The organism is Streptomyces sp. NPDC002476, from assembly GCF_042889785.1.
Taxonomy (GTDB): domain Bacteria; phylum Actinomycetota; class Actinomycetes; order Streptomycetales; family Streptomycetaceae; genus Streptomyces.
In genome coordinates, this window is record NZ_JBIARH010000008.1 from 57,672 (window position 1) to 115,342 (window position 57,671).

Below are 57,671 nucleotides of genomic sequence, written 5' to 3' on the forward strand. Positions count from 1 at the left end.
TGCCCGTCACCGTTCGCGTCGATCTTGCTGAAGGTCTCGGCGGCCTGGTTGCGCGGCAGACCGATCCCGGTGAGCCACGCCTCGAACTCGGTGGCGTTGAGCGATCCGTCGCCATCGCTGTCGGAGAGGGTGACGAGGGCCTTCACCACCGGCGAGAGGGCGCGGTTGAACGCCGCCTCACCCTCGGTGAACAGCAGCTGCTCGGTGGCCTGCAGGAAGCCCTGCTCGGAGATGCCCTCCTGGGCGCTGCTCCCGGACTGCTCGGCGAGGTGGGTGTAGAGGGCCTCGAAGGCGTCGTGCAGCGCCCGCACCCCCGGGGAGTCCGGCGTCGCGCCGAACCCGGAGACGATGCGAGCGGCCTCCTGCCGGAAGTCCTCCAGCTCCAGCAGGCCGTTTCCGTCCACGTCCCAGCGGGCGAAACGCTTGCGCAGCCGGTCCTTGGCCAGGGCATTGGTCATGTCTGTACTCCTTCTCATGTTTCTCGTCATCCGCGGTACCGCGTTGGCTGCGGTACCGCGTTGTCCGCGGGTATCGCGGTGAAGCACCGGGCCCCGGTCACCGGCGCACCGGGGAACGGGACCCGGCCGCGCACGCCGGACCGGCGTGCGAGCAGGGGGGCCACCGCCCGGTACGGGGGCGGGGCACGGAATCGGGAACGCGCCTATGGGCGGGCCGGGTTCAGAGCGGGGTGACGAGCCGTCCGGCGAGCGCTCCCCGGGTGTCGAAGACGGGGCGGCCGCAGCGGCTCAACGCCTGGGGGTCGTAGCAGGAGTGGGGTTGCAGGAGGACGACGAGGTCGGCGGTGCCGAGCGCCTCCTCCAGGTCGGTGGACCGGGGCAGTGGGGCGTCGCCCACGTGGAAGTGCTCCACGTACGGGTCGTGATAGCCGACCTGGACACCGGTCTCCAGCAGCCGGGCCGCGATGGCCCGGGCAGGTGTCTCGCGAGTGTCGGCCACGTCCGGTTTGTAGGTGACGCCGAGGAGCAGCACTCTGGCTCCCTCGGCCTTGACACCGTGGGTGTCGAGCAGTTCGAGCGCCCGCCCGGCGACATGTCCGGGCATGGCGTCGAGCACTTCCCGGGCGGCGGCGAGCAACCGGAAGGAGAAGCCCTGCCGTTCGGCCTCGACGGCGAGATAGCGGGGATCGACGGGGATGCAGTGGCCGCCCACGCCCGGCCCGGGGGTGAAGCGGCCGAAACCGAAGGGTTTTGTCCCGGCGCAGTGCAGTACGTCCCAGACATCGATCCCGGCACGGCGGCAGTAGAGCGCCACCTCGTCGATCAGGGCGATATTGACATAGCGGTAGGTATTTTCCAGAAGTTTGGCCATCTCGGCCTCGCGAACCCCTTTTGCGAGGACGAGGTTTCGAATGAAGCCAGAATAGAAAGCGACCGCACGTCTTGCGCATTCAGGAGTGTATCCGCCGACGATTTTCGGCGTGTTCTCCACTCCCCATTCAAGATTTCCGGGGTCAATGCGCTGGGGGGAGTAGGCGAGATGGAAATCCTGACCCGCGACAAGTCCGCTCCCCCTTTCCAGCAGTGGTTTGACGATGCCTTCCGTGGTGCCCGGATGGCTGGTGGACTCCAGGACCACGAGGGCTCCGGGAGCGAGGGCACGGCCCACTTCCGCGGTGGCCTCCTCGATAGCCGAGAGGTCCGGCCCGCCGTCCGAGGTGAGTCCCGTGGGCACGCAGATGACCACCGTGCGCGCGCCGCTCAGGACGCCGGGGTCGGTCGTGGAGTGAAAGCCGCGTTCCAGCATCTCCGCGACCTCGTCGTCCGCGACACCGCCGACATGTGAACGACCGGAGCCGAGACCGGATACGACTCGGTCGGAGACATCGAGTCCGACGGCCCGGATCCCGGAGGCGCAGGCGGCGCGGGCCAGCGGCAGCCCGACGTGTCCGAGCCCGACGACCACCAGCTCGGCCGGCCGGCCCCCCGGCCCCGGTAACGGCGTCTGCCGGGGCAGCCGCGCCGAGGAGGCCGCGGATACGGCCTGCGGCGAGTCACCCATCAGCCGGAGAAGCTGCCGCTGCCGGGCACGACATGGGCGCCGTGCCCCGGTTGCACGACCAGCCCGGGCGTCAGGCAGAGCGGGTCGCCGTACACGGTCACCGGGCGATCGCTCCGGTTCACCAGCACATGGGAATCGACCGGGAGTTTGTGACAGCCCCTGGGATTCTCGTACACGGTCACCGGAGAGACCTCGGTGCGGAAAACTGCGACGTCACCACCGCTCGCGGGAGCGGCATGAGCCGCCGGTACGAATACGGAAAGCGCACCCGCAGCGGCGAGTACGGTTGCGACCCCGAAGCGATGCAATTTCCAACCTCCTGTAGTGGCGCGCACGAAGAGTTCGTGGACACTGGATATTTTGGGGCTCGCAGAAGGCTTTCACGGCTGCCGCAGGGTGATATGCACACGTATGGGTGACGGAATCCGCCAGCGACATCGGGCGGGAACGGCAGCCGCTACGCTCCGCTCTTTTAAGGGCTGTCCCGTAATCCCTGGCGGGCGCGCGACGACAGCTGCGGCACCTCGCCGCGTTGTCGGAACGTCCGCATACATCCAGTATGCGGACGCCCCTCCGCCTTGCGATGCACCACATCTGACGCCGCGCGCTGGTCCGCCGCGGATTACGGGGCAGCCCTTAAGGTGTGTTTCGAAAGGGGCGTCGTCCGCCCGAAGGGCGGGGCCTGCGGTGTCCGGTGCGGTGCATCGCGAGGTGGAGGGTCGTCCTCGTACTGGTCTGGGTGTACGTGGACGATCCCGACAGCGCGGCGAGGTGCCGCAGCCGTCGTCGCACGCCCGCCATGGATTGCTCCCCAGGTCGTTACGGGACAGCCCTCAGGCGTCGCGGGCCGGACGGGACTTTCGAAACACGCCCTGGTTCGCTCGGGCGGGTTTGTCGCCCGGGCGTCGGCCGAAGTCCGCCCGCCGCTCTCGACAAGGAACCCCCGCATCCTTACAGTCACCGACTGTTACTTGTGGTGACAGCCCTTCGAGTGGGGAGGAAACGTCATGAAACGCCGGATCGCTTCCGTTCTGAGCGCCGCGGCGCTCGCGTTCGGAGTCCTGGGCGTCGGTGCGCCATCGGCCGGTGCCGTGCCCGGAGGCTGCTCCTACGCTTCGTCGACCTACCGCCCGACCCTGCAGTACGGCAACACGGGGGTGGGAGTGAAGCAGGCCCAGTGTCTGTCGAACGTCTGGGGCGGCGTGCCGAAGCTGTCCATCGACGGCACCTTCGGCAGCCAGACGCTCACCGAGATCAAGTGGATCCAGGGATGCCACGGCCTGACCAAGGACGGCCGGTGCTCTGCGCGGACGTCGACAGCGCCGCCGTCTCCAGCGGCTGACGCGCGTCGCAACAGGACCTGAAAGAGCCTTCAGAACGGCCCCCACGGGCGTCGTAAGGTTGGCCGGGGTCGTCGGCGACGGACCGCCAGGGACCTGATGGAGGACGCGTGCGCATAGCCATCACATCCGAGGACGGCGATTTTGGAGCCCTGCGCGAACTGCGCCGCTGGCTGTCCGAGGAGCCCGAACTCCGCGGACGGATCCGCGCGCACACGCCGGGGCCCCTGCGGCCCGACACCATGGGGCTGGAGGCCGACGCGCTGCTCGCGCTGCTGGCACCCGGTGGCGTGGCGGCGGTCTTCGCCGGAGCGCTCGTCGCCTGGGTGCAGACCCGCCGCGGCGATCAGACCATCACCCTCACCCGGCCCGACGGGACCACGGTCACCGTCTCCACCACCCGCCTCAAAGGGCTGAACGCGGAGCAGAACGCCCGGTTCGTGAGAGAGCTGGCCGCTTCCCTGGACACGCCCCCGAACACGATGTCCGCCCCCGCCCGGTCCCGGACCGCCGACGACGAACCGCCGGTTCCGCCCCATCTGCCATGACACCGGAAGCCGCCGGGACCAACGGCACCAACGGCACCAACGGGACCGATGACACCGCCGTGACCGTCGGCACCGCCGGGCTCGCCGTGTCCGGTTCCCACGCCGTCCTGATCGGCAGTCACAGCCACGTAGCCGGTTCCGAACTGCCCGATCTGCCCGCGGTCGCCACCACGCTCGACGACCTGGAGGCGGCCCTGCGGGACGTCTGCGGACTCGACCCCGAGCACGTCGTCCGGGTCCCCGCGGACGCCGACACCGAGGAGGTGATCGGCACGATCGAGCGCGTGGCGCGTCGTGCGACCGGCGCCGTGTTCCTCTGCTATGTCGGACACGGACTGCTGGGCCCCGGTGACGAGCTCTACCTCGCCACGCACGGCACCCGCTCCCCGGAACAGATCTCCCGCGCCGTGCCCTACCACACGGTGCAGGGCCTGCTGGGCGAGTGCGCGGGCGGCGGCATCGTCGTACTCGACTGCTGCTACTCCGGGCGGGCCGACGTCCCCTCCGGCAGCGGTGCCCCCGTCCACGACCCCTTCGTCTCCGCCAGGCCCGACGGAAGTCTGCTGCTCAGCGCCACCTCCCGCTACGACCTGTCGTTCGCCCCCGAAGGCCGACGCCACACCCTGTTCAGCGGACAACTGCTGCGGCTGCTGACCGAGGGCGACCCGGCCGGACCGCTCTGGCTGACGATGGACAGCCTCTACGCGACCCTTGCCCACGCGTTCGCGGAGGGACCGATCCGGCCACGCCGCCAGAGCGAGGGCTCGCTGGGCGCGCTGGTCATCGCCCGGAACCGGGCGTACCGCGAGGACGTCGGCACGACCGACGGCGAAGGGGTCCGACGGGACGAGCCGCCCGCCGACATCCCGTGTCCCTATCCCGGAACGGAGTCCTTCCGCACCGCCGACAGCCGCCACTACTTCGGACGCGAGGCACTCGTCCGACGGCTGCTGGACGCCGTGTGCGCCCCCGATCCGGGCCGTACGCCGTCCGTGACCGTGCTCATCGGCGCCTCCGGCGTGGGGAAGTCGTCCTTGTTACGGGCCGGGTTGCTCGCCGGGCTGGAACAACGCCACCTGTCCGCGGCCGACTCTTGCGACCTGCCGTGGCCGGCGCTGCTGCTGCCGGCGCCGGGTGCCCAACCCCTGTCGGCGCTTGCGGAGTTGTGGGCCCGAGCGACCGGGAGAACACAGGCGGACGTGCACCGGCGGCTCGTCGGGGGCGGCCGATTACCGGGGCCGCTGCCCGGCCGTACGCCCTGCCGGCTGCTCGTCGTCGACCAGTTCGAAGAAGTCTTCACCCGCTGCCCCGACCCCGCCGAACGCGCCCGGTTCATCGAGGTGCTCACCGCGGCCGACGAGGACGGGGGAGCGGAGGGCACGGCCACAACGCCTGGCGGGGGGAGCGCGGCAGCCGGCACGATGACAGCGACAGCGGACCCGGAAGCGCGGGACGCCCCCGGGCCGCGCGTCGTTCTGGGACTGCGGGCCGACCACTACGGCAGCTGCCTCGCCCATCCTCCGCTCGTACGCGTACTGGAACGGCGGCAGCTGACGGTTCCGCCGATGAGCCACGAGGGACTGAGGGCCGCGATCGAGGGACCGGCCCGCGTCGTGGGACTGGGGCTGGAGCAGGGCCTGACCGACCGGCTGCTCCAGGATCTGCGATGGGGTCATGTACGGCCCGAGGACACCACGGGCACTACGGCCGACGCGGACACCGCGGGCACTACGGCCGACGCGGACACCGCGGGCACCACCACCGTTCCCACGGGCGCCCCCGCCCCCACGGGCACTTCCGCCACGCCCTCTCGGGACGTGTCCGGACCCGATCTCGACATCGCCCTGCCGTTCCTCGCGCACGTGCTGCGCGAGACCTGGCGAAGACGCAGCGGTACGACCCTGACCCTGGCCGGATACCAGGCCACCGGCGGGATCTGGCACTCCATCAGCACGACGACCGAGCATCTCTTCCAGGACCTCGACCCGGCGGGGCGGGACGCCCTGCGCGAACTGCTGCTGCGCATGGTCCATGTGACCGCCGACGGCGGCGACACCCTCGTACGGCGGAAGGTCGCCCCCGACGCGCTGCTGGACGGACTCTCGCCGCAGCAACGCAGCATCGTGGCCACCATCCGGGACCGTCTCGCCGAGGCCCGGCTGATCACCGTCGACCAGGACGGCGCGCAACTCTCCCACGAATCACTGTTGCGGTCCTGGCCCCGGCTGCGGCACTGGATCGACGAGGACCGCAGCGGCCTGATCGTGCGTCAGCGGCTCTCCGAGGCCGCACGCGCCTGGGAGGCCGCGGGCCGCGACCCCGGATTCCACTACCGGGGCAGCCTCCTGGAGGCCGCGCGCGGACTGGTGCGCGAGGAACGGCTCAGACACCGCCGACTGCCCCGGCTCGACGAGGAGTTCCTGACCGCCAGCACCGAGGCCGACCGTGCCGAACAGGCCCGCGAAGCGCGCCGTACCCTGCGGCTGAAACAGGCGCTCGGCGCGGTCGCGGTCGCCCTCGTCCTGGCCCTCGTCGGCGGTGCGCTCGCCGTCCACCAGCAGGGTGTGGTGAAGGAGGAACGCAAGGCCGCCACGTACCGGGCCCTGGTCGCCGAAGCCACGGCCCGGCGCGCCGCCCAGCCCCGGCTCGCCCTCAAACTCGCCATGGCCGCCCACGCGTTGGACCCCACCGCCGAGACCCGGGCGGCGGTGTCGGACACCCTCGTCCAGAGCCGCCTGGCCGGCAGCTCCGCCCACGACGAACGGCAACCGCTGCTGAGCCCCGACGGCCGGCTCCAGGTGGGCGAGGCGGACGACGAACGGTTGGTGCTGCGCCGCATCGGGGACCGGGCCCGCAACACCCGTCTGACGGCCTTCGCCCCCTGCGAAGGAGCCCTGGGCGGATACTCCTTCGACCGCCGCGGCCGGACGCTCGCGGTGACCTGCGACAACGGCACGGTGACCCTGTGGGATGTCACCGTACCCGCGAAGCCGCGCCGCACGGGCTCGCTGAAGTCGCAGGGAGTGCGGGGCACACCGAGCGGGGCCGACTTCAGCCCCGACGGCACGATGCTGGCCGTCGGCTGGCACGCGCCGCAGGGCGAATCGCCGACGCGCGGCGCCCTCGTCCTGTGGAACATCCGGGATCACGCCGGGGCCGTCCCGATCACGGTGCGCAAGAACGTCTACGACAACAGCACGGTGCTCTTCGGCCCGGACGGCAGGACGCTCGTCAGCTCCACCGGCCTCGTGACCGCCCGCGACGAGGCCGTCAACCGGAACTCCGTCACCCACACGTCCGGCGCGACCCTCTGGGACGTCTCCCGCCCGACGGCCCCGCGCCCGCTGGCCCGGATCCCACGCATCTACGAGGAGGTCGCCCTCAGTGGGAGCGGCAGGTTCCTCGTCACCACGAACGACCGGACGGTGCAGGTCTGGGACCTGCGCACCCCCACGAGCCCCCGCAAGGCGGCGAGCTGGGCCGCCCACAAGGAGGACGTGAGCGCGCTCGCGATCAGCCCCGACGGCTACACCCTGGCCACGGGCAGCCTGGACGAGACCGTGGCGCTCTGGGACATGACGGACCCCGCGCACCCCGTCGAGTCCGCCCGGCTGTACGGCCACGCCTCCACCGTGGAGTCGCTGCGCTTCTCCGCCGACGGGCACCGGATCGTCTCCACCGACTGGAACGAGATCATCGAGTGGGACATCGACGGCGGCGCCCAGCCCCGCCCCGTCGCCACACTCGGCGCCGGAGCCGCCCTCACCTCCGTGGCCTTCACCCCGGACGGGCGGACGCTGGCCACCGCGGGCTACGACCAGACCGTCACCCTCTACGACGTGACATCCCCCGCACGCCCCCGGCACTCCGCCGCCGTGCCCACCCCCGGGTTCGTCACCGACATCGCGATCAGCCGGGACGGGCGGCTGCTCGCGGCGGGCGACCGGCTCGGCAACGTACGCGTCTGGGACATCCGTGACCGCACCCGCCCGCGGAAGGTCACCGAGTTCTCCCGCAACACCGACCCCATCACGTCCGTGGACTTCGGCCCGGGCGACCGGAGCGTGATCGTCAGCGGGGCGAAGACCTTCTTCTCGCCCGGCTGGGCCATGGTGTGGGACATCGGCGACCTGGCCCGTCCCCGCGCACTCGGCACGATCGCCGAGGGTATCTCCGCCATGGACGGCGTACGGTACGGCGCCGACGGGAAGCTGGTGACGCTGCCCGGGCTGCGCACGTACCTGTGGCCCGCCGACAGCTCCTACAAGGGGGTCGAACTCGTCGACAGCGACAGCGCATCGGCGTTCGCGCCCGACGGAAAGGCCCTGGTGACCGGTGGTCTGGACCACGACCTCATCCTCTGGGACATCACGGATCCGCGCCATCCCGAGAAGACGGCGGAGGTCTCCGACGACCGCGACGACATCGGCCGGTACGTCTACCACCCCGCCGGGAACCTGGTCGCCGGTCTCGCCCGGAACGAGGGCAGCGTCGTTTTCTGGAGCGTGGCCGACCGGACCCGCGTCCACACGGCCGCCGTACTGACTCGCCACAACCGGGAAGTGGACGACCTCGCGTTCCGCCCGGACGGCCGGTACGCCGCCACGGCGAGCGGGGGCGGCGAATCGCTGATCATCTGGGACCTCGGCCGCCTTCCCGGCATCGCGGCAGACCTCTTCGGCGCCGCCTGCGCCATGGCCGAGGGCGGGCTCACGGAGGAGGAGTGGAAGACCTACGTGCCGGGGCAGCCCTATCAGGACACCTGCGGCGGCCGTCCGGCCGGTCGGGGACCGTCTTCCGGCTGATCGTCCCAGGACGCGGCCCGGCTCGTGGAACTCGCCGCGACCGAGGGGGCCGCGAGCGGGTTCGCGTCGGACCTGACGCTCCGCTTCCGTGACTGGCACGTGCTCGACGAACGTCGGCAGCACTCCCGCCGCCGCTGGGCGGAGTTCTTCCGCGACGTCGACGGCCGCCGGGCTTCTGAACGCCGTCTCGGGCCGGCGGGTCTCCTGAGCGTCGTCACCGCGCCGTCGGCCCGCGGCGTGGCGGCCTGGCGCCGGTCATCGCCCAACGCGCGACGCGCCCGCCGATTCCCGCGACCGACTCGCGCAGTCGAAGGTCGCAGGAATCGGCCGTCGTCAGGCGCGGTGCCGGACTCCGTCGTGGATCGACGACATCAGCAGTCGGTGGGTCTCGCCGTCGGCGGCCACGACGAGTCCGCGCCCCGCCCCGCCGACCGGGGCGCCGTCGATCCCGGTGACCACACATCCGGCGGCCCGGCACAGGGCGATGCCGGCGGCGAAGTGGACGCTCTCGGAGAGATCCCCGCCGTCGGTCACGTAGGCGGCGCGCTTCCCGGCGGCGACCCAGGCCAGCGCCAGCGTCGTGGACACGACCCGGGGCCGGAACCGCTCCACGAACCCGGGCTCGGCCAGCAGGTCCACGGCCCGGAATCCGGGCGCGTTGGGGAACGGCGGGTCCAGATTGACGTCCACGAGCCGGGTGGCGGCCGTGGGCACCAGTCGCGTGTCCACACCGTCGCGCCGTACTTGGGCGGTTTTCCCGTCGGTGAGGAAGACCTCGCCGCCGAACGGGTCGGCCACCGCCGCCGCACCACCCCGCAGCGCCACGTTGACGGCCACCACCATGGTGCCGGCGGCGTAGTTCAGCGTGCCGCACAAGGGATCCACCAGCCACTGACGCGCGACATCGGACGCGCCCCGCCGCCCGCCCTCCTCCCCGAGCACCGCATCGTCCGGCCGGGCGGCACGGATGACGTCGAGGATCGCCTGTTCGGCCGCCACGTCGGCGGCCGTGGCGAAGTCCCCGCCGCCCTTGTCGATACGGGCGAGCCGTCGGCCGTACATGCCCCGCACCACGTCCGCGCCGGCCCGGGCGGCGGCCGCCGCGACCCCGCAATCGTCAAGGCCGGCATATGAGTTGACCATGTCACGCAGCATAGCGACGGCGATCCGGACCCCTGTCCGAGCCGGTCCGGATCCGGCCCGAGCCGGATTGGCTCCCCGCCCGGGCGCAGACTCGGAGCATTCCGCCCGCGGATACGCGGCCGGTGCCGTCGACCGCATCAGCAAGCCCTTCGATTCCTGGGCCCTGCGCGCCAAGGTCGCCGTGTTCACGTCCATCCACCTGGAACGCCGCGCCCAGCAGTGACCCGTCGCGCGTGGTCCGCCGCTGGGCGAGGACACCGGGTCCCTCTCAGTCTTCCTTCCCCGGTCGTTCGACGTCCCGTTCCGATGTCGGCTCCGGCGCTGTCCGCCGTCGGTTCCCGCGGGGCAGGCGGCGTGGCCGGTCGCGGATCTGCGGGGGCGGTGCCGTACGCGTCCGCCGGGCCTCGTCGGTGACGCAGAACAGGCAACGGGGTCCGCCGTGCGCCGCGGGGTCGAGCGGGGCCCCGGGGTGCCGGGGACAGCGGGAGACCGTGCGGGGGCGGGACAGTTCGCGGGCGATGATGAACGCTCCGTGCACCAGATCGGCCGTGAGCGCGAGGTCCTGTGCCGAGGAGCGGTAGTGCAGTTCGAAGACGACCTCGTTGATCTGCCGCATTCGAGCGAGCAGGGCCTCGTGGGTGTAGGGCGGTGGCGGGATCTCGTACCGGTTCACCGCGGTCGCCGTTCCGCTCCGGGCCCTGGGGTCGCCCGCGCGGCGGTTGGTGTTGCACAACAGGCACGGCCCCCACCCCTCGGGCGGTGCCGGATCCACCGGCCCGTTCGGGTGGGTCGAGCAGTTCGTCGTGTTCCGTGACGGGGCGAGGTTTTGGGCGGTGACGAACAGTTTGTACAGGGAGTCGGCGATCGCCTCGTACTCGGTGGGGTCTCCGCGTCCGGGGATGGTACGGATGCGGTCGTCCGTGCTCGGGAGTCTGGAGCGCAGTTCGCCGAGGAGGAAGGGCAGTTTCGTCGGGATGCGGTACGCGGAGTGCTGCGGAGTGTCCACGGCGGCAGACGACCGCAGCAGGCCGGTACCGCACCAGCGGGGGCCGGGGCGCGTCACCCGCAGGAGGGGCACGTTCAACCCTTCCAGGGGTTTCGCCCGCCGGTGTTGACGCCTTCTCAGACCGCGACCGCGCAGTTGACGGAGCTGTTGGCGCCCAGGACGCTGACGATGCCCGTCGTGAGGTCGCCGGTGAAGCGCGTGAGGACACCCGCCGGGCGATTGGCGAACAGGAGCGGGCCGAGGACGGGGACGACCTCCATGCCGTACGGCTCGTCCACACCGTCGGAGACCACCGCCAGCCCGCACGTCCGCGCCTCCACGAAGTCCTGCACCACGCTGGTGCCCGCCTCGGCGGCCTCGGCCACCGAGGCCTCCCACACGCCCTGGCCCGTGTCACGGCCGATGACGACCTGCTTCCCGCTCATGCCGATGCCCGCCTTCAGCACCAGCGACTCGCGGTGGTCCACCGCGTACCGCACCAGGTCCACCTCGCGCCCGCCCCTCGTCGTCCGCCGGTCCGAGAGGATCCTGGTCCACGGCAGATAGGTGTCCACCAGGGCGCACTCGGCCGCGCTCATCCACGGCCGGCCCTCCGACAGCATCCCCAGGGTCAGCTTGCTGGACAGGAAGGTGGAGGTCTGGGTGCCCACCAGCAGACAGCCGTGGTCCAGCGCCTCCTGCACGGGGGCGGTGTCGATGCCGAGTTCCGCCCAGTCCGGGATCGTGAAGTCCCGCAGCCCCACCGGATGACGCAGATGCGGTGGACAGTCCCACGCCTCGTGCAGGTCCTCGGGCTCGAAGAACCGCGCCATGAGCCCGTGGCTGTTGAAATGGGCGACCTGGAGGTCGAAGTACCGTGTGGAGCCGCCCTGGTCGCGGGCGCTGCCCAGAACGGCCACCCGCGGCGCCACCCCCAGCTCCGCGCACAGCGTTCGGAACATCTCGGTACGCACGGAGTAAGGGTCGTGGGAGGCGAACGGAAGGCGGCCGCCGGCGTCGGTGTGGAGCGTCGGGCGACCGCAGTAATCGGAAATAAGAACCCAAGCCGGAAGACGATTCCGAAACACCTGCGGACACAATGCTCCTGTCGGCGTGAAAGAGGCCGTCCTGGGAAACCGTGAAGATCCCGCCCGGAGAACGGGAAATTCAGTCCCGGCACATCAAGGAAATTGAAAGATCCCGCACATGGCTGCTTCGACCCCGCGCCCCCTGGCCCGCCGTAGCGACCAGCCGATACTAGGATGAGCCCTACCCGGTGTCAACGCCCTTGATCTTCCCATGATTTGAGAGATTTGGGTGCCGAGCGATTTCCCCGTCCCGAATTCTCCCGAAATTCTTCCGATCGGTTGTGGGTGGGCGCGGCAAGAGACGGATATTGATCTTCCCCATACGATGGCTGCCGACCGCGTATGAACGCCGACCGCGTACGTGACGGGGAAGGCAGTCGGAGGGGCAGGAATTCGTGACCGAATCGATTCAGGAGGCAGCCGTGGCCGAGCGGACGTCCGGGAACCAGGAGGAACCGCCGACCCCGGAAGGCACCGAGGACGACCGGGCCGCCGAGGCCGTGAAGCTCCGGAAGAACGGTCTGGAGCCGCAGGTGAGCGACGAACTCGCCGCGAACATGGCCCAGGGCTGGGCCGACACCGAACGGCACGACCTGGAGCCCGTCCCGCAGGCCGCGCACACCGCCCGCCGCCGCGCCGCCCTCTCCTCCCGTTTCCCCGGCGAGCGCCTGGTGATCCCCGCGGGCAACCTGAAGGTCCGCGCCAACGACACGTACTACCGCTTCCGGCCCTCGTCCGACTACGCCTACCTGACCGGCGACCAGACCGAGAACGGCGTGCTGGTCCTGGAACCCCGCACGGACGGCGGCCACGAGGCGACCGCCTATCTGCTGCCCCGCTCGGACCGGGAGAGCGGTGAGTTCTGGCTGTCGGACCGAGGGGAACTGTGGGACGGCCGGCGCAACAGCCTCACCGAGAACGAGCAGCTCCTCGGCCTGCCCTGCGCGGACGTCCGCACACTGCCGGAGCGGCTGAAGGAGGCCACCGGACCCGTCCGGTTACTGCGCGGCCACGACACCGGCGTCGAGGCCGCCCTGACCGACAAGGTGACGGCCGAGCGGGACGAGGGGCTCCGGGTCCTCCTCTCCGAGATGCGCCGGGTCAAGGACGACTTCGAGATCGCCGACCTGCGCTTCGCCTGCGAGGCCACCGCCCGCGGCTTCGAGGACGTCGTGAAGGTCCTCGACAAGGCGGAGGCCACGAGCGAGCGCTACATCGAGGGAACGTTCTTCCTGCGCGCCCGCGTCGAGGGCAACGACGTCGGCTACGCCTCGATCTGCGCGTCCGGCGCACACGCCACCACCATCCACTGGGTACGCAACGACGGCCGGGTCCGCTCCGGCGACCTGCTGCTGCTCGACGCCGGGGTGGAGACGCGCAACCTCTACACCGCCGACATCACCCGCACCCTCCCGGTCGGCGGCAGGTTCACGCCGCTCCAGCGGAAGATCTACGACGCGGTGTACGAGGCCCAGACGGCGGGTATCGCCGCCGTCGGTCCCGGAGCCGCCTACCGCGACTTCCACGACGCCGCCCAGCGCGTACTCGCCGAGCACCTGGTCGCCTGGGGCCTGCTCGGCGACCTGTCCGTGGACAAGGTCCTCGAACTCGGCCTCCAGCGCCGCTGGACGATGCACGGCACCGGCCACATGCTCGGCATCGACGTCCACGACTGCGCCGCCGCCCGCACCGAGCTGTACGTCAACGGCACGCTGGAGCCCGGCATCGTGCTCACCGTCGAGCCCGGCCTCTACTTCCAGGCCGACGACCTGACCGTCCCCGAGGAGTACCGGGGCATCGGCGTCCGCATCGAGGACGACATCCTCGTCACCGAGGACGGCAACGAGAACCTCTCCGCCGCCCTGCCCCGGCAGGCGGACGAGGTCGAGGCATGGATGGCCCGCCTCCTGGCCTGACCCCCTGGACCCGGGATCCCCTCGCCCCGGCCCCGTATCCCCGGAGCGAGGGCCGGGGCGCGGGCCGGGGCACCCGACGTGCCGGACCGCGCCGCAGCCCCCTCGGTCCGGTGTGGGACCCGGGCGATGTTCCGGCCGTCGACGGTGACGGCCAGGACCCCGGGGCGAGGCGGCCGCCGCCGCAGGCCGGGCAGGGCGCCTCGCGCATGGAGCCGGCGAAGCGGTCCCTGGCCGGTGCCGGTCTCCCTCCCCTCGGCGCGGCGGCGCTCGATGTGAGGGATGACGCCCTCGTAGTGGGTGGTGCAGGAGCGTTCGCGCCCCAGGCGGTTGCGGTGCGTGACGCGGAGGCGTCGGCCCGAACCGAGTAGGACAGTGCCGTCGGTCAGCGGTGGCGCAGTGCGGTGAGTGTCGCGGCGAGATCGGTCGCACGGGGACGGTTGTGCGGCAACTTGGCCAACAGGACGGCCATGCCACAGGTGTTGGTGAGCGCGGAGAAGACGAGGCCGCCCGCGATGCCTGCCGAGAGAAGCTGGAAGGCCGGGTGCACCAGCAGGCCGAGGAGCAGGCCCAGAAGCACCACCGTCCCTGCGGTGAGGCGCACTTGGCGCTCCATGCTCCACTTGGCGCGGGTGTCGCAGGCGACGGGCCGTTGCAGGTCGTGCCCTGCGGCGGCCCACGCGCTGGTGCCGCCGGAGAGGGTGGCCGCCGGGATGCCCTGCTCGGCCAGGAGCTCGCAGGCGCCCGCCGAACGGGCGCCGGAAGCGCACACCACGAGAACGTCGCCGCGCTCCGTCGCACGCCGGATCTCGGACAGCGCGCGCCGGATCTGGTCCAGGGGGATGTTGAGCGAGCCGGGCAGGTGGCCGGAGACGTACTCGCCGGGGGTGCGGACGTCGATGACGGTGAGCTCGTGCAGCCGGGCGTGGGCCTGGTCGGCGTCGAGAGCGATGGGGGTGTTCATGGCAGATGTGTTCCTTGATGGTCGCCGCCGCCCCGGACCGGGACGCGCGGTACCCCTGGGGGTATTTTTCAGTGTTTTGCGGGAACGGGGGCAGTCGATTCCGTCATCGTCGGCGGGAATCCCGCTCGGACGGCCGGACCCCCGGGGGGCAGGCGGTCATCACACCACCGCGTCCACCAGCATGAAGCCGGCCACTGCCAGCAGGACCAGGGCGAACACCCGTTGAAGAGTGTGCCCGGACAGCTTCGCCGACAGGCGTCTGCCGTCCCAGGCACCCAGGATCGCCGCGCCGGTGAACGGTGCTATGACGGCCCAGTCCAGGCCGTCGGCCGTACCGGCGCGCATCGCCAGGGCGGCCAGGGAGTTGACGGTGATGACGAGCAGGCTGGTGCCCACGGCCGCCCGCATCCGCATGCCGAGGACGTTCACCAGCGCGGGGACGGCGAGGAAGCCGCCGCCCACGCCGAGCACACCGGTGACCGCGCCGAGTCCGGCGCCGGCGGCCGCCGCCCGGCCCGGCCGTGCACCGGTGGCGCCTTCCGGGGACGGGCGAGATCTGAACATGTGTACCGCGGCGGCGGCCGCGATCACGGCGAACGCCGCGGTCAGCACGGCCTCCGGCAGGCGCCCGGCGAGTGCGCCGCCCAGCATGGCCGGGCCGATCCCGGCCGCCGCGAAGAGCAGCCCGGTGCGCCAGCGGACGTTTCCGTCACGGGCGTGGGCGGACAGGGCGGTGGCGGAGGTGACGGCGACGATGACCAGGCTGGCCGTGGTCGCCGCGACGGGAGTGAAGCCGAGCAGGTAGATCAGGGCGGGGACGGCCAGGACGCTGCCGCCGCCCCCGAGCGCTCCGAGTGCCAGGCCGATGACGGCCCCGGAGACCAGGGCGAGTATCACCGCGCTCACACGAAGGTCCCGTTCCCGCTCTGCGAGCCCAAGCCCTGCGAGTTCAAGCCCTGCGAGTGCACGCTCGGCGGCTCGCCCACGTCCTGCGAGTCCCCGCCCGGCGATCCGTCCTCGACCGGGAGCCCCGTCACGACCGGGAGGCCCGCCTCGGCCCATTCCCGCATGCCGCCGATGACGTCGACGGCCTCGACGCCGCGGGCCCGGAGCAGTTCGACGGCCTGCCGGGAGCGAATTCCCGACCGGCAGATCACGACGACCGGTCGCGCCCTCCCCTCGGTGGGCAGCGCGGCACCGGCGGTCAGCATCGCGAGGGGCAGGTGCACGGCGCCGGGGGCGTGGCCGGCCTGCCACTCGTGGGGTTCGCGTACGTCGAGCAGTACGCAGGTTCCGCAGACTCCGGAGGCCGCGGTGGGTCCGGCCGCTCGCGCGTGCCCGGTGCGTGCGGCGGCCTCCTGCGCGGTCACCCGTTCCGGGCCGCTCCGGTCGCGTCCGAAGGGGCTCATCGTGGTTCTCGCTCCTGTTCGTTCTCTGGGGTGCGTTGATCTCTGGGGTGCGTTGATCGTCTGGGCGTGTTGATCCGCGACGGCCGTCGTCAGCGCGTGCGGATCGTGAGCCCGGCGTGCTCGGCAGCGTCGAAGGGGTCGTCGACGGCGACGACGTCCCGGCCCGCGGCGTCGAGCAGGGAGGCGGCGATGGCGGCGCGCATGCCTCCGGCGCAGTGGACCCACACCTGTCCCGCGGGGATCTCGTGGAGGCGGCGGTGCAGGAGGTGGACGGGGATGTGGACCGAGCCCGCCACGTGGCCGGCCGCCCGTTCGGAATCCCGGCGGACGTCCAGTACGACGATGCCGTCCCGGGGGTGCTCCGCGAGATCGGCGAACGTGGCCCGCGGGAAGGAGGCGGGGGCCTCGCCCTGCCGCACCCAGCGCGACGGTTCTCCGGTGGCCGCGGCGGCCGGGCGGCCGATGCCGACCCGCACCAGTTCGCGCTGGGCGGTGGCGAGCTGCTCGGCGGACTCGGCGAGCAGGGTCACCGGCTTGCCCCACGGGATCAGCCAGGCCAGGTAGGTGGCGAGCTGCCCCTCGGCCTCGAAGTTGAACGAACCGGCGACATGGCCTTCGGCGAACGCGACCCGGTTGCGCAGATCCACCACCCACTCACCGGCGGCGAGCCGGGCGGCGATCTCGTCGGCGTCCGCCAGGGCGGGCGGGGTCAGGTCGACCGGGTCGGGGCCCGCGGCGTTGGCCGGTCCCATGTGGGCGTAGTACGCGGGGATGTCGTCCAGACCGGCCAGCAGATCGGCGACGAAGGTCTCCACGTCACGGGTGAGCGCCTCGTTCGACGCCTTCTCCTTGCCGATCGTGGTGGACTCGCCCGCCGCCTGTCGTGACGAACAGAAGCTGCCGAAGCCGTGGGTCGGCAGCACCGCCGCGTCGTCCGGCAGCTCGTCCGCCAGGCGGTGCGCGGAGGCGTGCTGCGCCCGGGCGAGGTGCTCCGTCAGCCGCGGCTCGACCAGGTCGGGCCTGCCCACGGTGCCGATCAGCAGTGAACCGCCGGTGAACACCATGACGGCCTTGCCGTTCTCCTCGAGCACGTACGAGGTGTGGTGCGGGGTGTGGCCGGGCGTCGCCAGCGCGCGCAGCGCCAGGCCGGCCACGGCGTCGATCTCGCTGCGGTCGCCGTCGTGCACGGGCACACGGTCGTAGGAGACGCGGGCCCCGGCGGGGACGAGGTAGGCCGCGCCCGTGAGCCGGGCCAGCTCCAGACCGCCGGTGACATAGTCGTTGTGGAGGTGCGTCTCGACGACGTGGGATATCCGCACCCCGCGCCGCGCGGCCGCCGCGATCACCTGGTCGATGTCACGGGGCGGGTCGACCACCACGGCCGTCCGCTCGCCGCCCGCCAGATAGCTGCGGTTGCCGAGCCCTGCCACCTCGATCGTGTCGACGAAGAACATGGGCACTCCCTTCCAGTGATTGCATTTACCCCCGGGGGTATATGTCGACGATAGCACAATACCCCCCGGGGTATTTTTTTGGCGTGGGGCGAGCCCTGCGCGAGCGGGGGAGGCACGTGAGCCGCGCCTACCTCCCAGGGCCCGACCGGCAAACCGGCAGCGCAAAGAAGGGCCTGAAGCCCGCCGTGCGCATGCAACTGGATTGAACCCACTGCGCGAACCGCAGGAAGACCCGCCCCATCCTGTCGCGCATGGGGCGGGTCTTCACTTTCCGCTCAGGCGTAACCGTCGTACGGAGCCGGACGGGGCCGCCCTGGCCATGTGTCTCCGATCGATGCGGTCCACCCGTCACGGGACAGGCGGCTTCGGTCCGGCCACCGGCCCACTCTCACATCCCTGGGCGGGGCCAGCCGCCGAACGCCGTTTGGCCCCGCCCCGGCGATCCGCCTGCTTTCCGGTCAGAGGTCAATAGGTAACCCCTGATCTGATCTTCTTGCGAATGCCCCTTCAGGCAGTCCCGTCCCGGAGGTCGACGTCAAGTCATCACCAGACCCCGCGCTGTCCGGTTTCCATCAATATGGAAAAGGATCGACGGCAGAACGTGAATACCCGGCCGTCCGTGTACTGCTTCTCGCGTCGCAGTACACGGACAGCCGCGCACCCTCACCCGTTGAGGAACTCCGCACACCGGTACGGCCCCAGCACGGCGCTTCCGGACGGCCGTACGGTGACCTCCACGTCATCGGTCCTGACCCGCGGAGCGAGCACGGACTGGGCGCTCGCCAGCGTGCACACCAGTTGCCCCGTGCCCTGGTCGCGCCCCGTCCCCGCGTAGGCACCGTCGAGACGCAACGTCACTCGGGCCCCCTTGCCGGTCGCCGTGAAGCCGGGCAGCTCGACGAACGAGGTGAGACCGTCGGCCCGGCCGCCGGGCGGCGGCCCCAGGAGAAGCAGTTTCACCACCGTGTTGAGGTCCTTGATCTCCTTGTCGCCCACGGGCACCGCGCGCAGTCCGCCGGCGGTCGCGAAGTACAGCCGTGCCCCGTGCGTCAGCCCGGACGCGGGCTCGCCCGCGCCCACCACCCCGGTCGGCTGGACGCCGCAGCCGGTGAGGACGATTCCCAGCGCGACGGCCAGACCCGTGAACCGGCTCCTCATTCCGCTTCCCCTTCCGCGCGTCGCAGAGGCAGCCGCAGTGTGAACACCGCGCCGCGCCGCGGTCCGTCGGCCGCAACAGCCGCGTCAGCCGCATGAGTCACGCCGACCGCATCAGCCGCATCGGACCCGTCGGGCATGCCCGCTGCATCGGCCACATCGGCAACGGCGGCCACGTCGATCGTGCCGCCGTGCAGCCGTGCGTTCTCCAGCGCGATCGCCGTACCGAGGCCGCTGCCCTGTCCGTCGGCGGCCGCGCCGCGCGTACGGGCCGCGTCCGCCTTGTAGAACCGGTCGAAGACCCGCTCCCGGGCCCCCGGCGGCAGCCCGGGGCCGTGGTCGGCGACCTCCAGCGTTACCCACTCCCCGCTCTCCCCGTCCGCCGCCCGGGCCGTCCCGAGGGTCACGGTGACCGGAGGGGCCCCGTGCCGCAGCGCGTTGCCCACCAGGTTCGCGACGATCACGTCGACGCGGCGCCGGTCGACCACCGCCCGCAGCCCTTCGGGGAGGCGCGTCTCCACCCGGTCCGTCCAGCCGCGCAGCGCCAGCGACGCCCGCACGGTGTCGGCCAGATCCGTCTCGGACGCGTTCAGCCGTACCGCCCCGGCGTCGAAGCGGGAGATCTCCATCAGGTCCTCGACCAGCCGGGACAGCCGTGCCGTCTCCGCGCCCACGGTGCGGGCCGCCCGCGCGGCGTCCGGCGGCAGTTGGTCGGCGTCCTCCTCCAGGACGGTCGCCACCATCGTCATCGCCGCGAGGGGCGTGCGCAGTTCGTGCGACACGTCCGCCACAAAGCGGCGTGCCTTCGCCTCCTGCTCGCGCAGTTCCGCGTCGGAGGTCTGGAGCGCGTCGGCGGTCTCGTTGAACGTCCGTGCCAGGTCGGCGAGTTCGTCGTGCCCGGTGACGGCCACCCGGCTGCCGAGGTCTCCGGCCGCGAGCTCCCGAGTGGCCCGGCCCAGCTTCCGTACCGGGCGAAGGACCGTCCCCGCGGCCAGCAGGGCCAGGACCGCGGCCAGCAGCACCACCGGCACGGTGCCCGCCCGTACGGAGTCCAGCAGAGCGGCGGTGTCGTCGCGTTCGGCCCGCAGATCCGTGATCGCGTAGACCTCCAGGCCCGAGGTGCCGCGGTCCCCGTCGGCGTACGTCACGGGCATGCCCACGACCAGGTAGGGCTCGCCCCGCCACATCACCCGCTGGAACCGGGCACCGTCCCCGGTCATGACGGCGGCGCGCAGTTCGACCGTGATCCGTTCCTTCGTGGCGGCGAGCGTGTCGGAGACCGCGACGAGGTCCTGGTAGCGGGCGACCACGATGCGGGCGCCGAGACCGTCGGAGACCTTCGCCGCGAACCGGGACAGTGACTCCTGGTCGGGCGGCAGGTCGAAGTCGGCGGCGACCGCGGTGGCCCGATCCCGGAGGTCGTCCACGGCGGTGTCCTGGGTGCGCCGGAGGACGGCGGTGCGGGCGTCCCGGTAGGCGAGGGTGGTCGCGGTCAGCGCGCTGACGAGGGCGACGAGGACGAACGTGACGACGAGCCGGGTGCGCAGCCCGCCGACGAGCCGCCACGTGCGTCGAGCCGAGGTGGCACGGCGCTGGTCCTCGTGCCCCCCGACCGTACGGTTCACAGGGGCCCGAAGCGGTAGCCGAAGCCCCGCACCGTCTGTATGTACCGGGGCTTGGCCGGCACTTCCTCGATCTTGGCCCGTAGTCTGCCGACCGCCGCGTCCACCAGCCGGGAGTCGCCCAGGAAGCTGTGGTCCCAGACGGATTCGAGAAGCTGCTCGCGGCTGAGGACCCGGCCGGGGGAGGCCGACAGCTCCAGCAGCAGCCGCAGTTCGGTGGGCGGGAGCGGGACGGGGGTGCCGTTTCTGGTGACGGTCAGTCCGGCGCGGTCGATCGTCAGTCCGGCGAGATCGGCGTCCTGCCCCTGCCATGCCGACGGTTCCGCACGCCGCAGCGCGGCCCGGATACGGGCCTGCAGTACGGGCGCGGTGACGGGCTTGACGACGTAGTCGTCGGCGCCGGCCTCCAGCCCGGTCACGATGTCCTCGTCGTCGCCGCGCGCGGTCAGCATGATGACCGGCAGGGTCGCCGAGCGGGCCCGGATGCGGCGGCACACCTCGAAGCCGTCCATGCCCGGCAGCATCAGGTCCACGACGGCCAGTTCGACCCGCGCGCCCTGTTCCCCGGCCAGCAGGGCGAGCGCCTGTTCGCCGGTGGCGGCGGTGTCCACGCCGTACCCGTGCCGGCGCAGCACGAGCTCCATTCCGTCCCGTACGGACACGTCGTCCTCGATGAGCAGCACATGCGGCATGGGACCGATTATGAGCACCTCAGGACCCCTTCCGACCAGGCCGGAACGGGGCGGGCCCGCAGGCCAGGGGCATTGTTACGTTCTCATCATGTGGCCATGGACGGCTCATCATCCGTGGTGGCGAACGTGGGACGCATGAACTTCCTCATCAGGACGAACCCCCGATTCACCACTGCCCGGCTGCGCCTGGCCGCCTTCGTGGCCGTGCCCGTGCTCGCCCTCTCCGTCGCCTGCGGCGGCGGGGACGACAGCGCCGGCGGGATGAAGAAGGACAACACGATCGCCGACGTACCGGAAGCGCCGGCCACGAACGATGCGAGCACCGCGAAGGACGGGAAGAGCCAGGGCGGCCAGGCCGCGGGCAAGAGCGAGTTCTACGACGCCCAGATGAAGTACGTCCAGTGCATGCGCGCCAAGGGGGGCTACAAGGACTTCCCCGACCCCAAGCTCAGCGGGCACCTCGACTGGGACAAGGTCAACGAGATCGGCGCCCAGCCCGGCCGCAACGACGGCATCAAGGGCGGCAAGGAGGGCTCCTGTGTGGACGAGTTGCGGGCCGCCATGGCGGCCGAGCCCAAGCGCGACCAGCAGAAGGACTACGAGTCGATGCTCGCGCACGCCAAGTGCATGCGGGACAACGGCGTCTCCAGGTTCACCAATCCGACCATGAGCGGGGGCAACGCCCAGCCGGGCGGCGACCCCGACCCGGCGTCCCCGTCCATCGACTCGAACTCGCCGACGTACAAGAAGGCCCGCGAGGCGTGCGGGCCGAAGCTGCTCGACGGTCTGGACGGCATGCAGTGAAGCGCCGCACCCTCGCGATCACACTCGGCGCCGTGGTCGTCGCCGCTGTCGCCGGGGGCTTCCTGCTCCCTCTCGACGGCGGCGACGCGGGCGCCTCCGGCAAGGACGGCGACCTGCCACCGGCCACCGCGACCGTCGTACGCACCGACCTCGTGCAGTCCAAGACGGTCGACGGCAAGCTCGACTTCGCCCAGCGCCGCGTGGTCAAGTCCGCCGTCGAGGGCACCGTCACGGTGGCCGCCTCCGAAGGGAAGACACTGACCATCGGGCAGGCCCTGTACGAACTGAACGACAAGCCCGTCACCCTTCTCTACGGACCGGTCCCGATGTTCCGCGAGATGAAGGTGGGCGACCGGGGCAGCGACGTACTCGAACTGGAGCGCGGTCTGCGCGACTTGGGGTACGGGGCGAACCTGTACGTCGACACGCGGTACGACACGGACACCGAGGCCGCCGTCAAGCGGTGGCAGAAGTCCCTGAACCGTGACGCCACCGGCAGGGTCGGCCAGGGCGATGTCGTCTTCCAGCCCGGTCCGGTCAAGGTGGTCTCCGCCGACGCGGCGCTCGCCGACCAGGTGGGCCCGGACACGCCGGTCCTGACGGTCGCCTCCACCAAGCCCGTCGTACGGGCGCAACTCGACCAGACCGACGGCGCGCTCACCGCACGCGGGACCAGGGTCGAGGTCACCCTGCCGAGCGGGAAGACCGTGTCCGGCGACGTCGCCGGGACGGTACGCCCGGAGGACTCCGCCGCCGAGGGCGGTGCCGGCGCGCAGGAGGGCATCACCGTCGAGGTGGTCCTGGACGGCGGGGCGAAGGCTGCGTCCGGCGAGGACGCCACGGTGTCGGCGAGCGTGAAGTTCGTCAGCGAGGCGCGCAAGGGCGTCCTCGCGGTCCCCGTCGAGGCGGTCGTCGCGCTGCGGGGCGAGAACGGCGGCTACGGCCTCCAAGTCGTCCGGGGCACCACCTCGACGATGGTGCGGGTGGAGACGGGCATGACCGCCGACGGGCTGATCGAGGTCAGTGGCCCGGACGTGCGCGAGGGCATGAAGGTCGGAGTGGCGAAGTCATGACACGGGATCCGGTGATCGAACTGCGCGATGCCGGCAAGTCGTACCCCGGTGGCGTCCACGCGCTGCGCGGAGTGAACCTCATCGTCGGAGAAGGGGAAATGGTCGCCGTGGTCGGCCCGTCCGGCTCCGGCAAGTCCACGATGCTCAACATCATGGGCACGCTCGACAAGCCCACCACGGGCACCGTCCGGGTCGCCGGGTACGACGTGTCCGAGCTCTCCGACTCCCGGCTCTCCGCGCTGCGCGCCCGCCACATCGGCTTCGTGTTCCAGCACTTCCACCTTGCGGCGGGGCGCGACGCGGTGGACAACGTGGCCGACGGGCTGCTGTACGCGGGCGTACCGCTGAGCCGACGGCGTGCCCGTGCCCGGGAGGCGCTGGCCCAGGTGCGGCTGGACCACCGCCGCGCACACACGCCGAACGAGCTGTCGGGCGGCGAGAAGCAGCGCGTGGCCATCGCCCGCGCCCTGGTGGGAAACCCTCGGCTGCTGCTGGCGGACGAGCCGACCGGGGCGTTGGACACCGCGTCCGGCGAGATCGTCATGGAGTTGCTGCACGAGCTGAACGCGTCCGGCACCACCATCTGCGTGATCACCCACGACAACGAGATCGCGGACGCGCTGCCGCGCCGGGTCCGGTTCAGGGACGGCGAGATCGTCGCGGACTCGCGTGCCGGAATGCTGCGCGGCGCGGACTGCGGCACAGGACCCGCCTCGCGCTCCGGCGCAGGTCCCACCGCTCGCTCCGGCGCGGGACCCATCTCGTGCTCCGGCGCGGGACCCATCTCGTGCTCCGGCGCGGGATCCGGCCCAGGACCCGTCTCCCGTACGGAAGAAGAGGCCGACCGGTGAAGAACGACCTCAGACCGTCCCGCCTCCCCCTCCGCGACATCGTGCGCGTCGGCGCGTTCGGCCTTCGCGCGCGCCGTGCGCGTGTGGTGCTCTCGGCGCTCGGCATCGCCATCGGCATCGCGACGATGGTCGCGGTCGTCGGTCTGTCCGAGTCGAGCCGTGCGGACCTGATGGCCCGGCTCGACGGCCTCGGCACCAACCTCCTCACCGCCGAGGCGGGCAAGGACGCCATGGGACAGGTGGTAAAGCTCCCCAAGAGCGCGGTGGCGATGGTCGAGCGCGTCGGCCCGGTGCTGCACGCCACGGCCACAGCCGACATCGACGCCCGGATCCGCCGCAGCGACGTCGTCCCCGAGGAACGCACCGCCGGCGTCACCGCGCAGGCGGCCCGCCTCGACCTGCTGTCCACGCTCGGCGGTGAGGTGGACAAGGGCGCCTGGCTGGACCCGGCCGGTGAGCGCCTCCCGACGACGGTTCTCGGGGCGGTGGCGGCGGAGCGCCTCGGCATCACCCGCACCGGCGAGACGATCATGATGAACGACACCCGCGTGGTGGTCGTCGGCATCCTCAAGCCGCTCGAACTCGTGCCCACCCTGGACCGGGTGGCGATGGTCGGATTCCCCGCCGCCGAGCGCCACTTCGGTTTCGACGGCCACCCCACCACGATTTTCGAGCGCTCCACGGACGCCTCGGTGGAGGACGTGCGGGCGGTCCTGGCCCGCACCATCAGCCCCGGGGACGAGGCGGGCGTCAAGGTCTCGCGCCCCTCGGACGCGCTGGCCGCCAAGGCCGCCACCGACGAAGGACTGACGACCCTGATGCTCGGCCTGGGCGCGGTGGCCCTCCTGGTGGGAGGTGTGGGCGTGGCGAACACCATGGTCATCTCCGTCCTGGAGCGCCGCCAGGAGATCGGTCTGCGCCGTTCGCTGGGAGCGACACGCAGTGCGATCCGGCTCCAGTTCCTGGCGGAGTCGCTGCTGTTGTCGGCGCTGGGCGGCGTGACGGGCGCGCTGCTGGGAGCGGCGGCGACGTACGGCTTCGCGCGGGTCCAGGAGTGGACCGCGGTGGTCCCGCCCTGGTCCCTGGCGGGTGGCCTGGCCGCCACCCTCCTGATCGGCGTGGTCGCGGGCCTCTATCCCGCGATCCGCGCCTCCCGCCTCCACCCGACCGTGGCCCTGCACGCGACGTGAGGCAGCGGCGTACGGGGTGAGGGGGCGGTGTACGGGTGGCCCGGGTGGGACGGTGCGCCGTGCACGGCTCCCGGCGGGGCGTGGTGTACGGGGCACGTGGTGCTCCAGGGGCCAGGGGCTCTGGCCCAGGGACCCGGAGCCGGATGCGTCGACGGCGGCTCGTGCCGCGCCCCCGGTTCCCGTGCAGGTGAAGGTGAACTCGCGCTGTTCCGCGTACCGTTCAGGTGCGCGGCGTGGTCTGCGGCCGGATCACCCGGGGACGTCCCTTGGGCCGGGTCAGGCGCCGCGCCGGACGGGGCCGATGAGCGTGCCGGCGGCCACCTCCAGCGCTCCTTCGGCGACGGACGTGCCCGGGATCTCCCCGTCCGGAGCGCGGAGCGTGAACGATGCCTCGTCCGCGGCGCCGGTGCGGGCGTCGTTGGGAACCTGGATGTCGAACGGGGTGAGGAGCACCTGTCGGTGCCGACCACGGGGCGTGCGGACCGGGCGTCGCACGACAGACGGCAGTTCGACGCAGGGCCTGGACGTACCCGGCCACAACGCTCGTCGCAGTCGTTGGGGCAGGGCGGGATTCACCGACTCGGCTTGACCCTCACGTCGCGTGAGGCTGAAGAGTGGAGCGCATGAGCGACTACTACAACGCGTTCGAGATGAGTCCCGTGCCCGCCCCCGGCCCGGATGCGGTTCCGCCGGAGCCGTTCCGTGGCATCTACGGAATGCCCGCGTTCGTGACGATCCCCACGAGCGATGTGGCGGCGTCGGCGGACTTCTGGACCCGGGGGCTCGGGTTCTTCGAGCTGTTCAGCATCCCCGGCAGGCTGGTGCATCTGCGCCGGTGGGCGTTCCAGGACGTACTCCTCGTCACGGCGGCGAGCGTTCCGGAGCAGGCACCAGCGATGAGCTTCAGTTTCTCGTGCGTACTCAGCCAGATCGATCCCCTTGTCGAGGCCTGTCGTGCGGTGCGCCCGAACTCGGTCGACGGTCCGCGGGACACTCCCTGGAACACCCGCGACGTGGAGGTGATCACCCCCGAGAACGCACGGATCGTCATCACCGCGGCGAAGCCATTCGATCCGGCCAGTCAGGAAGCGCGGAACCTTGAAGCCATCGGGATCACCCCACCGGGCATCGGCCGCGGCGACAATGTGGAGCATGACTGACGCCACTGACACCGATGGCCTGACCGTCGGGCAGGTCTCGACGCGTCTGGGCGTGACAGTCCGCGCGCTGCACCACTGGGACGAGACAGGTCTGGCGCGACCGTCGCTGCGCTCGGCTGCCGGATACCGGCTCTACACCGTCGGTGATCTGGAACGCCTGCACCGCATCGTCGTCTACCGAGAGATCGGTCTCGGCCTGGACAGGATCAGGGCCGTCTTGGACGACTCGACCGCGGACGTGCCCGGCGCATTGCGCGCGCAGCGCACCCAGGTTGCCGAACGGATCGACCGCCTCCAGCAGCTCGGCGCCGGACTGGATCGGATGATCGACGCCCACGAGCGCGGCCTGCTGCTGACCGTCGAGCAGCAGACCGCGATCTTCGGCCCCCAGTGGAACCCGGACTGGCCCGCGCAAGCCCGTCAGCGCTACGGAGACACGACGCAATGGCGTCAGTACGCCGAGCGCTCGGCCTCTCGCGGTCCGGAGGAATGGCAGGCCGTCACCGACGCCATGGCCGACTTCGACCGCGCCCTCGGGGATGCGATGGACGCCGGCGTCACACCTGGAAGCCCGGAGGCGGATCAACTCGTCGAGTGGCACCGCGAAGTCTTCGCTTCGTACTTTCCCCTCACCAGGCAGATGCAGGTCTGTCTCGGCCGCATGTATGAGGCCGATCCGGCATTTGCCGCCCACTACGACGGCATCCGCGCCGGCCTTGCCACGTGGTTCCGTCGAATCATCGACGCCGGCGCGCGCGCCCACAGCATCGACCCCGATACCGCGACCTGGCAGTAGAGCGCGGGTCCGGAAGCCTGCATCCGCGCGGGCGTTCGGCCCGGACGGTGCTCCTTCCGGTAAACCTTGTCCGTCACCGAACGGGTGGCCGCCCGGGTGCGGGCCGCCGGGACCGATCCGGGAGCGCGCGCGGTCATCGAGGCGTTGCTGGCGGCGGCCCTGCCCGTCGACGAGGAGAGCCGTGTCTTCCACCACCTGTACACCTCGTACGCGGTCCTGGCCGTGACCGACGAAGCCCTCGCCGCCCAGCCGTTCATCAAGGACCCCGACACCGCCGAGGACACCGTGGCCGGTCTGCTCGGGCAGGCGGCGGAACAAGGGCGCCTGCGGCCCGGCGTGGACCCCCGTGCCGCGGCGGCCGGGCTGCTCGCCATGTCCGCCGGGCTCGGCACCGGAGTCCTCGTCGGCCAGCGCAGTGCGGAGTCGGCCGCCGGGGTGCTCGCCCACCACCTGGACCAGATCTTCCTGCCCGGGCCCGCCGAAGCCTCCTGAGGAGCCGACCGTGCCCCGGCCCCGGAGCGCGCCCGAATCGGTCGATGCCGTGCCGTTGAACGTGCGCCGTCGGGACGAGGGGGCTGCTGGCAGCCTGGCGGCCTGGCAACGTACGCCGTGTGCATCGAGGAGGAGCGGGTGCTGCTCGCCCGTCATGTACCACCGGAGGGTGAGAGCGAGCACGATCGGCCCGGGCGCCGAGCCGAATGCCGCTCCGGGCGGATGCCGGGGCCGACTCGCGGTGTCGGTCCGATGTCGGTCAACACCAAGACGATCGGCCTGGACGACCTCGTCGTCGACGGTTCCGAGACCCTGATCCACCACAACGAGACGGCCGTCAAGATCCTGGTGGACCCCAGCCTCTGACCGGCCGTCGGACCGGCTACCGGGTTACCGGGCTCGTCCGTCACCGCGTCACCGCCTGCGGCGAGCGTCGTCGCCGCAGGCGGAACAGGTTCTTCAACAGCACCGGGATGCCGTCGACCCGAGAACACCGGACTGCGAGAACACCGGACTGCGAGCACCGGATCGCGAGCACCGGAATCACGCGGGTCCGGTGTCGCGCGGAAGCAGCAGGGCCGAGTTCGCGTGGAGCGTGATGCGCACCGGTGCGAAGACGGTGGCGTCCACCGACGACTCGCCGTCGTCGGCGTGCGCGCACTCGCGTCAGCGCGAGGGCTCGATTCCCCAGGCGGCGGCTCGGGCGGCGGCGGCCGCGCGGTTGGGGAGGCCGAGCTTGGCGAGGATGTGCTCGATGTGGGTCCCCACGGTCCGCGGCGTGACGTACAGCCGCTCGGCGATCTCCCGGTTGGTGCGGCCGACGGTCAGTTCGGCCAGCACCTGGAGCTCCCGCGGCGAGAGTCCGCCGGGCCGCCGTGCGTTCGGGTGTCGCGTGTCCGGGTGTCGCGGGTCCGCCTCGGGGGCGAACGCGGTGACCTCCTCGGGCGGCAGGCCCGCGCGGGGGTCGACGGCCGCGGTGAGGGCCTCGGTGAGCAGGGTGATCACGGCGCGGGCCGGATCGGGCGTGTGCCGCGGCCGGCGGGTGCTGACGTTCAGCATGCCGACGTACCGGCCGTCGGCGGCGAACAGGCACTGGGCCACGCCGTCCTCGATGCCGAGGGGACACAGCACCTCCCGGAAGCCCGGGGACGTCGCCAGAAGTTGCCGGGGCACGTCCCTGAGCCAGAGACCGCCCCGGGCCGGGCTGCGGAGCACGGGGAACACCGGGTCGTGGTGGAGACGGGTCTCGATGTAGGCCGTGGCGTCGTCCGGGTAGCTCCCGGCCAGGGTGGTGTGGCGCCGCCGCAGTGGATCCCACCGGGCGAGGGAGGCGTGATCGTACTCCATCACCTCCGACAGCGCCGCCAGGACCGTGCCGACGCCGGTCGCGCCGCTCCTGGCGGCCTCACGGACCTGCACCGCCGCGTCCAGGACGTCCGCCGTGCTCCGCTCCGCTGCCATCCTCCAAGGATGATCAAGCGCCCGGAATACGTCAATCGCGAAGGGTGTCGTGCACGACCTGCCCGTCCACGACGGTGAGGACGACGGGCATCTCCGGGATGTCGTGGGGGTCGGCGGTGAGCAGGTCCCCGTCGAGCACGCAGAAGTCGGCGACCTTGCCCGGCTCCAGGGAGCCCTTCCAGTCGTCGGCGAAGTCCTGCCAGGCCGCGTCGATCGTGTACGTACGGATCGCCTCGGCCAGGGCGATGCGCTGCTCGGGGCCGCTGACCCGGCCCGCGGCCTTGGACTCGCGCAGCACCATGGTGGCGACGCCCTGGCGCCAGTCCGGGTACGTGACGGGGGCGTCGGACCCGCTCGCGACCCGCACCCCGGCGTCGATGGCATCGCGGTAGGGCCATGCGTACGCGGCCCGTTCCGTGCCGACGAACTCCTCCTCCATGTCGGCGACCGTCCACTTGATGGTGGGGTTCATGTTGACGCCGAAGCCGTGCGCGGCCAGTACCTTCATGCTGTGTGCGGTGAGGAAGTCGCCGTGGATGACGTAGTGGCGGGCGTCGGGCCGCGGGTGCTCGGCCATGACCGCGGCGAAGGCGTCCGCGACGGTGTCTATCGCCCGGTCACCGGTGACGTGGACCCCCAACTGGTGCCCGGCGGCGTGGGCATGCCGGATCATGGTGCCGATCTCGGCGATCCGTTCGCCGTCGGTCTCGCCGCCGACGCACAGGGAGCCGCAGCCACCGCCGACGTATGGTTCGTGCATCCAGGCCGTCTTGTTGGGGACGATGCCGTCGGCGAAGACCTTGACCCCGTGGGTCGCGAGGCGGCGCGGATCGGCGTCACCGGACTCGCCGAGAGCGGTGAGCGCGCGGGCGAACTCCTCGGCGGTGCTCGCCATTCCGGTGGGCAGGAGCAGAACGCCGACACGGGCCGTCAGTTCGCCGTCGGCCAGCAGCCGGCGGTAGACGTCGAGGGTCTCCGTGCCGAGCGCGCCCCGCATGATGCCGTCGCCGCCGGGGCCGAGCCCGGGCTCGGTGAAGCTGGTCACGCCGAGCCGGGCCAGCGTGGCGAGGGCCGACCGGATCGCGTCGGTCCGCTCCTGCCGGCTGAGCGGCGGCAATGCGTTCTGGACGAGGGCCTGCGCCCCCTCGTGGAGCAGCCCGGTCGGCTCCCCGGACTCGTCCACGACGATCGCCCCGCCGGGCGGTGCGACGGTGTGCCGGTCGATCCCGATGAGCTCCAGCGCCTTGGAGTTGACCCAGGTGGCGTGCCCGGAGAAGGAGTACAGGACGACCGGGTGGCCCGGGCTCACGGCGTCGAGGTCGTGCCGTGAGGGCAGCCGCGACGGATCGGCGACGTACTCGTCGAGGTACCCGGTGTCCCAGCCGTGCCCCGTGATCCACTGCCCGCCCAAAACCCGCCCGACGGCCTCCCGCACCGCCCCGGCCACGTCCGCGAGGGAGGACACGGCGGGATGGCCGAGGTCGAGCGAGAGCGGAGGCGTCGCCATGCCGAAGGCGCACGCGTGCAGATGGGAATCGTTGATGCCGGGAAGCAGCGTCGCCCCCCGGAGGTCGACGACGCGGGTGCCGGGTCCGACGAGCGGCGCGACGTCGTCCCGCCCACCGACGGCGGTGATGATCCCACCGGTCACGGCCAGCGCCGAGGCGACGGAGAACTCCGCATCGACGGTGACCACCCGCCCGCCGAGAAACACCAGATCCGCATACGTGCCCACAGAAGGTCCTTTCGAAGAACGGGCGCACCACGGCCGCCCGCGAACGGTCTCCCGAGGACTATGACCGCGCGCCCGCCCCCGCACATCGGTCATCCCACCGATACGCGCTCTTGCGGGGCGTGGGGTGGCGTCGGCCTCGCGGTGGTGCGGGCCGTTGCGAACGCGGTCGGCTCATTGCGTCGGGCCAGAGCGTGGCGGACGATCTGGTCGTTCCGGGTGTTGGTCAGGTGGTCGGGGCTGGCCTGAGACTGCAACCGTTGGACGGCTGGCGTCGATGTAGAAACCTGGGGCCTCGCCAGCCCCGCGACAAAGCCCGCCAAGGGCTGATGACTTGAGGTACTCGTGATTCGCCGACGGACGGGCAAGACACTTGAGTGCCAGTCATCGCAGTCTCGGGCCTGCTGAGGAGCGTGGCCTGATTTGGATGGAGGAGGCGCAGCAACCCTTTAATTGAACGGATGCCCGGTGGTATGTCTTGCCTGGCTATCCCGCGCTGATCTCTGCGGGAGGCTGAACTGGGGGATACGTGCTGGAAGAGGGAGACGCGGAGGCGGGCGGCGACGATTCGCCCAAGCTGAGGCTGTCGGGTGCCGGGTTGCACTTTCCGTCCTTACCGAGCCCTAAGAAGATGGTCTTTGCCTACGACCCCCATGAGTTCGAATCGTTCGTAGAAGAGTGGGTGCCCGCGCTGGAAACGCGCTACGTGCGTGTGGAGCGGCATGGTGGTGCCGGCGACCACGGTGTCGATGTGGCCGCCTACCTGACGCCGCAGGCGATGGAGGGGGAGTGGCACAGCTACCAGTGCAAGCATTACGGGGACGCACTGACCTGGTCAAAGGCCGCACCGGAGATCAGGAAGCTGTTCAAAGCGGTCGTTCAAGGGCACTACACCCTTCCGAGCCGGTACATCTTCGCCGCGCCAATCATCGGGCGCAGCCTGGTGAGACAGTTCGCCAAGCCGTCTGACACGCGAGCAAAGTTCCTCAGCGAACTCATCTCCACCAGGGACCCCGTCATTGCCTCGCTCGGGCCGGACGAGCGTGCGGCGGTCACCGACCTCGCACAGAGCACGGACTTCTCCATGTTTGAGCCGGTCGACATGGACGAGATGCTCGACCTGCACCGCACCACCCGCCACTGGGCCGATCGGTTCGGGCAGCCACTGCCACCTCGCCCACAGATCATGAGCCCGCCAGCCAAACACACGCCTATCGAGGCCCGGTACGTTCAGAAACTCCTCGACGCTTATCGTGAGGAGTGGGGCGACAAGGCCGACACCCTGGACCGCGTCGCCGAACACTCGGACGCGCGCGAACACCTGAACCGTCAGCGCGTGGCGTTCTACAGCGCGGAGTCCCTGCGTCTGTTCGCCCGGGACGCGACACCCGAGGGCCACTTCCAAGCAGTGCTCGACGACGTCCACACCATCGTCGTCGAGGTGGCCGATGGACGGCACCCCAACGGGCTCGAACGTCTCAGAGCTGTCCTCACTGCGGCAGGCCAGGTGGCACTCACCGAGACGATCCTCGCCAAACAAGTGAGACCTCTGGACCGCAAAGGGGTATGTCATCACCTGGCGAACGAGGACCGGCTCACTTGGTGCCAGGGAGGTAAGGCATGAACCCGCTCAACAGCCCGCTTGAGGTCGGAGTGCGCGCCTTGGCCCTGCTCGCGGAGAGCCATCCCGAACCGATGGATCTGTCCCAGCTCGTCATGCTCGACTACGCGCTCCTGCACAGTGCGGAGTTCGATGGCCCGCCAAGTCTGCACCCCGACTTGCCCGCGCGTGCCGGGGAGCTCGGCATGAAACGTCGCGTTCTGGAACAGGGGTTGCTCGTTCTGATCCGTGCCGGACTGGCCGGGATCGAGGCCCACCACGACGGTCTGATGTACCGGGCAACCGAACGCGGACCCGCGTTCATGGACATCCTCGAAACACCCTACGCAGACCGCTTGCGCAATCGCGCCGAATGGGCGGTAAACAAATACGCCCCTCGCATCGACACGGACACAGCCACACACGACCTGATCAGCCGTCCCGCCCATACACCCCTGCCGCCCGAGGCCCACCGTGACTGACCTCCGACTGCTCCACCTCACCTACGCCGGATCAGGAAAGCCCCTTGCACAAGTCGTCTTCGACGAGCGCGTGACGGTTATCTACGGGGCCTCTGACACCGGGAAGTCCTTCATCGTCGATTCCATCGAGTACATGCTCGGCGGCGGAAACCTGACCCTTATCCCGGAAGCCGAGGGATACAGCCAGATCCTCCTTGGTCTACGCATGCCGGACGGCAACCCCGTCACCCTGGTCCGTCGGCCCGGCAGCAGCGCCGTACAGGCCCACTTTGCCGACCTGAGAGAGCTCGTGACCCGCCCCGCTGACCGGGAACTGACCGCAGCGCACACCGCACGCAGTACCCGCAGTCTGTCGATGTTCCTCTTGGGCGAGCTCGACCTGGGCGGCGTACGGATTCGCAAGAATGAGGTCGGTGGCACCCGCGACCTGACCCTTCCCGATCTCGCCCACCTGTCGGTCATCACCGAAACCCGCATGGTCGACCCTCTCTCACCGGTCTTACGGTCGAATGCCAACTCCACCAAAACCCCGGCGATTTCGGTGATGAGGTTCCTCCTCACCGGCGAGGGCGAGCCCGCCGTCGACACCGGCCTGAACCAGGGACAGCGCCGAGTCAACAAAGGACAGATCACCCTCCTGGACCAGATCGTTCTCGACCTCACCGCCAAGCTCACCACCCAGGAGAACGAGGCCCAGCTGCGCCAGCGGCTGACGCGGATCCAGACCACCGTCGACACCCAGTCCCACTCCCTGCGCGTGATCGCGGACCGTCACCTCACAGCGGTGACCAGCCGCATGCAGTCATCCCAGGAACTTGCCGCACTGGACAGCCGCTTGACCGAGGTCATCGACCTCCTCAGCCGGTTCCGGCTCCTCGAAGAGCAATACCGCTCCGACCTGGAGCGCCTTGAAACGGTGAGCGAGGTCGGCAGCCTCCTCGGGTTCTTCCGAGTCGGAACCTGCGTCTTCTGCGGGGCCGAACCCGCGCACCAGCACCCCAGTCACAGTGCCGAGGAAACCACCCAGCTGCACCAGGCTGTCCAGGCCGAGCAGGACAAGACCGCCAGCCTGCTCACCGATCTGCTGCCCACCATCGCCGACCTGAACGATGAGATGGAGTCACTGCGTCGGCGCAGAGAGTCGCTGTTGCTCCGAACAGCCTGCATTGATGCAGAGATCGAGGAAGCCGAAAGGCAACTCGCCCCGCTGCGAGCGCACATGGACGACCTGCTGACCGCCCGGTCCGCCCTGGAGCGAGAGCTGGAACTGCATACCCGCATCGGTGAACTGGAGCACCGCCGCTCAAAGCTCGACGGGGAGGGCGCGGTCGTGACCAGCCGCCCGGCTGAGCACATCCCCACGCGCCTCCTGAACGCCTTCGACACGGTTCTCAGGAAGACCCTCGAAGCGTGGAAGGTACCCGCAGTCGACTTCGCTGAGTACGACCAGTACACCGCCGACATCCGTGCGGGAAGCCGACCCCGTGCCGGACGTGGCAAGGGCGTCCGATCGGTTCTGCACTCGGCCTTCACCACCGCTCTCGCCCGATACTGCATCGAGCGAAACCGTCCCCACCCCGGATTCGTCGTATTGGACTCGCCAGTCGTCACCTATCGGGAGCCTGTGGGTGAGGATGTCGACATCACCGGTCACGTCGTGGATCACTTCTATCGCGATATGGCTACTTTCCCTGGCCAGGCGATCATCATCGAGAACGGTGACCCGCCGGCCGATGTCCTGTCATCGGCCGCCTCCTTCCGCTTCACCGGGTCGGCAGACGGTAGGCGTGGCTTCTTTCCCGTCGCCACGCCCAAGTCCAACAGCTCTTACTGAGCAACTGAGAATCGGGTCCCGGGTGTTCCGTATCTCGCCCGGCGCTCCGGGCACTCCGCGCGGCCGGTCATGTCTTGAAGAGGTGCAGCGGAGCGCGCACGACGGCCAGGGCCATGGCGAACGCGGTCAGCGAGGCCGTGCGTCAGGACGGGAAGGACGCCTACTTCGGCATGGCCACGTGTCCAGACCTGCCTGCTGGCATCACACCGGCTCAACAGGGTCCGGGATGCCGACCGGACGTCCCGTCGGCCGTGGTGAAACGAACCTCGCCCCTCCCGCGCGCCCGTCGCTCACGTGCACGTGCGAGATCGGAGAACGTCGGTCGGGACAGCGGCACGATCCCTTGAGACGAGGAAGGCCGGGGCCCGTCCGTGGCCGCGACGATCGGGGCCAAGGAGGTCAACGAGGCGAGCGCAGGCCCGTGATGACCATGTGGATCAGCAGGTCGTAGCTCTCGTCCAGTTTCTCGGGGAGCCCGAACGCGCCTTCGCTCTCCAGGGTCGCGAAGCCGTGGACGACGGCGCGCAGGCATCGGGCCGCGTGGATCGCAGCGGAGTCCTCCATGCCATAGGCCCGCAGGGTGGCCAGCACGATCTTGATCAGTCGTGCGCCGGCCTCGGCCGTCCGTGGCTCGGGGCTCTGGACGAGTGCCGCGTACCGGTGCGGGTGCGCCGACGCGTAGTCGCGCCAGGCCGACATGAGTGCGCGGATCGCCTCGTCGGCGGAGCGTCCGAGCACGGCTTCGCCGACCTGGTCGGCGATCTCGTTGATGATGCGTGCCGACAGGAGGTCACGCAGCTCGGCGAGGTTGCGTACGTGTTTGTAGAGAGACGGGGTGGCCACACCCGCCCGGCCTGCGACCGCCGACAGGGTCAGGGCCGTGGGAGAGCCCTCGTCGATGATCCGTAGTGCGACATCGACCACCGCGTCCGCGGAGAGTGCGGCCCTAGCCACGAGCGCCGACCTTGAGGAAGGCCAGGATGGCCGCAGTGACTTCGGCGGGGAACTGGACGTGGGCGTAGTGGCCCGCCCCCTCGATCATTTCGAGGCGGCCGAGTCCCGCGGGCATCCCCGCCACGACGCCCTCGCCCTCGGCCCGGGGGTCGGCCCAGTCGGGGTCGAGCGTGCCACCGATGACCAGAGCGGGGCACTGGATGTCGGCGAGCACCGCACCCGCGTCCGTGGGTGCGGACATCCCCATCCTGCTGACGACCGCCATCCGGCCCGGCCTGCGCAGGTCGGCGTCGAGCGCGGCGACATGGTCGGCGACGCCGGCGGGCCGGAGGCCCGGGTAGGCATGGTCGAGGTAGCGCTTCCACAGCCCGACGCTGCGCAGGAGCCCGGTACCCATGAGCAGCGCCATGCCCTTGCGGTAGCGGGCGTGGGACACCAGAGCACCCACATCGATTTTCTGCGCGCGGGTGAACGGGCTGATCTCGACGATGGCGCTGACCAGTTCGGGCTCCCGCGCCGCCGCGATGGTGGCGGCGCCACCGGCGAACGAGTGGCCCACGATGACGGCGGGTCCGCCCAGGTGCCGGACGAGAGCGAGCAGGTCGGCCGCCACATCCGTGCGGGTGTAGGAGGTCCAGCCGGTGCTGGACTCGCCGTGCCCGCGCAGGTCGGTGCCGGCGACGCGGAATCCGGCGTCGGCGAGACGCGCGGCCACCTCGCGGTAGGCCGCCCTGTTGTCACCCATGCCATGGGCGAGCACGATCAGCGGGCCCTCGCCCGTCACGTCGTACGCGAGCTGTCCGCCGCCGGTCTTCAGGAATTCAGTCATGCCGTCCTCCACAGGAGCTAATGCGTATAACCAAAAAGCTAATGTCATTAGCCAGTCCTGTCAAACCTCGATCCTGTGCCTGCGGGGAGCCGCCTCCTGGCGGGCGGGCCGGCCCAGGTGTCCTGGCAGCTGGTCAGAGCCCGGGCCGGGCAGGGGCTGGGGCCACACCGGCTGTTCGGCGCCGCGCTCATCCGCCGGGCGGTTCGCGGCTTCCTGGGGCCGCCCCGGCGGCATCCGGTGCCCGCCGGGGCGGCTCGGGGAGCGGAAGGAACGTGGTTCGGGGCGTTCGCCGCGGTCAGGGGGCCAGACGGTAGGCGCGCAGGAGGGTCTGTTCCACGGTGCCGCCGTCGGCGTCGCGCGCCGTGGCCCTCAGGGAGACGAAGGAACCGGAGCCCGGGGTGATGGTGACGCGGTGACCGGTGGCGCCGTCCGAGCTGACCGGGGCGTCCTGCCACGTCACGCCGTCGTCGAAGGAGACCTGCACGGTGAGGCGCTTGGTCCTGGGCGCCGCGGCGCCGGCCTGCCGTTCCACCCGCGCGGTCAGCGTGTGCTTGGCACGGGCGGCCTGGTTGGTGGCGTCGACGGGGGCGATGAAACGTACGACGTCCAGCGGCAGCGCTTCGGTGCGCACCGCACCGCCGGGGCCGGGTGCGACCGCCGCGGAGCGGAAGGTCCACATCGTCTTCACCGTCGTCGACAGCGATGCCCACGGCTCCTTGCGGGTGGCGCGGGCGGTCAGCCGGTAGGTGGCCGCGTCCTGGGGGACGGCGAAGGTGGCCCTGGGGGAGTCGCTGGAGCCGAGCCTCTGCCCGTCCTTCGTCAGGGTGATGTCCACGGTGTCCTCCAGCCAGTCGGGCATCGGGCCGCCGTAGTGCCCGGGGGCCGCGTCGCTGAACAGCTGAGGCTCCGCGCCGATGGTGCCGTCACTGGCGCGGCCGATCGACGGCGCGCCGTTCTTGACGGGAGCCAGGCCGGGGCCGATGACGGCGGCGTTCCACCGGTCGACGCAGGTGCTGCCGGCCGTGCACGAGACGGTGCCGATCTGCGTGACGGGCAGTGGCAGGTACTTGCCGCCCTCGCCGGCCTGTTGGCTGAAGTACGTCTCGCGCCGCTGGTCGCGCACGGTCATGTACTCGGTGCGTGCCGCGGGCAGCGCGAAGTCCGGTTCGACGATGCTCATCCCGCCCAGACCGGACTCGGTGGGCCAGCTGGACGTGCTGCCGGCGGTACCGGGACCCTGCGCGTAGTAGTCGTTCCTGACGGCGGCCAGATCCTCGCGGGCGAGGCGGAACGCCGGGTCGGGGAGCGAACCCGTGGTGAGCAGCAGCAGGTCGTAACGGTCGGGCAGACGTCCCTTCGGGGCCTGTGCGCCGTGCTGGATGCTGCGGACGTAGAAGCCGAGCGTGCCGCCGGAAACCCGTTCGCCCGGTATGACGTAGAGCCGTCCGGGCCTGCCGAGCAGGGCGCTCTGGTCCGCGCACGTGCTGTCCCCGGGCACGCGGTAGCAGTATCCGGCCGACAGCGAGTAGGGCTGTGCGCCGGGGTCCGGGACGGCGACGGTGATCGGCTTGCCCTGCCGGGCGTCCACCGTGAACGCGGCGTCGCCGCGTACGTCCAGCTCGGGCCGGAGGAACAAGGTCGACGTCGGTGCGGCTTCCCCGGTTCCGGGGGTGACCAGGGTGCCGCCGAGGTTGTAGCGGCCCTCCGGCACGCGGGCGGTGGCCGTGCCGCCGTCGAAGGTGAGGCCGAACGTCCGGCCGTCGGCGAGGTTCGTCAACTGTACGGAGGAGAAGCCATGTTCGCGTGAGCCCGGGCCGAGGGGCGCGCCGTCGCGGTCGACGGCCTTCACCGTGACCTGGCGGTGGACGGCCTCCTTGGTGACCGCGAAGGCCGGTCCGGTCACGACGGTGTCACCCCCGGCGGCCGCGGTCAGCCGTCCGCTGAAGGAGGTTCCGGCCGCCGTGGCGCCCGGGTCGATGGTGACCGTGGTCCGGGCGGTGCCTCCGGCGGGCACGGTCAGAACGGCCGGCGACACGGTGAACAGGCCCTTCGGCCCCGGCTCGTCGGCCCGGCCGGTGGTGGCGGCGGCCACCGTGAGGGAGACCTCCGCCGTGCCGGTGTTGTGGTACGTGACGGTTCGGGTGACCGGTTCGGTGGCCTCGGGGTCGGTGAAGTACACGCCGGTGTCCTCGGCCGTGGCGAACACGCTCTGGGCGGTGGCCCGCGCCACGTCCAGGCGTCCGGCCCCCTGCTCGTACGCGCCCTGCCCGGCGATCGGCTTCGCCGAGGAGGTCAGTGCGGCCTTGAGCTGCGGTCCCTTCCAGTCCGGGTGGGCCTGGGCGAGCAGCGCGGCGGCACCGGCGACATGCGGCGCGGCCATCGAGGTGCCCGACAGGGCGGTGTAGTGGTCGTCGACCGGGTTGTCGCCGTCGGTGCCTGCCGCGCGGGCCGCCACGATGCCGATGCCCGGCGCCGTCAGATCGGGCTTGACCGCGTGATCGCCCAGGCGCGGTCCCCGGCTCGACAGGTCGGCGAGCGCGTCGTCGCGTTCGACGGCGCCCACGGTCAGCGCGGCGTCGGCCGTACCGGGCGTGCCGACCGTGCCGGGGCGTCCGCGGTTGCCGGCCGCCGCGACGAACAGCGTGCCGTGGTCGGCGGAGAGCTTGTCGACGGCCTGCGAGAGGGGGTCGGTCCCGTCGGTGGCGGCGCCGGACAGACTGATGTTGACGATGGGCGCCCGTGCCGCGGCCCACTCCATGCCCTGGAGGACCCACGACTCCTGCCCGCCGCCGTTGTCGTCCAGCACCTTGCCGACCAGCAGTTCGGCGTCGGGGGCCATGCCCCGGTAGCGGCCGTCGGACGCGGTGCCGTCCCCGGCGACCGTGGAGGCCACGTGCGTGCCGTGACCGTCGGCGTCGCCGACGGCGCTGTCGCCCTTCGTGAAGTCCGCCGACTCGGCGATCGAGCCGGAGAAGTCGGGGTGCGTCGCGTCGATGCCGGTGTCCAGCACCGCGACCTTCACGCCCTTTCCGGTCCAGCCGGACTTCCACGCCTGCACCGCACCGACCTGGGCCGTGCTGCGATCCAGGGCGGCGCCGACCTTGCCGTCGAGCCACACCTTGGCCACGCCCGGGGCGAGGGCGGCCGCCGACCGGTGCTTCGACGCGGCGGGTCCCCACTCTTCCCAGAGCTGCGACACCCGCTTCTTGTCGGCCCGCAGCGCGGTGCCGTGCACGCTCGCCAGGGCGCGTACGGCCGCTGCCCCGGCCGGTGGCCGCGGGGCCGCCTTCCCGGCGACCGCCTCGTCGTACGTGACGATCAGCGGCAACTGGGGGCTGTGGGCGTCGTCGTACCCCTGGGCCACAAGTCCCGTGATGTCGAACAGCCGCGGGTCCAGGAATCCGGCGCGCAGCGGCGCCACCGCGTCCTGCGGTACCAGCGACACCGAACCCCCGGCGCCCCGCTGGGTGAACGTCATGTCCTCGCGCCCCGGGCCGGGCCGTACGGCGACCACGGACACCGTGCCGTCGGCGCCGACCCGGGCGGTCACCTCGTCGCCCGTGATGAGCGTCGTCCTCACCACGGCGCCCGCCCCGGACGCCGCGGCGGTGCGCGGCGGGGCCGCCCCGGCGGGCGGCACGGCGGCCGTGCCGATCAGCAGTGCGCCCAGCACGACGACGGCCGGCGGGCCTGCTGTACGTATGTCTCGCATACGCGTCCTCTCGATCGCGCGGCCCCGCGGGAGCGTCCGCCCGCATCGCACGGGCGGACGCTCCGGAGGCGGGCGCCGCCTTCTCCCATGTCTCGACAGGAACGACGGAGCGGACGGAGCACGGGGATGTCACGGAGCGTCAGAAAAAATAATCCGGAGAGATCTCACGGCCCGTGACATCCCCGGGCCCGGTCCGCTCCGTCGAAGGGGACAGAGACGAACGGAGGGCACGCATTGCGTACCGGTGACCTGGAGGAATTCCGCGGCTTCGCCCAGGAGCAGCTGGTGCACCTGCGCCGCACCGCTTACCTGATGTGCGGTGACTGGCACCATGCCGAGGACATCACGCAGACAGCACTGGCGAAGCTGTACTCGATGTGGGGACGACGGCGCCAGATACGGAACCTGGAGGCGTACGCCCATCGCGTACTGACCCGGGCCTGCGTCGACCACATGCGGCGGCGCTGGCGTCGTGAACAGCCCTCCTGCGTACTGCCCGACCGCGCCGAGCCCGGCACGGACCCGGCGCTGGGACTTCAGGTACGCGCCGCGCTGGCCGTCCTGCCGCCGCGGCAGCGGGCGGTGGTGGTGCTGCGCTACTGGGCCGATCTGGACATCGCCGCGACCGCCGCGGCCATGGGCTGCTCCGTCGGCACGGTCAAGAGCCACACCGCGCGGGCGCTGGACCGCCTGCGTTCCCTCCTGGGGGACGACGCGGACGCCGACACGTTCGGGGCGTTCGTTCCTCCAGCCGATTCCACCCGAAGGAAGGCCGCACTGCGATGAACAACCACGACGTCAAGAACCTTCTGGAGGCCGGACTCCATGACGAGCCGCCCCTGCAAACCAGCGTGGACGCGGTGGTCGCGGCCGGACGGCGCGGCCGTGCCCGCCGCCGCGGAGCACTGGCCGGAGCCGGTCTGACGGCAGGGGCGGCCGTGGCCGCCCTGGCCCTGGTCACGCCCGGCGCGGACCCGGGCACGCACCCGTCGGCCGCCGACCCGCTCGTCGGCCCGCTGGTGCCCGCCGCGGCCGACAGCGCGGCGCCGCGGAGCCTGCGGCCGGACGCCTTCGACTCGGGGACCGAGCACACGACCCGGTGGAGCAGCCGGCGGCTCGCCGACACCCTGGTCGGGCTGCTCCCGCCGGGGAAGGCGACCGTCGGGGAGGGAGACTTCCCCGGCCGGACCTACCGCGTGTGGTGGGACGGCGGCACCGGCCGCGTAGAGTTCGTCGGCGGAGCCGAATACACCGCCAAGGGCCCGAAGGTGCCGCTCTGCGCGAGCATCACGATGCCGAAGGTCGCACCGCGGCCCGGCGCACCGGCTCCACGCGACGCCGCCCCGAAGAGCGACTGCCAGGTGGTCGAACTCGCCGATGGCGCACGGGCGGAGGCCGTGACGCTGCGGTGGGCCGGGGACGGACGGGAGTCCTGGTACGTCCGGGTGCTCCGCAAGGACGGCCGGACGGTGACCCTTCAGCAATGGGCCGGCCGGACGGACACGAAGGGGGCGAGCGGTACGCGGTCACAGCCGCAGCTGGACACCACCGCGATGCTGAAGATCGCGAACGATCCCGCCTGGAAGTTCTGACCCGCGGCGGTCCCCGCCCCGGCCGCCCGACGCGGACCGGGGCGGGGCGGGACTCGCGGCCGGTGTCCGCTCGCCCCTCCGAGCACGGTCACCTCCGCGTCCCGGCCCACCTACGGCTAGGGCGTGTTTCGAAAGGAGCGTCGTCCGCCCGAAGGGCGGGGCCCGCACCGGACGCCGCGAGCCACCCGGCAAACCTTCCCGGTCACAGCACTAGGTTGAGCCGGGCGCGGCGCGACGTTCTCGGCGGTTGGCTGACGCGCGTGCATCCCGGACATCCCCGGTCGGCGGAACTGGCGAGGCGGTGACGCGTGATCGGACGACAGCCGGGGCACCTCGCCACGTCGTCGGAATGCCCGCGTGCGTCTCGTACACGGGCGCCCCTCCGTCCTGCGACGCACCACATCCGGCGCCGCGCGCCGATCCGTCACGGATCGGCTCTCAGGCCGTTCCCGACGACCGATCCTGTGGCGGGTCGGGGTGCGTCGACGGTTGCGGTGCGGGAGCGGGGGGCGCTGCCTCCGCCGGGTGTTCGAGGCCCGGGGCCGCCGCCGCGGCGTGCCGCAGGTCGAGTGTCGCCACGGCACCGTGCGGGGCGGCGTTCGCGAGGGTGAGCCGTGCGCCGATCACCTGCGCCTGGCCCAGGGCGATGGTCAGCCCCAACCCGTGGCCGTGGCCCCGCTCGGCCGATCCGGTACGGAAACGCCGCGGTCCCTGGTCGAGCAGGTCCTCGGGGAAGCCGGGGCCGTGGTCGCGCACGACGATCGTCGTGCCCACGACGGCGACCTCGACAGGGGGTTTCCCGTGCCGGTGGGCGTTGACGACCAGGTTGGTGATGATGCGGTCGAGTCTGCGGGGGTCCGTCCCGGCGACCGGCCGTCCGGTCACGGTGAGCCGTGTCTCCAGCCCCGTGCGCCGTACGGACTCCTCGGCCAGTTCGCCCAGGGGCACCGGCTGGGTGTCGGCGCGTTCCGTGCCCGTGTCGAGGCGGGAGATCTCCAGGAGGTCGTCCACCAGGGCGCGCAGCACCCGCACGCGGTCGCGGACGAGGTCGGTGGGCTCGCTCTCCGGCAGCAGGGAGGCGGAGGTGACCAGCCCTGCGATGGGGGTGCGCAGTTCGTGGGCGACATCGGCGGTGAAGCGCTGTTCGCTGTGCAACTGGTCCCGGAGCGCATCCGCCATGTGGTCGACGGCCGAGGCGATCTCGCCGATCTCGTCACGGGCCCGGTCGCTGGTGCGCGCGTCCAGATTCCCGTGGCGTATGCGGCGTGTGGTGTCCGTGACACGGCGCAGACGCCGCAGCGGCAGTTCGGCGGCGAGCAGGGTGAGGGGCACGACGACGGCGAGCGTGGCGATGGCCGCGTAGCGCATGTGCCGGTCGAGGGCCTGACGGCTCAGCTGATCGGTGAGCATGTCCGTCCGGACGGCGATCACGGTGCCGTCGATCCGCGTCGCCGCCCACATGGCGGCGCCATGTGCCGGTTTGGTGGTGTCGTACCAGGTGACGTGGCCGCTCCCGGAGCCGAGCCGGTCCAGGAGCTCGTCCGGAACCTGGTCGCCGGTCATGAATCCGGACGACTGCGACGCGGAGTGCCGGGGTGTTCCTTCGCTGCGGAACTCGGTCTCGGCCTCGGCGAGAGCGCGTTCGGCGCCGGCGCGGCCGACGCTCAGCGAGCGGGCCTCGGTGGAGCGGTGCACCAGAACCCCGATGCCCAGGGCCATCGCACAGGCGGCGGCGGCGACCGCGGCGGCGATCTTCCAGCGAAGGGATCTCGGATCGGCGAGGCGCCACAGGGAGCGGCGGGCCGGGGCGGTGGCGGGCGTCATGGCGGTCCTCAGCGGCGGAACCGGTAGCCGAAGCCGCGCACGGTGTCGATGTGGTCGGCTCCGATCTTCTTGCGCAGCCGCTGCACCGTCAGGTCGACGACCCGGCTGTCGCCGTCCCATCCGTAGTCCCAGACCTTGCGCAGCAGGGTCTGCCGTTGCAGGGCGATGCCGGGGGCGGCCACGAACTCCAGGAGGAGGCGCAGTTCCGTGGGGGTGAGTCCGAGGGGCTCGCCGTCCCTGCGGACTTCCAGCCCGCGCGTGTCGACGGTCAGGTTCCGGAAGGTGAGCAGGCCGCTGTCCGGGCCGGGCACGCCGCTGCCACCGGGGGCGGGAAGGCTGGCGCGGCGCAGCAGGGTGCGGATGCGGGCCACCAGCTCCGCGGTGTCGACGGGCTTGACGACGTAGTCGTCGGCGCCGGCCTCGAGGCCGCCGATCACGTCGAGCGCGTCGCTCCGGGCGGACATCATCAGGACGGGGGCCTGACTGGTCTCGCGGACCCGGTGGCACAGGCCGATCCCGTCGAGGTGCGGGAGCATGACGTCCAGCAGGAGCAGGTCATGCGTTCCCTCGCGGAACATCTCCAGGCCGGTCAGCCCGTCGGCGGCGGCCGAGGTCCGGTAGCCGTACCGTTCCAGGGCCAGCCCGACGGATCTGCGGATGGCCTCGTCGTCCTCGACGAGGAGGATGTGCACACTCACTGCGGGGTTGCCTTCCTGGTGGTCCGGCCGTCTGCCGGACCACTGTCGCAGGGCGATCGTAGCCGCCGTTGTCAGGGTGTTCACAGGCGCAGGGAGGCGGCGACCGGGAGGTGGTCGCTGCCGGTGCGCGGCAGGGGCGAGGACGCCGTCGGGATGGCGCCCCTCACGAGGATCTGGTCGATCCGGGCCACCGGGAGGGCGGCCGGCCAGGTGAGGCCGAACCCCTGTCCCGCTGTCCGCTGCGCGGAACGCAGCTGTCCGGTCAGGAGACGCAGCGATGTGTCGTCAGGTGTGCCGTTGAAGTCACCGGTCACGACGACGCGGGGCAGCGGTTCGGCCCGTACCGCCTCGGCGAGCTTGGCGGCCGCCTCGTTGCGGCGGTCCGTGGCGAAGCCTTCCCCGAGGCTCACGCGCACGGAGGCGAGATGGACGACGTACACGGCGAGCGGCCCCTTCGGAGTGTCGGCGGTGACCCGCAGCGCGCGGGTCCACGGCATGATCGCGACGGGCTCCGGGTCCCGCAGCGGGTAGGCGCTCCACAGCCCGACCGTGCCGAGCACCGCGTGGTACGGGTACGTGCCGGCCAGTGCCCTCTCGTACGCGGGGGCGGTCCGGGGTGTCAGTTCCTGCAGCGCCAGCAGTTCGGCGCCGGATGCCGCGAGGGCTCGGGCGGTCCCGCTCGGGTCGGGGTTCGCTTCATGGACGTTCTGGCTGACCACGGTCATGTCCCCGCCGTCGGTGCGTTTGTCGGTGAGCAGTCCGCCGAACAGAAAGCACCACGTGACAGCGGGGACCAGGACGGCGACGGCGGCGACCGGTGCGCGCCGGACGGCGGCCAGGACGAGCAGGAGGGGCACGCTCAGGCCGAGCCAGGGCAGGAAGGTCTGCAGCAGGTTCACGAGGTTGCCGGGCCCGGACGGAAGCCCGGCGGCGGCGAACATGACGATCCCCGTCACCACGGACGCCGCCGCAGTCCGGCGCCCGCGCCGCGCCGCGGCCCCGCCACCCTCCTCGTCCCCGCGTCCGTGCCCGGCCTCGGTGGTCGTACGCGTGAGGATCGTGGTCATGCCCGCACCTGCCCCCGGCTGTCGAGCACTGCGGGCAGGGCCTTGCGCACGGCCTCGATCAGCGCACCGCTCCGGTCGAGGGCGGCCCGCAGGCCCGCCTCGGGCGTGGTGTCGACCCGCTGCCCGAGGACGACACCGAGCACCAGGCGTCGCTTCGTACCGGATCCCGCCTCGGCGGCCCACATCAAAGCGCCTCCGGCGGGCGAGCTGGACCCGGTCTTGAGCCCGAGCACACCGGGTCTGTCCAGCAGCCGGTTCGTGTTGACGACCGTGCCCGGTACTCCCGGAACTGTCGTCCTGCGCAGCGCGACCACGGCCCGCAGCACCGGGATCCTCATGGCCTGCCGGGCCAGCACGAGCTGGTCGTCGGCCGTGCTGACGGTGGTGGGCTCGATCCCGCTCGCCCCGGTGTAGGTGGTCCGTGTCATCCCGAGGTCCCGGGCGGCGTCGTTCATCTTGGCGACGAACGCCTCCTGACTCCCCGCGTCCCAACGGGCCAGCAGCCGCGCCACGTTGTTGCCGGAAGGGAGCAACAACAGTTCCAGGAGCTGGCGTTGCGTCAGTGACTGTCCTTCGCGCAGGGGCACGGTGGACTCGCTGAGGGAGAAGGCCTCCTGCGCGGCCCGCTCGTCGACCGTGATCACCGGCCCCGGCTCCCCGTCCCCGAGCGGGTGCCCCTTGAGGACGACGTACGCGGTCATCACCTTGGTCAGACTCGCGATCGGAACCGGCCGCCGCCCGCCCTTGCTCCCCAGGCTGCCCAGACCCTCCACCATGATGCTCGTCTGGCCCTCCCCGGGCCACGGCAGCGAGAGACCGAGCAGGCCCATGGCCGACGAGGACGCGGACGCCGGGCCGCCCTCGCCGGCGCGGCTCCCGGCGAAGCAGCCGCCGACCCCGACGGCGATCAGCACTGCGGCCGCCGCGCACACCCTGCCGACCCGGGGCCGGTTCCGGCGCGCCCCATCGGGCCCGGCGCCGCGTATCTCTTGTGCACGCGTCTCTTGCGCACTCACCAGCAACCACCTCTCCAGGACATGTGCGCGACAGGCCGCGCACACCCCCTCACCTTCGGCGGGGAGCGCATCCGGGCGGTTGTGGCCGTATATCAGGCGGCGCGCGGAATTGTGTCGGTCCTGTAACCAGGGCTCCTTTCCCGTCATCGCACGGGGGCGAGGAAGTGCGGGCAGGCGGAACCGCCGGTTCACCCGGCGTGCCAGGGGCCATGCGCGGGCGGCCGAGAGACGCCGGAGACCCTCGCGGTCGTACTCACCGGGGGCCGGTGCCCGTGCCGGGACCGGCCGACGGTGGTCAGGGGAGCGGGAGGGGTCCGAGGTGCCTCGGACGATCTCGAGGTTGGCCATCATGCCCGTGTCCTCGTGCTCCGCGTTGTGACGATGGAAGAGGCAGCGGCCCCGGTAGCCGTCGAAGCGGGTGGTGATCTCCGCCGATTCGCCCGGCCGCACCAGGGCGGCGAGCGCGGGCGCTTACGTGCGGGCCTTGTACCGGGCGCACGAAAGCGCCGGGGGATGCAGGCCGGCACGTTCGGAGCAGCGGAAACCGGCTTGGAATGGCCGCATTATGCAGATCGCCTGATTGCTGAAGGTAATTGAACGGCCGAATGAGATTTGAGAAAGATCGATATGAGGCGATCCTTGATCGGGGGTGTATTTGACGATTAACGATCGCAGGTGACTGGAGCGTTGCTTCCTGTTGGTGCCGAATGATGCATGGGAGGCGGTCCACCGGCCGACGGACTCATCGGGATGTCGAACGCCCTGGTGGGCGTCCCGCCGAGCCGGGGCCTTCGTCGGTCAACTCATCGCGGCAGTGCCACGCGAGCGGTAGCGGATCGCGCAACGTTGAACGGATATTGCCGCGGCCTGCGACTGCTCCCATGGTGAACAGCTCGGACACCTGCACGCGTTACTGGCGCGCAAAGCCGAGGAAGGGCATTGGTCTTCACCTTTCACGCTCGGGGCCTGCCACTCCCCGTCCGGCGTCGACGTCCGATGGGGGAAATTCTTTTGCGATGAATTGAGGATGTTATAGGGGACTGCTTATTTTGTGAGGGCCTGGCAGGCGCGCCTGTGTCACTCGACGCTCACGAGGCATTACTAATTGCTACGCAAAGTAATCCCCGCTTGCTGTTGGTGAAGTCTGCCCTGCTGGAGCCAGGCGGGTCATCTCCTGAACTGAGAGGTAGTCGATGACTGTCGAGACGCGCCCGTCAGAAACCGCGACGGCGCAGGACCAAATGCAGTAGCAGCTCAGCCTCGGCACTGCCGCTGCGCGGAACCTCGCCACCACCACCAAGTCCGAACCCCAGATGCAGGGGATCAGCTCGCGTTGGCTGCTGCGGAAGCTGCCGTGGGTCAACGTCCCGGGTGGTGCCTACCGGGTCAACCGGCGCCTGACGTTCACGGTCGGGGACGGAAAGGTGACGTTCGAGAAGAACGGATCCAAGGTTCGTGTCATCCCGCAGGAGCTGGCCGAACTGCCCTTGCTGCAAGGATTCGACGACGGCCCGGCATTGGGTGCGCTGGCCGACAAGTTCGTCCAGAAGGAGTTCGACCCCGGCCAGGTGATTGTGGAGGAGGGCCGTAAGGCCGATCACGTCTACCTGATCGTGCACGGCAGGGTGAACGAGGTCAGGCCCGCGAAGTACGAAGGCGAGTCCATCGTGGGCCGGCTGTCGGACGGCGACAGCTTCGGCGGCAACGTGCTGGCGGGGGCGGACAACAAGTGGGACTTCACGGCACGCGCGGTGACCGCGACCACCGTCCTGGCATTGCCGCACAGTGCGTACAAGGCGGTCGCCGGCCAGCACGAGGCGTTGCAGTCGCACGTCCTGAGGCGCAGCGCCGACGCGCAGAAGCCGACGAACAAGGCCGGCGAGGCAGCCATCGAGCTCCTGTCCGGCCACCAGGGCGAGCCGATCCTGCCGGCCACGTTCGCGGACTATGAACTTCAACCGCGTGAGTACGAGTTGAGTGTGGCGCAGACGGTGCTGAAGGTGCACAGCCGGGTCGCCGACCTCTACAACCAGCCGATGAACCAGACGCAGCAGCAGTTGCGCCTCACCATCGAGGCGCTGCGCGAGCGGCAGGAGAAGGAGATGGTCAACAATCCCGAGTTCGGGCTGCTCCACAACGCCGACTTCGACCAGCGCATCCCGACCAACTCCGGCCCGCCCACCCCGGACGACCTCGACGATCTGCTGAGCATGCGCCGCGGTACCAAGTACATCTTCGCCCACCCGCGTGCCATCGCCGCCTTCGGCAAGGAGTGCAACAAGCGGGGCATCTCCATCAGCAGCGCCGACGTCGACGGTCACCACATTCCCGCGTGGCGGGGCGTGCCGATCCTGCCGTGCGGCAAGATCCCGATCTCGGATCACCAGACCTCGTCGATCATCGCCATGCGTACGGGCGAGGACAACGAGGGCGTCATCGGCCTCTATCAGACCGGTCTGCCCGACGAGGTCGAGCCCGGACTCAACGTCCGGTTCATGGGGATCGACGAGAAGGCGATCATCTCCTACCTCGTCAGCACCTACTACTCGGCCGCTGTCCTGGTCCCGGACGCGATCGGCATTCTCGAAAACGTCGAGGTACGACCGCGTGACTGAGAACCGGGTCGGGCGAACGAAGAAGGGCTGAGACGATGTCGTTGCTGTCCAGGGTGTTCGCCGCCCCCACCACTCATGAGATGGCGGGCCTGGTGAGCACCTTGCGGTCCGACCCGGCACCGCCCAGGGAACAGGATCTGCCCGACCCGCTGCCGGACCCGACGGCCGCGCGGCCCGCACTCTCGACGCTGCGGACGACGGCGTGCCTCCCCGGCGGCCCGACCGGCCTGGGCACATCAGCGGCCAGGGCACTCCTTCCGCCGCTGACGGGTCATGACCGGTCCACGCCGCCCCCCGCAGTCCGGCCTCGCGCCGGTGACCCGATTCCGGGCCTGTACTGCCCGCCCGCCGTGCCGGCCGATCCCTCCAAGATCGCCGAGGTGGACCGGCGACTCGAAGCCTGGGCCCAAGAGCTCAGCCTGTTTCCCCCTGAATGGGCCGGAGACTTCGCCGGCTTCCAGGTCGGCCGCGCGGTCGTCCTCCAACACCCGGCAGCAGCCGACCTGGAGCGCCTCGTCGTCGCGGGCAAACTGCTGGTCGCGGAGAACGTCGTCGACGACTGCTACTGCGAGGACTACGGCGGATCCCCCATCGGCCTGGGCAGTCGGCTCGTCATCGCGCAGAGCGCTCTGGATCCCCTGCACACCGCAGACGGCTACCAGCAGCAGTGGCACGAGGGGCTGGACACGGATGCTCCGCTGCGCTCCTACGCCGATGCGATCCGCGCCTTCCGGGACATCGCCACTCCCAGCCAGGTCACCCGGTTCATCCACGACGTCGCGCGACTGCACCTGGGGTACCTCGCCGAGGGCGCCTGGGCGCAGACCCGCACCACCCCACCGGTGTGGCAGTACCTGGTGATGAGGCAGTTCAACAACTTCCGCCCCTGCCTGTCCATCGTGGACGCCGTGGACGGCTACGAACTGCCCGAGCCGCTCTACTCCCGGCCCGAGGTCCAGCGCGTCACCGCGCTGGCCTGCAACGCCACCACGCTCGTCAACGACCTGTACTCCTTCACCAAAGAGATGGCCATCGACGAGCATCACCTGAACCTCCCGACGGTGATCGCCGCCGAGGAGCGTCGCGGCATCAAGGACGCATACCTGAAGGCCATCGACATCCACAACGAGATCATGCATGCCTTCGAGGACGAATCCCTCGTCCTGGCCGCCGAGAACCCGGGCCTGGCCCGCTATACCACCGGCCTCGCCGCCTGGGTCGCCGGCAACCACGAATGGCACCACACGAACACTCATCGCTACTCCCTGCCCAACTACTGGTGAGAGAAGACATCCGTATGACCACCGCAACGCGCCGCGCGGGCGCGACAGAAGCCCCGGCCATCAGCCACTACCAGGAGTCCGTGGCCGACTACTGGAACCGCGAGAAGAACCCCGTCAACCTCCGGCTGGGCGAGGTCGACGGCTTCTACCACCACCATTACGGCATCGGCGACGTCGACTGGTCCGTCCTGCAAGGTCCCCAGCACACTCGCGACGAGCGCGTCATCGCCGAACTGCACCGCCTGGAGAGCGCCCAGGCCGACTTCCTCGCCGACCACCTCGGTGCCATCACCGCCGACGACCGGCTCCTGGACTCGGGCTGCGGCCGAGGCGGTGGCAGCCTGGTTGCCAACAAGCGGTTCAACTGCAACGTCGACGGGATCTCCATCTCCGAGACCCAGGTGGCCTTCGCCACCGCACAGGCCAAGAAGCACGGCGTGGGCGACAAAGTGCGGTTCCATCTCAAGAACATGCTCGACACCGGCTTCGACACCGGTTCGTTCCGCGCCATCTGGAACAACGAGTCCACGATGTACGTCGACCTGTCGACGCTGTTCGCCGAGTACGCCCGCCTCCTCGCACGCGGCGGAAGGTACGTCACCATCACCGGCTGCTACAACGATACGTACGGGCTGCCATCCCGCGAGGTCTCGACGATCAACGCCCACTACATCTGCGACATCCATCCCCGCTCCGCCTACTTCAAAGAGATGGCGAACAACCGACTCGTGCCGATCGGCGTGGTGGACCTCACCGCGGCCACCATCCCGTACTGGGAGTTGCGTGCCCAGTCCTCCCTGGGCACCGGCATCGAGGACTCCTTTCTGACCGCGTACAAGAACGGCAGTTTCCAGTACCTGCTGATCGCCGCCGACCGGATCTGACCCGACGACCGTATGCGGGACGCACCCCGCACACTTGGGCACGCGTCCCGCAGCGCCCCGTCGACGGGCCCTCACGCTCACAGGAGAGTGTGCCCCCATGGATCCCGAACCGGCACAGTGGATAACGGACTTGCTCGCCAAGAGGAAGCACAGCGACATCGTCGGCGGCTCCTGCGGCACGGCCTCCGACGGGGATGCCACGAACAGCGACCTCCCCGATGAACCTGAGCCGGCTGACTGCTTTCTCGACAACGCAGCCACCGAACGTTCTCGCCGCCTGCCCACCCGGCCGGTCGGCAACGCAGCACCCCATGGGGGCTGACGACCCGCACGCCGTCCTCCGGACGAAGACCTGATCCTCGGGCGGAGGTCGGAGGGCCAGGTATCGCCGCACAGGACAGCACGTCGTTCCGCGGGAGCCCCCGGGGAACACCAACGGGACGCCGCGTAGCCCAAGAATGCCTTCGGCCTCCGTGCGAGAACGCTTCCGCGCCTGCGCGGGCCCGGTACAGAATCGACGCCTCCATCGTGTCCGCCGCGCTTGGCTCACCGGAGGCCGGTGGCGGATCGGCAACCGGGCCGCCTGCCGAATGCCCGGCCTCGACGACTACCCGAGCATGCGCCTGCACTCGGCCGACGGCGAACCCGCCTACGCCATGCCGGAGATCGCCCGGCGGCGCGAGGAGCGGCGGGGGTGGAGGAGCGCCGGGACCGTCAGGGCACCAAGGGGTGGCGGTGGGGCGGTGGGAGACAGACGGGAGACCAGGGCCGTCACCGCGGTCTCGGCGATCGTCGCGGGGTGCAGGGTCACGGTGCTCACCGGTGGATCATTCTCGGCGTACGCCTGGTCCTCGCTGGCGCAGACGAGGAGAAGGTCGTCGGGGATCCGCAGGCCGTGGCGAGCCGCTGCGGCCAGGACCTGGCGACCGCCGGGGTCGTAGACCGTGTAGACCGCGTCGCAGGCGCGGGCGGCGAAGACGGCGTCGAAGCCGTGGCCCGAGGTGTCGTACGGGTCGAAGGTGAGGACCAGTGGAGTACGGGCGTGTTCGTGGCACCACTGCTGGTAGGAGTGGGTCACGGTCCGGGTGTAGTGCTCGTCGCCGTATCCGGCGTGCAGGGCGATCCGTTGGGCGCCCGAGGCGGTCAGGTGGCCGAGGACCTCGCGGGTGGTGGCGATGTGGTCGTTGTCCACCCAGATGTCCCCGGGCCTCGGATCGACGGGGCGGCCGTCGAAGACGAGCGGGATGCCCCGGGCGCGCAGCGCACGCAGTACCGGGTCGTGCGTGGGGCTGTCGAGGAGCAGCATGCCGTCCACGGTGAGAGTGTGCCAGGGCGTCTCGGCCCCGCAGGTGGCGGGGAGGATCGTCAGGGCGTAGCCGTGGGCGTGCGCGGTGGCCGTGGCAGCAGTGAGGAGTTGGGCGAAGTACGGGACATCGAGGAAGTTCCAGGCCGATCCGGCATAGGTGGTGACGGCCACGCCCAGGGTCTTCCCGGCCCGCGGGGCTCGCTGTGCGCCGTAGCCGAGCGCGATGGCCACCTCGCGGACCCGGCGGCGCGTGGAGTCGGCGAGCCGGCCTGTTCCGTTGAGAGCGTGCGAGACGGTGGCGGTGGAGACCTCTGCGGCGCGTGCCACATCTGCGAGAGTAGGCCCTGACATGGCGTCATCCTACGGATTCCGTCGCTCCGGACGGGTTCTGGTTACGGCGTTAATCAATGAGGGTCCGGCCACAGCGAATGCAGCCCAACCCTTGGAGTGGCCATGACTTCTTCTCTCGCCCGGCGGACCGTGCTCGCCGCGGGCGCGGCCGGACTGGTGGGTGCGGCGGCCGGCCCCGCGGCCGCCGCACAGCGGAGTGCCGCAGCCCTGATCGTCCACAACGCACAGGTGTTCACCGGACTTCCCGGTGCCCGCCCCGCCGAGGCCGTGGCCGTCGCGAACGACGGCCGGATTCTCGCCACCGGCCGGGGCCGCGACCTGCGCCGCCTCGCCGGACGTGGCACCGAGGTCGTCGACGCGCGCGGGGCGACCGTGATGAGCGGCATCCACGACGGCCATGTGCACCCGCTCTCCGCGGGCGACCGCTCACTGCGCCCCTCCCTGGAGGGTGCCGAGACGACCGCCGAGGAACTCCTGGCGATCCTCACCGGATTTCTCCAGGACACGCCGGGCCAGGAACCCGAGGGCTGGCTGGTGGTCTCGGACTGGAACCCGATCGGTCTGCTGCCGCACGGCACCCTCCCTCACCACTCGCTGCTCGACGCCCTTCCCACGCGCCGCCCGGTCGCGCTCGTCGGGGGCGACGGCCACAACGTCTGGGTCAACGCCCGTGCTCTGGAGATCGCCGGCATCACGGCGGCGACCCCCAATCCTGTCGGCGGAAAGATCGTGAAGGGGCCGGACGGGCAGCCCAGCGGAGTACTCAAGGACGACGCCCAGCCGCTGGTGACCCGTCACATTCCGGAGCCCGGCGAGGCCGAACTGGTTGCGGCCTGCGCCCGGGTCCTGGCCCAGGCAGCGGCTTGCGGCGTGACGACCATGATGGACGCGATGGTCGGGCAGAACGAGTTGACGCTTTATCAGGCCCTCGCGGACGCAGGGTCGTTGCCGCAGCGGATCGTCCCCGCGATCAGGATCGACGCAGACCTGGCGAAGGACCCGGAAGCCGCCCTTGCCCATGCGCGCGGGCTGCGGCACTCCTTCCGTGACGTACCCGGGCTGCGGTTCGGGACGGTCAAGGTGTTCCTCGACGGGGTGATCGAGTACCCGGCGCAGACGGCGGCGCTTCTGGCGCCGTATCTGGACGGTTCCGGACACCCGACGGACAACCGCGGCGAGCTGTACGCCACGGGACAGGAATACGGGCGGCTGACCGCGGCCTTCAACCGGGCCGGCTGGCAGATGCACGCCCATGGGCTCGGCGATCGCGCGGTGCGTACGGCGCTCGACGGGTACGCGTACGCCCGGCGCGCGACCGGGTCGCGCGGTGCCCGGAACACCATCGCTCACCTCCAACTGGTGGACCCGGCGGATCTGGGACGGTTCGCCGCACTGGACGTGGTGGCCTGCATGCAACTCCAGTGGGCCGAACAGGACACGTGGACGATGGAGGCGCTTCTGCCGTACATCGGGCCCGAGCGGCACCGATGGATGTACCCTGCCCGCTCCCTGGAGCGGCACGGGGCCCGGCTGTCGGGCGGTTCGGACTGGCCGGTGGACCCGCTCCAGGTGTGGAACCAGATCCGTACGGCGATCGACCGCACAGGCGCGGAGGGCGAGGGGCCGCTCTACCGGGAGCTGGAGGGGTTGAGCCGTACGTCGGCGCTGCGGATGCACACGCACGGCACGGCATGGCAGCTGCGCATGGACCGGCTCACGGGAACCGTCCGCCCCGGGCTGGCGGCGGATCTGATCGTTCTCGACCGTGATGTGACGAAATGCCCTGTGGCCGACATCAGCGACACTCGCGTCGAGCTGACGCTGGTGGGCGGCAGGGTCGTCCACGACGCGCACTCGTCGGCGGGACGGGCCGCGGCCGCGCGACTCGACCGGGCCACCGCCGCGCCGCGCCCGTCGGCGCACGCGGCGGTGCACGGCGGACGGCACCGCGCCTGCGGCCATGGCGACGACCGGCCGTAGCGATCCGACCCCGCGTCCCCGGCCGAACGTGCCGGTGGGGCGGCACGGACCTGACCGGCGCCTCCACGCCCGGGCGCTCGCCCGTCATGGAGAGGGACACCTGGGGCAGCGTGCGCAGTCTCAGCGCCAGCGCTCGTGACGGATGTCCGCGGAGGCGTCGGTGAGCTTCGCGATCGAGCGACGGGCAGCGTTGACGGTGACGGTCCGGCGGGCGATACGGGCGAGCGGGAGGTCACTGGCCGAGTCGGTGTACAGGACCGCTTCCTCGGGGGCGAACCCCAGTGCTCGGACGGCATCGACCTTTGCTTCGCCCACGTTGTGCGCGACGAGTCGAGGCCCTCGTGGGGTGAAGTCGAGCCGGGAAGCGGCCAAGGGGATGTCATGCAAGCCGACGCCGTCCAGAAACGCACGCGCGAGGTTCTCCTCCGAGGCTGTCGCCACGACTGTCGGACCCTCGTCGAGGGCGCGTCGGCACCTCGTCACGGCCTGCCCGACCGCTGTCCGGGCCGCCATGGTCCGGCCCGTCACGTCGGCCAGTTCCGCGTACTGGCCGCGGGTCAGTCCGCGCAGCGCCAAGGCCACGATCGCCCGGTTCATCGCGGGCCTCAGCGCGCCGTCGGGTGGCGCGGCCGAGGCGAGCAAGAACGGTGGGATCGCGGCGGCGAACCGGAGAGGACGAGCTGCCAGACGGGCCCTGACCAGTGACGACATAGTGTCGTCGCTGGTCAGGACGCCGTCGAGGTCGAAGATCGAGGTGATGTTCTCGGTCGGGTTCACTGTGGGAGGGTGTCGGCTTTCGTCTCGACGAGAAGGTCTGCGGCAGCGAGCGCGCCCACCTCGACGACCGCCGTGACAGGGAAGACGTCGCGGAAGCCGTCGCCGTGGACAGCGCTCATCGAGGAACGGCGCTCATCGAGTCGGAGCCGGCGTCGATACGGCCGGAGATCCCGCGTGCCCGCGCTGCTGCGTCGGCACTCCCGGCGGCCCCGTCGGCGGACCCGGCCGTCGTGTTGGTGGCGAAGATCTGGTTCCCGGCGCGGACGGCCCGGGAGTACCCGGGCACGGGCTCGCGGGAGGACCCCGGGGAGATGTTCCCGCGCGGGGACCGGGGTCGCTCGGCTCCGGAGGAGAGCCGGAGTCGTCCCGCACTCCCGTACGGGGCGGCTGCGGTGGTTCGTCCGGTCATGGAAGGCCGGTCGCAGCGTCTCGATCTTGTCATGACGCGCCGCCGCTCCGATTGCCCGAACGTGTGGAAAGTTGACTGTTTCTGTCGGTGATGGTGAACGCGGTGCCAGGAGGGAGTCAAGAAGAGGCCCAGCGGAGGCGTCGATGGATCGACCGCACGACCACGACCGCGGCGGAACGGCTGGATTCCTCACGCTGCTCCTCGGGAGGGGCCCCGCCATGCCGGAGGTGGGGGATCCGCCGACGCCGAATGAAGCGGTCGGCCGCCCTGTCCTCGGGTCGCGACGGTTCTTCGGGCCACGACTGTTCTTCAGGCGACGACGATGTTGTCGCCCGCCGCGTCGAGGGCGTCGCTCAGGTCGTCCGGGCAAGGGCTGTCGGTGATGAGGGTGTCGAAGCCGTCGAGATCGCAGACGCGGTGGGCGGCCGTGCGTCCGAACTTGCTCGAATCGGCGAGTACGTAGCGGTGGGACGCGTTGGCGAGCATGGTGCGCTTCGTTGCGACTTCGTCGAGGTGGAAGTCGGTCAGGCCGTAGGAGGCGATGCCCCCGGAGCCCAGGAAGACCGCGTCCGCGCGCAGGTTGTCGAAGAACTCGACGGTCTGGGCGTTGGAGCAGGCCAGATCGCCGCCGCGGAGCCGACCGCCGCTGACCAGGACCTCGACGCGCGGGCGGGAGCTGACTTCGGCGGCCACGAGCAGGGACGGGGTGGCGATGACGCCGACGTGGTCGGCGGGCAGGGCGCGGGCCACCTCCAGGGCCGTGGTGCCGACGTCGATGACCACCGTCTGGTTGGGTTCGATCAGGGCCGCCGCGGCTCGGCCGATGGCCTGCTTCTCGGTGAGGAAGGCGCCCCTGCGCTCATTGAAGGATGCCTCCTCCCCGACGGGGGACTGGACGGCGGTGGCTCCTCCGTGGACGCGCGCCAGCTCGCCGCGGCGCTCGAGGAGGGCGAGGTCCCTGCGGATCGTCTCGTGGGAGACGCTCAGCAGGCTGGTCAGGTCGTCCGTCGTGATGAACTTGAGTCGAGCTACCTCGGCGACGATCCTGCGGTGACGCTCGGCTGCCAGCACGTCCGGCCCTCTCTGATTGACTGTTTCTGTGGAACCCTGACTGCATTCTAGGGCTCATGTGATGTCCGGAACGCATCGCCGACGGCCTCAAAATTCGGTTTTCTCTGCAGCTCAAGGCGGTTTCTGCTAAACGATCAGCGGCGGCTCCCCAGGTCGGGAGCGTGGACCCTTGACGGCAAACGGGCAAGGGTCCACACTCTCAGCAGTCAATAGTCCACACAAACGGTCACAAGGGACTGCTGACAGGCATCGAGGTGGCGCGGACCGCGCGCCCTCGCAGCCGTCCCCGTGGAAGAGCTCCAGCGCATCCCTGTGGGGCGCGCGCCTTGATGCCGACCGCATCCGGTTCTTCCACCACCCACTGGCTTCCGCGGCGACGGCGGGGCACTCTGAAGCAGGGAACGAGGTCATGGCCAAATCAGAAGCAGGTGCTCAGGCGCCAAGAACGGCTGAGGTGCAGCAGGGCGAGCCGACCCCGGTGATGGCGCGGGAGCTGGGCTGGTACGCCTCGTTCTCCGTGGCGTTCGGGTTCGTGTCGATCGCGACAGGGATCTTCACGGCCTACGGCTCGGTGCTCGCCACCTCGGGCCCGCGCGGCATCTGGGCCTGGCCGATCTCCGTGGTGGGCCAGCTCTGCATCGCCCTCGTCTTCGGAGCGCTGGCGGCGCGCATCCCGATCAGCGGCTACTCC

The 57,671-nt window shown here is 71.0% G+C and carries 46 protein-coding genes and 4 pseudogenes (2 of these 50 cut by a window edge); 23 read left to right on the plus strand and 27 right to left on the minus strand.

Features of this window, described 5'->3' with window-relative positions:
- The 3 genes from ACFYXM_RS12280 to ACFYXM_RS12290 form a co-directional block, all read right to left on the minus strand.
- Nucleotides 1–458: the 5' portion of an EF-hand domain-containing protein gene (locus ACFYXM_RS12280; protein WP_389288941.1), read on the minus strand. 76 nt of this gene lie to the left of the window's left edge; the window shows 458 of its 534 coding nt (coding positions 1–458); the start codon lies at nucleotides 456–458; its stop codon lies beyond the left edge, outside the window.
- Between the two features lie 220 nt (nucleotides 459–678).
- On the minus strand, nucleotides 679–2,019 hold the full coding sequence (locus ACFYXM_RS12285) for a nucleotide sugar dehydrogenase (protein ID WP_389288942.1): 1,341 nt from the start codon (nucleotides 2,017–2,019) through the stop codon (nucleotides 679–681).
- The gene (locus ACFYXM_RS12290) at nucleotides 2,019–2,141 is read right to left on the minus strand and encodes a hypothetical protein (RefSeq protein ID WP_274535418.1); all 123 of its coding nucleotides are present in this window, start codon (nucleotides 2,139–2,141) and stop codon (nucleotides 2,019–2,021) included. The genes ACFYXM_RS12285 and ACFYXM_RS12290 overlap by 1 nt, the downstream gene beginning before the upstream one ends.
- Before the next feature lie 885 nt (nucleotides 2,142–3,026).
- On the opposite strand from ACFYXM_RS12290, the gene ACFYXM_RS12295 reads away from it, so the two are divergent.
- The 3 genes from ACFYXM_RS12295 to ACFYXM_RS12305 all read left to right on the plus strand — a co-directional run bounded on the left by ACFYXM_RS12295 (nucleotide 3,027) and on the right by ACFYXM_RS12305 (nucleotide 8,712).
- Entirely contained in the window at nucleotides 3,027–3,383 is a 357-nt protein-coding gene (locus tag ACFYXM_RS12295) for a peptidoglycan-binding protein (RefSeq protein ID WP_389288943.1), read from the plus strand.
- Nucleotides 3,384–3,469: 86 nt separating this feature from the next.
- Nucleotides 3,470–3,907 (plus strand): hypothetical protein, encoded by a 438-nt coding sequence (locus ACFYXM_RS12300; RefSeq protein WP_389288944.1) that lies wholly within the window; start codon nucleotides 3,470–3,472, stop codon nucleotides 3,905–3,907.
- On the plus strand, nucleotides 3,904–8,712 hold the full coding sequence (locus tag ACFYXM_RS12305) for a hypothetical protein (protein WP_389288945.1): 4,809 nt from the start codon (nucleotides 3,904–3,906) through the stop codon (nucleotides 8,710–8,712). The genes ACFYXM_RS12300 and ACFYXM_RS12305 overlap by 4 nt, the downstream gene beginning before the upstream one ends.
- A 333-nt stretch (nucleotides 8,713–9,045) precedes the next feature.
- Here ACFYXM_RS12305 and ACFYXM_RS12310 read toward each other — a convergent pair whose 3' ends face one another.
- Nucleotides 9,046–9,855, minus strand: a complete 810-nt coding sequence (locus ACFYXM_RS12310; RefSeq protein WP_389288946.1) for an inositol monophosphatase family protein — start codon at nucleotides 9,853–9,855, stop codon at nucleotides 9,046–9,048.
- 82 nt (nucleotides 9,856–9,937) lie between these two features.
- Between ACFYXM_RS12310 and ACFYXM_RS12315 the strand changes: the two are divergent.
- A pseudogene (locus ACFYXM_RS12315) lies at nucleotides 9,938–10,078 on the plus strand (response regulator); the annotation flags it as partial.
- A 45-nt stretch (nucleotides 10,079–10,123) separates the two neighbouring features.
- Here the strand turns inward: ACFYXM_RS12315 and ACFYXM_RS12320 are convergent.
- Together ACFYXM_RS12320 and ACFYXM_RS12325 are read right to left on the minus strand one after the other, a co-directional pair.
- Nucleotides 10,124–10,861 carry a hypothetical protein gene (locus tag ACFYXM_RS12320; RefSeq protein WP_389288947.1) on the minus strand — a complete coding sequence of 246 codons (738 nt, stop codon included), beginning with the start codon at nucleotides 10,859–10,861 and terminating at the stop codon, nucleotides 10,124–10,126.
- Nucleotides 10,862–10,977: 116 nt separating this feature from the next.
- On the minus strand, nucleotides 10,978–11,814 hold the full coding sequence (locus ACFYXM_RS12325) for a hypothetical protein (protein WP_389288948.1): 837 nt from the start codon (nucleotides 11,812–11,814) through the stop codon (nucleotides 10,978–10,980).
- A 536-nt stretch (nucleotides 11,815–12,350) separates the two neighbouring features.
- Here ACFYXM_RS12325 and ACFYXM_RS12330 point away from each other — a divergent pair.
- Nucleotides 12,351–13,844 carry an aminopeptidase P family protein gene (locus tag ACFYXM_RS12330; RefSeq protein ID WP_389289101.1) on the plus strand — a complete coding sequence of 498 codons (1,494 nt, stop codon included), beginning with the start codon at nucleotides 12,351–12,353 and terminating at the stop codon, nucleotides 13,842–13,844.
- A gap of 382 nt (nucleotides 13,845–14,226) precedes the next feature.
- Here ACFYXM_RS12330 and ACFYXM_RS12335 read toward each other — a convergent pair whose 3' ends face one another.
- From ACFYXM_RS12335 to ACFYXM_RS12365, 7 genes and pseudogenes are all read right to left on the minus strand, one after another.
- Entirely contained in the window at nucleotides 14,227–14,805 is a 579-nt protein-coding gene (locus ACFYXM_RS12335) for a rhodanese-like domain-containing protein (protein ID WP_389288949.1), read from the minus strand.
- A gap of 159 nt (nucleotides 14,806–14,964) precedes the next feature.
- Complete coding sequence (locus tag ACFYXM_RS12340; protein WP_389288950.1) at nucleotides 14,965–15,711, minus strand: sulfite exporter TauE/SafE family protein; 747 nt, start codon at nucleotides 15,709–15,711, stop codon at nucleotides 14,965–14,967.
- A gap of 128 nt (nucleotides 15,712–15,839) precedes the next feature.
- Nucleotides 15,840–16,214 (minus strand): annotated as a pseudogene (locus ACFYXM_RS12345) (rhodanese-like domain-containing protein); the annotation flags it as partial.
- A gap of 89 nt (nucleotides 16,215–16,303) precedes the next feature.
- Entirely contained in the window at nucleotides 16,304–17,668 is a 1,365-nt protein-coding gene (locus ACFYXM_RS12350; protein ID WP_389288951.1) for a rhodanese-like domain-containing protein, read from the minus strand.
- 663 nt (nucleotides 17,669–18,331) lie between these two features.
- The gene (locus tag ACFYXM_RS12355; RefSeq protein WP_389288952.1) at nucleotides 18,332–18,826 is read right to left on the minus strand and encodes a hypothetical protein; all 495 of its coding nucleotides are present in this window, start codon (nucleotides 18,824–18,826) and stop codon (nucleotides 18,332–18,334) included.
- Nucleotides 18,823–20,448 (minus strand): ATP-binding protein, encoded by a 1,626-nt coding sequence (locus tag ACFYXM_RS12360; RefSeq protein ID WP_389288953.1) that lies wholly within the window; start codon nucleotides 20,446–20,448, stop codon nucleotides 18,823–18,825. Before ACFYXM_RS12360 ends, ACFYXM_RS12355 begins: the two co-directional genes overlap by 4 nt.
- Nucleotides 20,445–21,137, minus strand: a complete 693-nt coding sequence (locus ACFYXM_RS12365) for a response regulator transcription factor (protein ID WP_389288954.1) — start codon at nucleotides 21,135–21,137, stop codon at nucleotides 20,445–20,447. The genes ACFYXM_RS12360 and ACFYXM_RS12365 overlap by 4 nt, the downstream gene beginning before the upstream one ends.
- 135 nt (nucleotides 21,138–21,272) lie before the next feature.
- On the opposite strand from ACFYXM_RS12365, the gene ACFYXM_RS12370 reads away from it, so the two are divergent.
- The 4 genes from ACFYXM_RS12370 to ACFYXM_RS12385 are packed head-to-tail and all read left to right on the plus strand — an operon-like array spanning nucleotide 21,273 to nucleotide 25,055.
- Nucleotides 21,273–21,941, plus strand: a complete 669-nt coding sequence (locus ACFYXM_RS12370; RefSeq protein ID WP_389289102.1) for a hypothetical protein — start codon at nucleotides 21,273–21,275, stop codon at nucleotides 21,939–21,941.
- The gene (locus ACFYXM_RS12375) at nucleotides 21,938–23,014 is read left to right on the plus strand and encodes a peptidoglycan-binding protein (RefSeq protein ID WP_389288955.1); all 1,077 of its coding nucleotides are present in this window, start codon (nucleotides 21,938–21,940) and stop codon (nucleotides 23,012–23,014) included. Before ACFYXM_RS12370 ends, ACFYXM_RS12375 begins: the two co-directional genes overlap by 4 nt.
- Entirely contained in the window at nucleotides 23,011–23,865 is an 855-nt protein-coding gene (locus ACFYXM_RS12380) for an ABC transporter ATP-binding protein (RefSeq protein WP_389288956.1), read from the plus strand. Before ACFYXM_RS12375 ends, ACFYXM_RS12380 begins: the two co-directional genes overlap by 4 nt.
- The gene (locus ACFYXM_RS12385; RefSeq protein ID WP_389288957.1) at nucleotides 23,862–25,055 is read left to right on the plus strand and encodes an ABC transporter permease; all 1,194 of its coding nucleotides are present in this window, start codon (nucleotides 23,862–23,864) and stop codon (nucleotides 25,053–25,055) included. The genes ACFYXM_RS12380 and ACFYXM_RS12385 overlap by 4 nt, the downstream gene beginning before the upstream one ends.
- A 276-nt stretch (nucleotides 25,056–25,331) precedes the next feature.
- Here ACFYXM_RS12385 and ACFYXM_RS12390 read toward each other — a convergent pair whose 3' ends face one another.
- Nucleotides 25,332–25,508 carry a hypothetical protein gene (locus ACFYXM_RS12390; RefSeq protein WP_389288958.1) on the minus strand — a complete coding sequence of 59 codons (177 nt, stop codon included), beginning with the start codon at nucleotides 25,506–25,508 and terminating at the stop codon, nucleotides 25,332–25,334.
- A 170-nt stretch (nucleotides 25,509–25,678) separates the two neighbouring features.
- On the opposite strand from ACFYXM_RS12390, the gene ACFYXM_RS12395 reads away from it, so the two are divergent.
- From ACFYXM_RS12395 to ACFYXM_RS12405, 3 genes and pseudogenes are all read left to right on the plus strand, one after another.
- Nucleotides 25,679–26,215, plus strand: a complete 537-nt coding sequence (locus ACFYXM_RS12395) for a VOC family protein (protein ID WP_389288959.1) — start codon at nucleotides 25,679–25,681, stop codon at nucleotides 26,213–26,215.
- Nucleotides 26,208–27,011, plus strand: a complete 804-nt coding sequence (locus ACFYXM_RS12400; protein ID WP_389288960.1) for a MerR family transcriptional regulator — start codon at nucleotides 26,208–26,210, stop codon at nucleotides 27,009–27,011. Before ACFYXM_RS12395 ends, ACFYXM_RS12400 begins: the two co-directional genes overlap by 8 nt.
- A 78-nt stretch (nucleotides 27,012–27,089) precedes the next feature.
- Nucleotides 27,090–27,503: pseudogene (locus tag ACFYXM_RS12405) on the plus strand (TetR family transcriptional regulator C-terminal domain-containing protein); the annotation flags it as partial.
- Nucleotides 27,504–28,169: 666 nt separating this feature from the next.
- Here the strand turns inward: ACFYXM_RS12405 and ACFYXM_RS12410 are convergent.
- Together ACFYXM_RS12410 and ACFYXM_RS12415 are read right to left on the minus strand one after the other, a co-directional pair.
- Nucleotides 28,170–28,964: a LuxR C-terminal-related transcriptional regulator gene (locus ACFYXM_RS12410; RefSeq protein WP_389288961.1), complete on the minus strand. Its 795-nt coding sequence runs from the start codon at nucleotides 28,962–28,964 to the stop codon at nucleotides 28,170–28,172.
- 31 nt (nucleotides 28,965–28,995) lie between these two features.
- Nucleotides 28,996–30,699, minus strand: a complete 1,704-nt coding sequence (locus ACFYXM_RS12415) for an amidohydrolase (protein WP_389288962.1) — start codon at nucleotides 30,697–30,699, stop codon at nucleotides 28,996–28,998.
- A gap of 526 nt (nucleotides 30,700–31,225) precedes the next feature.
- Here ACFYXM_RS12415 and ACFYXM_RS12420 point away from each other — a divergent pair.
- Genes ACFYXM_RS12420 through ACFYXM_RS12430 form a run of 3 tightly spaced genes read left to right on the plus strand, consistent with a single transcriptional unit; the run spans nucleotide 31,226 to nucleotide 34,612 of the window.
- Nucleotides 31,226–32,320, plus strand: a complete 1,095-nt coding sequence (locus ACFYXM_RS12420; RefSeq protein WP_389288963.1) for an ABC-three component system protein — start codon at nucleotides 31,226–31,228, stop codon at nucleotides 32,318–32,320.
- Nucleotides 32,317–32,778: an ABC-three component system middle component 2 gene (locus ACFYXM_RS12425; protein ID WP_389288964.1), complete on the plus strand. Its 462-nt coding sequence runs from the start codon at nucleotides 32,317–32,319 to the stop codon at nucleotides 32,776–32,778. The genes ACFYXM_RS12420 and ACFYXM_RS12425 overlap by 4 nt, the downstream gene beginning before the upstream one ends.
- Entirely contained in the window at nucleotides 32,771–34,612 is a 1,842-nt protein-coding gene (locus ACFYXM_RS12430; RefSeq protein ID WP_389288965.1) for a hypothetical protein, read from the plus strand. The genes ACFYXM_RS12425 and ACFYXM_RS12430 overlap by 8 nt, the downstream gene beginning before the upstream one ends.
- Nucleotides 34,613–35,011: 399 nt before the next feature.
- On the opposite strand, the gene ACFYXM_RS12435 is transcribed toward ACFYXM_RS12430, so the two are convergent.
- From ACFYXM_RS12435 to ACFYXM_RS12445, 3 genes are all read right to left on the minus strand, one after another.
- On the minus strand, nucleotides 35,012–35,566 hold the full coding sequence (locus tag ACFYXM_RS12435) for a WHG domain-containing protein (RefSeq protein WP_362623715.1): 555 nt from the start codon (nucleotides 35,564–35,566) through the stop codon (nucleotides 35,012–35,014).
- A complete protein-coding gene (locus tag ACFYXM_RS12440) occupies nucleotides 35,559–36,395 on the minus strand; it encodes an alpha/beta fold hydrolase (RefSeq protein ID WP_389288966.1) in 837 nt (278 codons plus the stop codon). Before ACFYXM_RS12440 ends, ACFYXM_RS12435 begins: the two co-directional genes overlap by 8 nt.
- Nucleotides 36,396–36,690: 295 nt before the next feature.
- Entirely contained in the window at nucleotides 36,691–40,107 is a 3,417-nt protein-coding gene (locus tag ACFYXM_RS12445) for a S8 family serine peptidase (RefSeq protein WP_389288967.1), read from the minus strand.
- Nucleotides 40,108–40,341: 234 nt separating this feature from the next.
- Between ACFYXM_RS12445 and ACFYXM_RS12450 the strand changes: the two genes are divergently transcribed.
- Nucleotides 40,342–40,893, plus strand: a complete 552-nt coding sequence (locus tag ACFYXM_RS12450; protein WP_389288968.1) for a SigE family RNA polymerase sigma factor — start codon at nucleotides 40,342–40,344, stop codon at nucleotides 40,891–40,893.
- On the plus strand, nucleotides 40,890–41,699 hold the full coding sequence (locus ACFYXM_RS12455; protein WP_389288969.1) for a hypothetical protein: 810 nt from the start codon (nucleotides 40,890–40,892) through the stop codon (nucleotides 41,697–41,699). Before ACFYXM_RS12450 ends, ACFYXM_RS12455 begins: the two co-directional genes overlap by 4 nt.
- Before the next feature lie 438 nt (nucleotides 41,700–42,137).
- Here the strand turns inward: ACFYXM_RS12455 and ACFYXM_RS12460 are convergent, their stop codons facing one another.
- The 4 genes from ACFYXM_RS12460 to ACFYXM_RS12475 form a co-directional block, all read right to left on the minus strand.
- On the minus strand, nucleotides 42,138–43,523 hold the full coding sequence (locus tag ACFYXM_RS12460; RefSeq protein WP_389288970.1) for a sensor histidine kinase: 1,386 nt from the start codon (nucleotides 43,521–43,523) through the stop codon (nucleotides 42,138–42,140).
- A gap of 8 nt (nucleotides 43,524–43,531) precedes the next feature.
- Nucleotides 43,532–44,221, minus strand: a complete 690-nt coding sequence (cseB, locus tag ACFYXM_RS12465) for a two-component system response regulator CseB (protein WP_389288971.1) — start codon at nucleotides 44,219–44,221, stop codon at nucleotides 43,532–43,534.
- 80 nt (nucleotides 44,222–44,301) lie between these two features.
- Complete coding sequence (locus ACFYXM_RS12470) at nucleotides 44,302–45,288, minus strand: endonuclease/exonuclease/phosphatase family protein (RefSeq protein ID WP_389288972.1); 987 nt, start codon at nucleotides 45,286–45,288, stop codon at nucleotides 44,302–44,304.
- A complete protein-coding gene (locus ACFYXM_RS12475; RefSeq protein ID WP_389288973.1) occupies nucleotides 45,285–46,304 on the minus strand; it encodes a D-alanyl-D-alanine carboxypeptidase family protein in 1,020 nt (339 codons plus the stop codon). The genes ACFYXM_RS12470 and ACFYXM_RS12475 overlap by 4 nt, the downstream gene beginning before the upstream one ends.
- A gap of 1,250 nt (nucleotides 46,305–47,554) precedes the next feature.
- On the opposite strand from ACFYXM_RS12475, the pseudogene ACFYXM_RS12480 reads away from it, so the two are divergent.
- The 4 genes and pseudogenes from ACFYXM_RS12480 to ACFYXM_RS12495 form a co-directional block, all read left to right on the plus strand.
- Nucleotides 47,555–48,919, plus strand: a pseudogene (locus tag ACFYXM_RS12480) (family 2B encapsulin nanocompartment shell protein); the annotation flags it as partial.
- Between the two features lie 35 nt (nucleotides 48,920–48,954).
- The gene (locus ACFYXM_RS12485; RefSeq protein ID WP_389288974.1) at nucleotides 48,955–50,202 is read left to right on the plus strand and encodes a family 2 encapsulin nanocompartment cargo protein terpene cyclase; all 1,248 of its coding nucleotides are present in this window, start codon (nucleotides 48,955–48,957) and stop codon (nucleotides 50,200–50,202) included.
- A 14-nt stretch (nucleotides 50,203–50,216) separates the two neighbouring features.
- Entirely contained in the window at nucleotides 50,217–51,086 is an 870-nt protein-coding gene (locus ACFYXM_RS12490) for a geranyl diphosphate 2-C-methyltransferase (RefSeq protein WP_389288975.1), read from the plus strand.
- 97 nt (nucleotides 51,087–51,183) lie between these two features.
- On the plus strand, nucleotides 51,184–51,408 hold the full coding sequence (locus tag ACFYXM_RS12495; protein ID WP_389288976.1) for a hypothetical protein: 225 nt from the start codon (nucleotides 51,184–51,186) through the stop codon (nucleotides 51,406–51,408).
- Nucleotides 51,409–51,735: 327 nt separating this feature from the next.
- Here ACFYXM_RS12495 and ACFYXM_RS12500 read toward each other — a convergent pair whose 3' ends face one another.
- Complete coding sequence (locus ACFYXM_RS12500; RefSeq protein ID WP_389288977.1) at nucleotides 51,736–52,719, minus strand: LacI family DNA-binding transcriptional regulator; 984 nt, start codon at nucleotides 52,717–52,719, stop codon at nucleotides 51,736–51,738.
- Between the two features lie 126 nt (nucleotides 52,720–52,845).
- Between ACFYXM_RS12500 and ACFYXM_RS12505 the strand changes: the two genes are divergently transcribed.
- Nucleotides 52,846–54,723 carry an amidohydrolase gene (locus ACFYXM_RS12505; protein ID WP_389288978.1) on the plus strand — a complete coding sequence of 626 codons (1,878 nt, stop codon included), beginning with the start codon at nucleotides 52,846–52,848 and terminating at the stop codon, nucleotides 54,721–54,723.
- Nucleotides 54,724–54,843: 120 nt separating this feature from the next.
- On the opposite strand, the gene ACFYXM_RS12510 is transcribed toward ACFYXM_RS12505, so the two are convergent.
- From ACFYXM_RS12510 to ACFYXM_RS12520, 3 genes are all read right to left on the minus strand, one after another.
- The gene (locus ACFYXM_RS12510; RefSeq protein WP_389288979.1) at nucleotides 54,844–55,500 is read right to left on the minus strand and encodes an HAD family hydrolase; all 657 of its coding nucleotides are present in this window, start codon (nucleotides 55,498–55,500) and stop codon (nucleotides 54,844–54,846) included.
- Nucleotides 55,497–55,619: a hypothetical protein gene (locus ACFYXM_RS12515; protein WP_389288980.1), complete on the minus strand. Its 123-nt coding sequence runs from the start codon at nucleotides 55,617–55,619 to the stop codon at nucleotides 55,497–55,499. The genes ACFYXM_RS12510 and ACFYXM_RS12515 overlap by 4 nt, the downstream gene beginning before the upstream one ends.
- A gap of 599 nt (nucleotides 55,620–56,218) precedes the next feature.
- Nucleotides 56,219–56,980 carry a DeoR/GlpR family DNA-binding transcription regulator gene (locus ACFYXM_RS12520; protein WP_389288981.1) on the minus strand — a complete coding sequence of 254 codons (762 nt, stop codon included), beginning with the start codon at nucleotides 56,978–56,980 and terminating at the stop codon, nucleotides 56,219–56,221.
- Nucleotides 56,981–57,389: 409 nt separating this feature from the next.
- On the opposite strand from ACFYXM_RS12520, the gene ACFYXM_RS12525 reads away from it, so the two are divergent.
- Nucleotides 57,390–57,671: the start of an APC family permease gene (locus ACFYXM_RS12525; protein WP_389288982.1), read on the plus strand. Its footprint extends 1,251 nt past the window's final position; only the first 282 of its 1,533 coding nucleotides appear in the window; the start codon lies at nucleotides 57,390–57,392; the stop codon falls past the right edge of the window.

Coding starts and splice junctions, on each gene's coding strand:
- ACFYXM_RS12445 (WP_389288967.1), bottom strand. CDS start 40,107: ATGCGAGACATACGTACAGCAGGCCCGCCGGCCGTCGTCGTGCTGGGC.
- ACFYXM_RS12380 (WP_389288956.1), top strand. CDS start 23,011: ATGACACGGGATCCGGTGATCGAACTGCGCGATGCCGGCAAGTCGTAC.
- ACFYXM_RS12285 (WP_389288942.1), bottom strand. CDS start 2,019: ATGGGTGACTCGCCGCAGGCCGTATCCGCGGCCTCCTCGGCGCGGCTG.
- ACFYXM_RS12455 (WP_389288969.1), top strand. CDS start 40,890: ATGAACAACCACGACGTCAAGAACCTTCTGGAGGCCGGACTCCATGAC.
- ACFYXM_RS12425 (WP_389288964.1), top strand. CDS start 32,317: ATGAACCCGCTCAACAGCCCGCTTGAGGTCGGAGTGCGCGCCTTGGCC.
- ACFYXM_RS12440 (WP_389288966.1), bottom strand. CDS start 36,395: ATGACTGAATTCCTGAAGACCGGCGGCGGACAGCTCGCGTACGACGTG.
- ACFYXM_RS12310 (WP_389288946.1), bottom strand. CDS start 9,855: ATGGTCAACTCATATGCCGGCCTTGACGATTGCGGGGTCGCGGCGGCC.
- ACFYXM_RS12305 (WP_389288945.1), top strand. CDS start 3,904: ATGACACCGGAAGCCGCCGGGACCAACGGCACCAACGGCACCAACGGG.
- ACFYXM_RS12470 (WP_389288972.1), bottom strand. CDS start 45,288: ATGACCACGATCCTCACGCGTACGACCACCGAGGCCGGGCACGGACGC.
- ACFYXM_RS12355 (WP_389288952.1), bottom strand. CDS start 18,826: ATGAGGAGCCGGTTCACGGGTCTGGCCGTCGCGCTGGGAATCGTCCTC.
- ACFYXM_RS12505 (WP_389288978.1), top strand. CDS start 52,846: ATGACTTCTTCTCTCGCCCGGCGGACCGTGCTCGCCGCGGGCGCGGCC.
- ACFYXM_RS12515 (WP_389288980.1), bottom strand. CDS start 55,619: ATGAGCGCTGTCCACGGCGACGGCTTCCGCGACGTCTTCCCTGTCACG.
- ACFYXM_RS12335 (WP_389288949.1), bottom strand. CDS start 14,805: ATGAACACCCCCATCGCTCTCGACGCCGACCAGGCCCACGCCCGGCTG.
- ACFYXM_RS12395 (WP_389288959.1), top strand. CDS start 25,679: ATGAGCGACTACTACAACGCGTTCGAGATGAGTCCCGTGCCCGCCCCC.
- ACFYXM_RS12410 (WP_389288961.1), bottom strand. CDS start 28,964: ATGGCAGCGGAGCGGAGCACGGCGGACGTCCTGGACGCGGCGGTGCAG.
- ACFYXM_RS12490 (WP_389288975.1), top strand. CDS start 50,217: ATGACCACCGCAACGCGCCGCGCGGGCGCGACAGAAGCCCCGGCCATC.
- ACFYXM_RS12295 (WP_389288943.1), top strand. CDS start 3,027: ATGAAACGCCGGATCGCTTCCGTTCTGAGCGCCGCGGCGCTCGCGTTC.
- ACFYXM_RS12485 (WP_389288974.1), top strand. CDS start 48,955: ATGTCGTTGCTGTCCAGGGTGTTCGCCGCCCCCACCACTCATGAGATG.
- ACFYXM_RS12365 (WP_389288954.1), bottom strand. CDS start 21,137: ATGCCGCATGTGCTGCTCATCGAGGACGACGTGTCCGTACGGGACGGA.
- ACFYXM_RS12350 (WP_389288951.1), bottom strand. CDS start 17,668: ATGTTCTTCGTCGACACGATCGAGGTGGCAGGGCTCGGCAACCGCAGC.
- ACFYXM_RS12400 (WP_389288960.1), top strand. CDS start 26,208: ATGACTGACGCCACTGACACCGATGGCCTGACCGTCGGGCAGGTCTCG.
- ACFYXM_RS12460 (WP_389288970.1), bottom strand. CDS start 43,523: ATGACGCCCGCCACCGCCCCGGCCCGCCGCTCCCTGTGGCGCCTCGCC.
- ACFYXM_RS12370 (WP_389289102.1), top strand. CDS start 21,273: ATGAACTTCCTCATCAGGACGAACCCCCGATTCACCACTGCCCGGCTG.
- ACFYXM_RS12495 (WP_389288976.1), top strand. CDS start 51,184: ATGGATCCCGAACCGGCACAGTGGATAACGGACTTGCTCGCCAAGAGG.